Origin of the sequence: Neobacillus drentensis NBRC 102427, from assembly GCF_001591445.1 — a bacterium.
Taxonomy (GTDB): domain Bacteria; phylum Bacillota; class Bacilli; order Bacillales; family Cytobacillaceae; genus Neobacillus; species Neobacillus drentensis.
On sequence record NZ_BCUX01000012.1, the window covers coordinates 57,672 to 115,342 of the forward strand.

At 38.0% G+C, this 57,671-nt stretch carries 56 protein-coding genes and 1 riboswitch (2 of these 57 cut by a window edge); of the genes, 42 read left to right on the forward strand and 14 right to left on the reverse strand.

The window, feature by feature from the left end; all coding sequences use genetic code 11:
• The 3 genes from BDR01S_RS07405 to brnQ all read left to right on the forward strand — a co-directional run.
• Window positions 1-63, forward strand: the end of a protein-coding gene (locus BDR01S_RS07405; RefSeq protein ID WP_066250327.1) for a sulfite reductase subunit alpha. Its footprint begins 1,122 nt before the window's first position; 63 of the gene's 1,185 nt are visible here — the last part of the coding sequence; its start codon lies off the left edge, out of view; the stop codon is at window positions 61-63.
• 429 nt (window positions 64-492) lie between these two features.
• Window positions 493-1,344, forward strand: coding sequence for an alpha/beta fold hydrolase (locus BDR01S_RS07410; protein WP_066250330.1), 852 nt, complete (start codon window positions 493-495; stop codon window positions 1,342-1,344).
• Window positions 1,345-1,632: 288 nt separating this feature from the next.
• Window positions 1,633-2,967, forward strand: a complete 1,335-nt coding sequence (gene brnQ, locus BDR01S_RS07415; protein ID WP_066250332.1) for a branched-chain amino acid transport system II carrier protein — start codon at window positions 1,633-1,635, stop codon at window positions 2,965-2,967.
• 118 nt (window positions 2,968-3,085) lie between these two features.
• On the opposite strand, the gene BDR01S_RS07420 is transcribed toward brnQ, so the two are convergent.
• Together BDR01S_RS07420 and BDR01S_RS07425 are read right to left on the reverse strand one after the other, a co-directional pair.
• A complete protein-coding gene (locus BDR01S_RS07420) occupies window positions 3,086-3,727 on the reverse strand; it encodes a response regulator (RefSeq protein WP_066250335.1) in 642 nt (213 codons plus the stop codon).
• A complete protein-coding gene (locus tag BDR01S_RS07425; protein WP_066250337.1) occupies window positions 3,727-4,527 on the reverse strand; it encodes a sensor histidine kinase in 801 nt (266 codons plus the stop codon). Before BDR01S_RS07425 ends, BDR01S_RS07420 begins: the two co-directional genes overlap by 1 nt.
• A gap of 185 nt (window positions 4,528-4,712) precedes the next feature.
• On the opposite strand from BDR01S_RS07425, the gene BDR01S_RS07430 reads away from it, so the two are divergent.
• Window positions 4,713-5,339, forward strand: coding sequence for a YcnI family copper-binding membrane protein (locus BDR01S_RS07430; RefSeq protein ID WP_066250340.1), 627 nt, complete (start codon window positions 4,713-4,715; stop codon window positions 5,337-5,339).
• A gap of 315 nt (window positions 5,340-5,654) precedes the next feature.
• On the opposite strand, the gene BDR01S_RS07435 is transcribed toward BDR01S_RS07430, so the two are convergent.
• A complete protein-coding gene (locus BDR01S_RS07435) occupies window positions 5,655-6,407 on the reverse strand; it encodes an IclR family transcriptional regulator (RefSeq protein ID WP_066250342.1) in 753 nt (250 codons plus the stop codon).
• 357 nt (window positions 6,408-6,764) lie between these two features.
• On the opposite strand from BDR01S_RS07435, the gene BDR01S_RS07440 reads away from it, so the two are divergent.
• The 7 genes from BDR01S_RS07440 to BDR01S_RS07470 all read left to right on the forward strand — a co-directional run bounded on the left by BDR01S_RS07440 (window position 6,765) and on the right by BDR01S_RS07470 (window position 13,863).
• The gene (locus BDR01S_RS07440; RefSeq protein ID WP_066250344.1) at window positions 6,765-7,964 is read left to right on the forward strand and encodes an FAD-dependent monooxygenase; all 1,200 of its coding nucleotides are present in this window, start codon (window positions 6,765-6,767) and stop codon (window positions 7,962-7,964) included.
• A 147-nt stretch (window positions 7,965-8,111) separates the two neighbouring features.
• Window positions 8,112-9,470 (forward strand): MFS transporter, encoded by a 1,359-nt coding sequence (locus BDR01S_RS07445; protein WP_066250347.1) that lies wholly within the window; start codon window positions 8,112-8,114, stop codon window positions 9,468-9,470.
• A 49-nt stretch (window positions 9,471-9,519) separates the two neighbouring features.
• Complete coding sequence (locus BDR01S_RS07450) at window positions 9,520-10,506, forward strand: catechol 2,3-dioxygenase (protein ID WP_066250351.1); 987 nt, start codon at window positions 9,520-9,522, stop codon at window positions 10,504-10,506.
• A gap of 215 nt (window positions 10,507-10,721) precedes the next feature.
• Complete coding sequence (locus BDR01S_RS07455) at window positions 10,722-11,504, forward strand: 2-keto-4-pentenoate hydratase (protein WP_066250355.1); 783 nt, start codon at window positions 10,722-10,724, stop codon at window positions 11,502-11,504.
• Window positions 11,505-11,554: 50 nt separating this feature from the next.
• Window positions 11,555-12,343: a 2-keto-4-pentenoate hydratase gene (locus tag BDR01S_RS07460; RefSeq protein WP_066250357.1), complete on the forward strand. Its 789-nt coding sequence runs from the start codon at window positions 11,555-11,557 to the stop codon at window positions 12,341-12,343.
• Between the two features lie 47 nt (window positions 12,344-12,390).
• Window positions 12,391-12,579, forward strand: a complete 189-nt coding sequence (locus tag BDR01S_RS07465; RefSeq protein ID WP_066250360.1) for a 4-oxalocrotonate tautomerase — start codon at window positions 12,391-12,393, stop codon at window positions 12,577-12,579.
• 321 nt (window positions 12,580-12,900) lie between these two features.
• Complete coding sequence (locus BDR01S_RS07470; protein ID WP_066250363.1) at window positions 12,901-13,863, forward strand: bile acid:sodium symporter family protein; 963 nt, start codon at window positions 12,901-12,903, stop codon at window positions 13,861-13,863.
• Window positions 13,864-14,087: 224 nt separating this feature from the next.
• Here BDR01S_RS07470 and BDR01S_RS07475 read toward each other — a convergent pair whose 3' ends face one another.
• Complete coding sequence (locus BDR01S_RS07475) at window positions 14,088-15,533, reverse strand: GMC oxidoreductase (RefSeq protein WP_066250366.1); 1,446 nt, start codon at window positions 15,531-15,533, stop codon at window positions 14,088-14,090.
• Between the two features lie 522 nt (window positions 15,534-16,055).
• Between BDR01S_RS07475 and BDR01S_RS07480 the strand changes: the two genes are divergently transcribed.
• From BDR01S_RS07480 to BDR01S_RS07525, 10 genes are all read left to right on the forward strand, one after another.
• The gene (locus BDR01S_RS07480) at window positions 16,056-17,603 is read left to right on the forward strand and encodes a spore germination protein (protein WP_066259648.1); all 1,548 of its coding nucleotides are present in this window, start codon (window positions 16,056-16,058) and stop codon (window positions 17,601-17,603) included.
• 4 nt (window positions 17,604-17,607) lie between these two features.
• Window positions 17,608-18,708 carry a GerAB/ArcD/ProY family transporter gene (locus tag BDR01S_RS07485; protein ID WP_066250370.1) on the forward strand — a complete coding sequence of 367 codons (1,101 nt, stop codon included), beginning with the start codon at window positions 17,608-17,610 and terminating at the stop codon, window positions 18,706-18,708.
• Window positions 18,705-19,808 carry a Ger(x)C family spore germination protein gene (locus BDR01S_RS07490; RefSeq protein ID WP_066250373.1) on the forward strand — a complete coding sequence of 368 codons (1,104 nt, stop codon included), beginning with the start codon at window positions 18,705-18,707 and terminating at the stop codon, window positions 19,806-19,808. The genes BDR01S_RS07485 and BDR01S_RS07490 overlap by 4 nt, the downstream gene beginning before the upstream one ends.
• Window positions 19,809-20,272: 464 nt before the next feature.
• Window positions 20,273-20,452: riboswitch (cobalamin riboswitch) on the forward strand.
• Window positions 20,453-20,570: 118 nt separating this feature from the next.
• Window positions 20,571-20,795 (forward strand): glutaredoxin family protein, encoded by a 225-nt coding sequence (locus BDR01S_RS07495; RefSeq protein WP_066250376.1) that lies wholly within the window; start codon window positions 20,571-20,573, stop codon window positions 20,793-20,795.
• On the forward strand, window positions 20,792-21,151 hold the full coding sequence (gene nrdI, locus BDR01S_RS07500) for a class Ib ribonucleoside-diphosphate reductase assembly flavoprotein NrdI (protein ID WP_066250379.1): 360 nt from the start codon (window positions 20,792-20,794) through the stop codon (window positions 21,149-21,151). The genes BDR01S_RS07495 and nrdI overlap by 4 nt, the downstream gene beginning before the upstream one ends.
• Entirely contained in the window at window positions 21,148-23,244 is a 2,097-nt protein-coding gene (gene nrdE / locus BDR01S_RS07505) for a class 1b ribonucleoside-diphosphate reductase subunit alpha (RefSeq protein WP_066250382.1), read from the forward strand. Before nrdI ends, nrdE begins: the two co-directional genes overlap by 4 nt.
• Entirely contained in the window at window positions 23,232-24,200 is a 969-nt protein-coding gene (nrdF, locus tag BDR01S_RS07510) for a class 1b ribonucleoside-diphosphate reductase subunit beta (protein ID WP_066250384.1), read from the forward strand. The genes nrdE and nrdF overlap by 13 nt, the downstream gene beginning before the upstream one ends.
• 11 nt (window positions 24,201-24,211) lie before the next feature.
• Window positions 24,212-24,649, forward strand: a complete 438-nt coding sequence (gene dut, locus BDR01S_RS07515) for a dUTP diphosphatase (protein ID WP_066250386.1) — start codon at window positions 24,212-24,214, stop codon at window positions 24,647-24,649.
• Window positions 24,650-24,985: 336 nt separating this feature from the next.
• On the forward strand, window positions 24,986-26,512 hold the full coding sequence (locus BDR01S_RS07520; protein WP_066250390.1) for an Ig-like domain-containing protein: 1,527 nt from the start codon (window positions 24,986-24,988) through the stop codon (window positions 26,510-26,512).
• Window positions 26,513-26,728: 216 nt separating this feature from the next.
• Window positions 26,729-27,154, forward strand: coding sequence for a pyridoxamine 5'-phosphate oxidase family protein (locus tag BDR01S_RS07525; RefSeq protein ID WP_066250393.1), 426 nt, complete (start codon window positions 26,729-26,731; stop codon window positions 27,152-27,154).
• Window positions 27,155-27,512: 358 nt separating this feature from the next.
• Here BDR01S_RS07525 and BDR01S_RS07530 read toward each other — a convergent pair whose 3' ends face one another.
• From BDR01S_RS07530 to hxlA, 3 genes are all read right to left on the reverse strand, one after another.
• Window positions 27,513-27,914 (reverse strand): staygreen family protein, encoded by a 402-nt coding sequence (locus tag BDR01S_RS07530; protein ID WP_066250395.1) that lies wholly within the window; start codon window positions 27,912-27,914, stop codon window positions 27,513-27,515.
• 329 nt (window positions 27,915-28,243) lie between these two features.
• Window positions 28,244-28,801: a 6-phospho-3-hexuloisomerase gene (gene hxlB, locus BDR01S_RS07535; RefSeq protein ID WP_066250397.1), complete on the reverse strand. Its 558-nt coding sequence runs from the start codon at window positions 28,799-28,801 to the stop codon at window positions 28,244-28,246.
• Between the two features lie 5 nt (window positions 28,802-28,806).
• Window positions 28,807-29,439: a 3-hexulose-6-phosphate synthase gene (gene hxlA / locus BDR01S_RS07540; protein ID WP_066250401.1), complete on the reverse strand. Its 633-nt coding sequence runs from the start codon at window positions 29,437-29,439 to the stop codon at window positions 28,807-28,809.
• A 213-nt stretch (window positions 29,440-29,652) separates the two neighbouring features.
• Between hxlA and BDR01S_RS07545 the strand changes: the two genes are divergently transcribed.
• A complete protein-coding gene (locus BDR01S_RS07545) occupies window positions 29,653-30,018 on the forward strand; it encodes a winged helix-turn-helix transcriptional regulator (protein WP_066250404.1) in 366 nt (121 codons plus the stop codon).
• A gap of 228 nt (window positions 30,019-30,246) precedes the next feature.
• Complete coding sequence (locus tag BDR01S_RS07550; protein WP_235846512.1) at window positions 30,247-30,723, forward strand: HupE/UreJ family protein; 477 nt, start codon at window positions 30,247-30,249, stop codon at window positions 30,721-30,723.
• Between the two features lie 68 nt (window positions 30,724-30,791).
• Here BDR01S_RS07550 and BDR01S_RS07555 read toward each other — a convergent pair whose 3' ends face one another.
• Window positions 30,792-31,454 carry a nitroreductase family protein gene (locus tag BDR01S_RS07555; RefSeq protein WP_066250406.1) on the reverse strand — a complete coding sequence of 221 codons (663 nt, stop codon included), beginning with the start codon at window positions 31,452-31,454 and terminating at the stop codon, window positions 30,792-30,794.
• Window positions 31,455-31,807: 353 nt separating this feature from the next.
• Here BDR01S_RS07555 and BDR01S_RS07560 point away from each other — a divergent pair, with 353 nt between their 5' ends.
• From BDR01S_RS07560 to rbsK, 8 genes are all read left to right on the forward strand, one after another.
• The gene (locus BDR01S_RS07560) at window positions 31,808-32,590 is read left to right on the forward strand and encodes a cobalamin-binding protein (RefSeq protein WP_066250410.1); all 783 of its coding nucleotides are present in this window, start codon (window positions 31,808-31,810) and stop codon (window positions 32,588-32,590) included.
• Between the two features lie 154 nt (window positions 32,591-32,744).
• Window positions 32,745-33,755, forward strand: coding sequence for a LacI family DNA-binding transcriptional regulator (locus BDR01S_RS07565; RefSeq protein ID WP_066250412.1), 1,011 nt, complete (start codon window positions 32,745-32,747; stop codon window positions 33,753-33,755).
• Between the two features lie 12 nt (window positions 33,756-33,767).
• Window positions 33,768-34,682 (forward strand): nucleoside hydrolase, encoded by a 915-nt coding sequence (locus tag BDR01S_RS07570; RefSeq protein ID WP_066250415.1) that lies wholly within the window; start codon window positions 33,768-33,770, stop codon window positions 34,680-34,682.
• A gap of 30 nt (window positions 34,683-34,712) precedes the next feature.
• Window positions 34,713-35,324, forward strand: a complete 612-nt coding sequence (locus BDR01S_RS07575; protein WP_066250418.1) for an ECF transporter S component — start codon at window positions 34,713-34,715, stop codon at window positions 35,322-35,324.
• Window positions 35,325-35,407: 83 nt separating this feature from the next.
• The gene (locus tag BDR01S_RS07580) at window positions 35,408-36,154 is read left to right on the forward strand and encodes an energy-coupling factor transporter transmembrane component T (RefSeq protein WP_066250420.1); all 747 of its coding nucleotides are present in this window, start codon (window positions 35,408-35,410) and stop codon (window positions 36,152-36,154) included.
• Complete coding sequence (locus tag BDR01S_RS07585; protein WP_066250423.1) at window positions 36,151-37,005, forward strand: energy-coupling factor ABC transporter ATP-binding protein; 855 nt, start codon at window positions 36,151-36,153, stop codon at window positions 37,003-37,005. Before BDR01S_RS07580 ends, BDR01S_RS07585 begins: the two co-directional genes overlap by 4 nt.
• Window positions 37,006-37,009: 4 nt before the next feature.
• The gene (locus BDR01S_RS07590; RefSeq protein WP_066250426.1) at window positions 37,010-37,858 is read left to right on the forward strand and encodes an energy-coupling factor ABC transporter ATP-binding protein; all 849 of its coding nucleotides are present in this window, start codon (window positions 37,010-37,012) and stop codon (window positions 37,856-37,858) included.
• Window positions 37,855-38,781 carry a ribokinase gene (rbsK, locus tag BDR01S_RS07595; protein WP_066250428.1) on the forward strand — a complete coding sequence of 309 codons (927 nt, stop codon included), beginning with the start codon at window positions 37,855-37,857 and terminating at the stop codon, window positions 38,779-38,781. Before BDR01S_RS07590 ends, rbsK begins: the two co-directional genes overlap by 4 nt.
• Window positions 38,782-38,847: 66 nt before the next feature.
• On the opposite strand, the gene BDR01S_RS07600 is transcribed toward rbsK, so the two are convergent.
• Both BDR01S_RS07600 and BDR01S_RS07605 read right to left on the reverse strand, forming a co-directional pair.
• Window positions 38,848-39,228, reverse strand: coding sequence for a cadherin-like beta sandwich domain-containing protein (locus tag BDR01S_RS07600; protein WP_066250431.1), 381 nt, complete (start codon window positions 39,226-39,228; stop codon window positions 38,848-38,850).
• A gap of 158 nt (window positions 39,229-39,386) precedes the next feature.
• Window positions 39,387-40,019 (reverse strand): histidine phosphatase family protein, encoded by a 633-nt coding sequence (locus tag BDR01S_RS07605; RefSeq protein ID WP_066250434.1) that lies wholly within the window; start codon window positions 40,017-40,019, stop codon window positions 39,387-39,389.
• A gap of 1,032 nt (window positions 40,020-41,051) precedes the next feature.
• Here BDR01S_RS07605 and BDR01S_RS07610 point away from each other — a divergent pair.
• The 8 genes from BDR01S_RS07610 to BDR01S_RS07645 all read left to right on the forward strand — a co-directional run bounded on the left by BDR01S_RS07610 (window position 41,052) and on the right by BDR01S_RS07645 (window position 51,087).
• Complete coding sequence (locus BDR01S_RS07610) at window positions 41,052-42,518, forward strand: P-loop domain-containing protein (RefSeq protein ID WP_066250436.1); 1,467 nt, start codon at window positions 41,052-41,054, stop codon at window positions 42,516-42,518.
• 119 nt (window positions 42,519-42,637) lie between these two features.
• Entirely contained in the window at window positions 42,638-43,204 is a 567-nt protein-coding gene (locus BDR01S_RS07615; RefSeq protein ID WP_066250439.1) for an MOSC domain-containing protein, read from the forward strand.
• 292 nt (window positions 43,205-43,496) lie between these two features.
• Window positions 43,497-45,242, forward strand: coding sequence for a beta-N-acetylhexosaminidase (nagZ, locus tag BDR01S_RS07620; protein WP_066250442.1), 1,746 nt, complete (start codon window positions 43,497-43,499; stop codon window positions 45,240-45,242).
• Window positions 45,243-45,771: 529 nt separating this feature from the next.
• Window positions 45,772-46,899, forward strand: coding sequence for an acyl-CoA dehydrogenase family protein (locus tag BDR01S_RS07625; protein WP_066250445.1), 1,128 nt, complete (start codon window positions 45,772-45,774; stop codon window positions 46,897-46,899).
• 22 nt (window positions 46,900-46,921) lie between these two features.
• Window positions 46,922-47,749 carry a phosphate/phosphite/phosphonate ABC transporter substrate-binding protein gene (locus BDR01S_RS07630; protein WP_066250448.1) on the forward strand — a complete coding sequence of 276 codons (828 nt, stop codon included), beginning with the start codon at window positions 46,922-46,924 and terminating at the stop codon, window positions 47,747-47,749.
• A gap of 500 nt (window positions 47,750-48,249) precedes the next feature.
• Window positions 48,250-49,431 (forward strand): cobalamin-independent methionine synthase II family protein, encoded by a 1,182-nt coding sequence (locus BDR01S_RS07635; RefSeq protein ID WP_066250450.1) that lies wholly within the window; start codon window positions 48,250-48,252, stop codon window positions 49,429-49,431.
• A gap of 85 nt (window positions 49,432-49,516) precedes the next feature.
• A complete protein-coding gene (locus BDR01S_RS07640; RefSeq protein WP_235846513.1) occupies window positions 49,517-49,915 on the forward strand; it encodes an OsmC family protein in 399 nt (132 codons plus the stop codon).
• A gap of 431 nt (window positions 49,916-50,346) precedes the next feature.
• On the forward strand, window positions 50,347-51,087 hold the full coding sequence (locus BDR01S_RS07645; protein ID WP_066250454.1) for an SDR family NAD(P)-dependent oxidoreductase: 741 nt from the start codon (window positions 50,347-50,349) through the stop codon (window positions 51,085-51,087).
• A 298-nt stretch (window positions 51,088-51,385) separates the two neighbouring features.
• On the opposite strand, the gene BDR01S_RS07650 is transcribed toward BDR01S_RS07645, so the two are convergent.
• Complete coding sequence (locus BDR01S_RS07650; protein WP_066250456.1) at window positions 51,386-51,586, reverse strand: hypothetical protein; 201 nt, start codon at window positions 51,584-51,586, stop codon at window positions 51,386-51,388.
• A 257-nt stretch (window positions 51,587-51,843) separates the two neighbouring features.
• On the opposite strand from BDR01S_RS07650, the gene BDR01S_RS07655 reads away from it, so the two are divergent.
• The gene (locus BDR01S_RS07655; RefSeq protein WP_066250459.1) at window positions 51,844-52,065 is read left to right on the forward strand and encodes a YdbC family protein; all 222 of its coding nucleotides are present in this window, start codon (window positions 51,844-51,846) and stop codon (window positions 52,063-52,065) included.
• A 251-nt stretch (window positions 52,066-52,316) separates the two neighbouring features.
• Window positions 52,317-52,787 (forward strand): hypothetical protein, encoded by a 471-nt coding sequence (locus BDR01S_RS07660; protein WP_066250463.1) that lies wholly within the window; start codon window positions 52,317-52,319, stop codon window positions 52,785-52,787.
• 157 nt (window positions 52,788-52,944) lie between these two features.
• On the opposite strand, the gene BDR01S_RS07665 is transcribed toward BDR01S_RS07660, so the two are convergent.
• The 3 genes from BDR01S_RS07665 to BDR01S_RS07675 are packed head-to-tail and all read right to left on the reverse strand — an operon-like array spanning window position 52,945 to window position 55,863.
• Entirely contained in the window at window positions 52,945-53,310 is a 366-nt protein-coding gene (locus BDR01S_RS07665) for a cupin domain-containing protein (protein ID WP_066250465.1), read from the reverse strand.
• 22 nt (window positions 53,311-53,332) lie between these two features.
• Complete coding sequence (lsrK, locus tag BDR01S_RS07670; RefSeq protein WP_066250468.1) at window positions 53,333-54,892, reverse strand: autoinducer-2 kinase; 1,560 nt, start codon at window positions 54,890-54,892, stop codon at window positions 53,333-53,335.
• A 50-nt stretch (window positions 54,893-54,942) separates the two neighbouring features.
• Window positions 54,943-55,863, reverse strand: a complete 921-nt coding sequence (locus BDR01S_RS07675) for a sugar-binding transcriptional regulator (protein WP_066363083.1) — start codon at window positions 55,861-55,863, stop codon at window positions 54,943-54,945.
• Between the two features lie 318 nt (window positions 55,864-56,181).
• Between BDR01S_RS07675 and BDR01S_RS07680 the strand changes: the two genes are divergently transcribed.
• On the forward strand, window positions 56,182-57,671 hold the 5' portion of the coding sequence (locus BDR01S_RS07680) for a sugar ABC transporter ATP-binding protein (protein ID WP_066250473.1). 19 nt of this gene lie beyond the right edge of the window; only the first 1,490 of its 1,509 coding nucleotides appear in the window; the start codon lies at window positions 56,182-56,184; its stop codon lies beyond the right edge, outside the window.

Consider the following 57,671-nt stretch of genomic DNA (forward strand, 5'->3'; position numbering starts at 1 on the left):
GAAGCGGAAGCCTATCTAAAAGATATGCAGAAGCAAGGTCGTTACCAACGTGATGTCTATTAAGAGATTTATATAAAAATAACAGCAACCACCCTTCGTTCCGGTTAGGACGAAGGGTTTTTATAGTTAAAGGAAGGAGGGATTTTAACATAGGCCATTTTCATAAAATCTGTTGTTTTCATGGAAATGCAATACCGTTATGGTGTATTTCTCATGGAATACATATTATGAAGGACAAATCTCATGTTCCTGAGTCGACTTTTGTCCTTCATCGCCCTTATGAAGGACAAATCTCTTGCTTAGGAGGAAACTTTTGTCCTTCAATTCAAGTTGAGCAAAACAAACAGATTCTCTTGCTTTAGCAAAATAAAGATAGAAGTAAAAGCAGAGCAGACCTTAATTTTGCATTCTATAAAGTGTATTTAAGTAGGGATACATTCACTTAAAGCGAATATATAATGAGTAGAATGTTATAAATGAGGGGGAGGAAGTATGTTGTCACCTAAATCCAGATTTGAAACCATTAAAGGAATGGAAGTTCATTTTACCCAATGGGGTGATCCACAGAAACCAACGGTAGTTTGTTGGCATGGTTTAACCCGGAACGGGCGGGATTTTGATATTTTAGCCCGGCATTTAGCACAAGAGTATCATATCCTTTGTCCAGATACGATTGGGCGAGGATGGAGCCAATGGAGTTTTTCCCCGGAGAAGGACTATTGTTTTGAAAATTACAGTAACCTGGCTATTGGATTATTAGACCATTTAGGGATTGAGCAAGTCCGTTGGATTGGGACCTCGATGGGAGGAGCGATTGGGTTACGAATTGCCGGAACACCTCTTCATCAAAATCGTATTACCAGCTTAATTTTAAATGACATTGGTGCAGGTGCATCTGACAATGCTGTTCAAGATATTGAAGGTATCAAACGAATTATTAGTTATGTTGGAACTCCTCCTCAATTCAAGACCTTTACCGAATTAAAGAATTATTATAAAACTATTTATGCGGCATTCGGCTTGGCTAATGAACAGGAATGGACTGATTTTACCCGAAATTCTTGTAGACGAACGAATGAGGGAGGAATTAGCCCAAATTACGACCCGAACATTGCGTTACAATTTCAGCACACGGAGGATTTAAACCTCTGGAGCCAATGGGAAGCTATTCAATGTAAAACTTTACTTATCCGGGGGGAGAAATCAGATGTATTGCCCCTAGATGTAGCGTTAAAGATGCAGCAAAAACCAAACTGTCAATTGGTATCCATTCCAAACCTAGGACATGCGCCAGCTTTAAATACGGAAGAACAAATCTCCATCATAGAGGATTTCCTGAGATGATATTCAACAGTCTTTATAAAATTACAATAAAGTAAAAGGGAAACTACCAATTAAAGTAGTTTCCCTTTTTAAATTTGATGAAGACTATTTTTTAACTATGATTTTTTGGGGATTATCTACATTTGCTCCTGTTTATCTACTGATTTAATTACAACTGGCAGGAAAAGTATAAAGTGGTATTTATCCCCGTCTTTGTGAATTATATAAGAACGTTTTTATTTTTAAAACCTTAATAGAATAAAGTTTGATACAATAAAAAGTATTTTATTTTAAAGTGAGGTGAATGAGTTGAATACTTTAACCAAAAAGGAAATTATGTTTTTTGGATTTATGCTATTTTCAATGTTATTCGGTGCAGGAAATTTAATTTTCCCAGCATATTTGGGACAAGCCGCTGGAGAAAATGTCTGGCAAGCAGTTATTGGATTTATTATTTCAGATGCGGGTTTCGCTGTACTAGCTTTTATTGCTATTGCAAAGTCAGGGACATTCGATACGTTAATAAATAGAGTTCATCCTATTTTTGCTTTACTATTTCCAATGGCAATTTATTTGTCAATCGGACCTGGACTTGCCATTCCGCGTGCAGGTAGTCTAGCATTTGAAATGGGAGTAATGCCTTTTTTACCAAATACAATTCAGTCTTCACCAGTCGGACTATTGATTTATACTGTCGTATTTTTTAGTATCGTCTTCTGGTTTGCAAAATCACCTTCTAAATTAGTAGACCGATTTGGAAAAATTTTAACCCCTGCATTATTAGTTTTAATCATCATTATATTTATCAAATCTTTATTTACAGATTTATCTAGCTTTAAAGGAGCAACATTAGCTTATAAAGAGAAACCAATCTCACAAGGATTTTTAGATGGATATCAAACAATGGATGCCATAGGCGCACTAATTTATGGAATTGTATTTACCAATATTTTTAAAAGTGAAAAAATTAGCAATCAAAAATTACAAGTTAAATATTTAGCCATATTTGGACTAATTTGTGGTCTGCTTTTAGCTTTATGTTATCTCATTATTGCATACTTAGGTGCAGCAACTAACATTCATGGAAAAGTTGAAAATGGATCAGTTGTATTGAGTACTGTATTACAACAACTTTTTGGCCAGAGTGGAACGATTGTATTAGGATTAATTTTCACCTTGGCTTGTTTGAGTGTTTGTATAGGATTAATAACATCATGTGCTCAATATTTTTCAAGTATTTTCCCAAAATTATCGTATATTAAATGGGCCATTCTTTTATGTTTGGTTAGTGGGTTTGTAGCAAACCTTGGTCTTTCTCAAATATTAAAAGTAACTGTCCCAGTGCTTGGTTTATTATATCCAATGGCCATTACCTTAATTATTTTAGGGCTTTTACATGATAGATTACCCTTTAATAATCGGCCGGTTTATGTAGTAACAATCGGTCTAGTTGGATTATTTAGCTTGATTGATGTCGCCAATTCAACACTTTTTAATGGGTCACTTTCAGAAGTATTATCCAATGTTCCAATGCAAGATAAAGGCTTCGGTTGGGTGATTCCTGGTTTGATTGGTTTCATAATAGGAAGTATTGTAGAAAAATTTAAATATAATGAAGTTCCGACAGTTAAGAAAGCAGCCTAAATACGTAAAAAATCCTAATTAACAAAATTAATGTTAATTAGGATTTTTCTATTTTCAGTGACAAATACGGTGAAAGTGAAGGTTAATCGGGTGGATAGGGCTTCTTTTATTGGTCGATCTACTTTGTAATATATTTTAAAGCATATGAAGCAAGCTGTACTCGATTTTCTAGATTCAGTTTTTCCAAAAGGTTTTTCATATGGTTCTTTACCGTATTCTCTGAAATAAACAGTTGATTGGCTATTTGTTTGTTTGTTAACCCTTTTGAAACTAATAGGAGTATTTCTTTTTCACGAGGTGTTAAAGAACTAATGGATGGAGCGTTTTGTAAATCCCGTTCCCTAAATTGATAGAGAAGTTTTCCTGCAAGATCTTTAGCAACTGTATTAGACCCCTCAATAATGGAGCGTAAGTATTGCAGCCAATCATCCGGATCCATATTTTTCAGTAAATATCCTTGTGCTCCATACTGTATAGCAGTAAATAAATCCTCGATATGATCTGAGACGCTTAAGATAATCACCTTTATATGTGGGAATTTTCCCTTGATTATTTTCGTCGCCTCCAATCCGTTCAAAATGGGCATATTAATATCTATTAATAATATATCTGGAAACAGTTCTTCACAGAACTCAATCGCTTCCTTTCCATTCGTTGCCTGCCCCACAATAGAAAAGAGAGAATCCCCCTCCAGCATTTCGGTGATGGCAAGACGTGCATGAGGATGATCATCGGCAATTAATATCCGGTAATTTTCCATTATTGTTTCATGACCCCTTTAATTATTATTTTGCTCCCACGATTCTTTTCAGAGGAAATATCGATGGTAGTCCCTAATTTGGATACTGTCTCCTTCATCATAAGAAGCCCGTATTTGCTTGGCAAAATTTCATTCTCTGAAAATCCTCTTCCATTGTCCTCTATGATTAGCTTCCATTCATTTGGATGGGTTTCGAAGTGAAGGGATGCGTATTTTGCGTCGGAATGCTTTCTTATATTTGTGAATGCTTCCTGTATCAAACTAAAAAGCTGAACTTCTTCAGCGGGAGTAAAATAGTTTTCATTTATACTAATTGATAATTTTAGATCTATGCCAGAAACTGTATTCCAATCATCCAGCCAATTCTCAATTCTTTTTGATAAAGTAACGTGTTCGGATGGACTAGTCCGTAAATTGTAAATGGCTTGTCTTAGGTCCGAATCAATTGAATTTACTAAAACCTGTGCTTCATTAAGTTTTCCTTTTTTTAAGTGAACTTTTAATAAAAATAATGTTTGGGCAATGTTGTCGTGTAATTCTTTTGCCAGCCTTTCACGTTCTTCGTAAATGGCACGTATTTCACGCTCTGAAGATATGCGATTGTTTTGTTCCTTAATCGTCTTAAACATCCAGCTTGAAAAAGAGAAGGAAACAATAAATGTTAGAATTGTAATAAAATAATTTCCTGTTTCCATTGACATGCCTTGAAGAAAAGGGCCGCTGTGCCGTAAAAATTCAAATCCACCAATAAGAATGGTGGGAATTAAAATCGTAATCCATTTAAGATCTCTGTATGACATGGATAATTCCCCTAAAATTCATGTATTTTAATTCTTATAGTAACATGAACACAATGTTTTAAAATAAGATTCTGTCAAAAATATGTCACACTTTTCTAAGTAACTAGCCCTTATGGGTCATATGTATTTTAACCCTCTCTAAGGTAAATTAATATTATCAAGTTCATTATAGGAGGAAAAATAACATGAAGGTTTTTAAACTATTAATACCAACCTTTTTAGGATTATTTTTATTTGCAAGTGTAGCAAGTGCCCATGTTACGGTAGTGCCTAAACAATCTACAACAGGTGCGTGGGAAACTTATACAGTTAAGGTCCCAGTTGAAAAGGATGTGCCGACAACAAAGATTACGATTAAAGCGCCGGCAGGAGTTGAAATTAAATCATATCAGCCAGTTCCAGGATGGAAATATTCTGATGAAAAAGATGCGAAGGGTCTTGTAAAATCATTTACCTTTGAAGCGACAGGGGAAGGAATTTTGTCAGGTCAGTTCCAACAGTTTACCTTTGTAGGAAAAAATCCAGACAATGCAACAAAAGCAGCTTGGGATGCGTTTCAATATTACAAAGATGGTAGTATTGTAGAGTGGACAGGAGATGAAGGTTCCCAATCTCCACATTCCATCACGGATATTGTAGCAGGTTCAACAGAAGATCATCATGATGCAAAGAATACGAACCAAGAAACTCAAAAGACTGATAAAGTTGAAACAAAGACGGAAAATACAGGGGGCTCTCTTCCTTTAATCCTATCAGGGCTTGCGGTTTTACTTTCATTAGTTGCGAGTTTTCTTGCGCTTCGTAAAAAATAATAATTCCATTTACACTTTGAAATCGCAGAAGCAGAAAAACATACGATTGATATGGAGAATTATCATCTAGCAACTTGTTTTGAAAACTAGTTTCTATAGAAGAATCTTGTTTATATAACAAATTTAAGAGCACTTACAAATGTTGGCTTATCAATGTTTGTGGGTGTTTTTTGATTGCGTAAAAATAAAGAAAAAGCTAGGCGTTTGACTAGCTTTTTCTATTTCAAATTTTCTTTGAAATTCTAAATTAATTGGATTTCTTTCTTGCTTATGTGGTTTTTTGATGGGTAAAACAAATAGGATGTACTCTTAAAATTATCCGAAATACCCTAATTGTTCTGATAATTCTCGAGCAGTTATTAATAGTTCTTTTACTGCTGTTGAATCCTTGGAGATATCCAATGCTTCAGTGACCCCAACGATGTATATGGAAGCAATTAGTTCTTTTTTATAATCAAATACAGGAGCCGCAATGGCTGAAATTCCTGAAAGGTATTCGGAAGTATAAGCGTATTTCTCCTTTTTTACAAATGCAATGATTGATTCCAATGTAGATTGTTCGATTAAATTCTCCTCAAGCTCTTTTTGGATCATATTTCTTGTCTTTTCCTCTGGCAAATATGCTGTAAAAATACGACCGGTTGCCGTAGTTGTTAATTTAACTAAAGTTCCAGGTCTTATATTCAAATTAATAGGCTTCTTACTTTCTTCCCATTCAACAATTAATGGCCCTTTGTCATCAACCCAGATAGCCAAAGCTACTGTTTCGTTTAATAGCTCATTTAGTCTTTTTATATAAGGAAAGGCTTTGGCTGTTATATCTGTTTTTTGCATGGCGAATACTCCCATGGTCAACATCTCTTTTCCCAATGAATAACGTAAATCTGAGTCTTTTTCAAGAGCGCCTACCTTGCATAAGCTAATAAGATACCTGTACAGCTGGCCTTTTGGCATGCTACATAATTTTGATATTTCAGTTATAGTTAATGGTTTATCTGCTTGTGAAACTTCTTTAAGAATGGAGAATCCAAATTCGATAGATTGAATTCCCTTTTTGTCTTGTTCCATGTTTGAAACCTCATTTCCCAAACTATCATTATTTATTATTTTATCAGAGATAGCTCATTTTTTAATCATTAGATAATAAATTTCAAAAAAATAATCAGAAAACTCAAAATATATTGACACGTTAATTTGATATACACTATAATCATATTGTAAACAGTTGTTGAACCTGGTTAACCATTGTTTAACAAAATAAAGAAAGAATTTGAAAGTAAGCTTCAAATTAACAGAAGGTTCCATAACTATTTGGGGGTGAAAAAAAGACGGATATCACCATTATGAATTTATCAAGTATAAGAGAGCGCTTTTTTTTTACTATAACTAAGAATACTAAAAAAACATAGAAAGGAAGTATGCTTTATGGCTGGACACAATAAACGTCATCAAGTTGTGATTGTAGGAGCTGGACTAGGAGGTTTGACTGCTGCAGCGTTTTTGCAGCGTTTTGGGATGGATGTGCATGTATACGAGAAAGCCCCAGAATTGAAAGAAATTGGAGCGGGTATTAATCTAGATTCGAATGCGATAAGAGTGCTTTTACGATTAGGGATTACGGAAGAAGAGCTTATGGAGGTAGCGGTACCGCTTAAAGAAGTATGGGAGTTTCGAAATGGAAATGATGGTCGAGTCTTGTACAGTGAACCGTTTAAGAAAGATTTTGGAGCTCCACATGTAGTTATTCATCGTGGTGAACTGCACAGCCTGATAAAAAGCAAAGTAACCAAAGATGCTATCACTGTTAATCATGGATGTGTTAACGTGGAACAAAATAATGACGGTGTGCAAATCACATTTGAAAACGGTGTCACTGTAGAAGCTGACGTATTAATTGGTGCTGATGGCGGGAGATCAATTGTAAGAAATGCAGTCGTTGATTCACCTCCGAAAATGCGGTTTTGGGCGGCTATGTATAGAAGTCTTGTTCCCATTGATCAAGTTCCGCCTTCTGAGCGTGTTCCAAATCGTACTGCATGGTTAGGATCAAGGCATTTCTTTATGCGGTATCCAGTTTCTGGTGGGAAATTACTGAATATCGTTGGTGCCGTTCCCCGCAGCCATTGGGAGCACAATGGGCCAATTGATGCGAATGTAGAAGATTTTCTTGCTGAATTTACAGGTTGGGATGAAAATATACAAGCTATGATTGGATCAGCTCAGGAAACAAAACTTTGGCCATTATACGACATGGATCCACTTGAACGCTGGAGCAATAATAGGATCACCCTGCTCGGTGATGCAGCACATCTACTATTACCTTTCTTAGGGCAAGGAGCAGCGCAGGCAATTGAAGATGCAGAAGTGCTAGCAGGTAATTTGAAAAACTTAACAAAGGGAACCGACTTAACTGAAATCTTTGCCCGATACGAAGGATTACGTAAACCTCGAGCATCAACGGTTCAGTTTATGGCAAGAACTATTTGGAACTTTATTGATCCACCATACATTAATTCAGAAGTTTCAAGTATACCGGGAGACGACATTTTTAACCAGTATAAGAGTCTATTTAATATGCATGAATGGCTAAATGGATATGATCTTCAAAAAGACGTAGTTAGCTAGTTTTTGATTCACATAGTACCTACAAGGACAGGCGTGGTCGATTTATAATTCGAATGAAAGGTACGTTCGTATTTCTTGGTGGAAGAGGGATTAACAGGAATTCCTGCACTGGAAGGAGAAAAGTACCTTGATAAGGGGGGATTCATAATGGAGGCTAGTTTTGAAAATACAAAAAAACCAAAGATTAATGCCGGTACAAAACTTGTTGTTTTATTATCCTGGTTATTTATGATTTTTGAGGGGTACGATCTTTTGGTATTTGGGACCATCGTTCCTTCTTTACTGGAATATAAACAATGGGATATCACACCTGCCCAAGCGGGCCGCTATGGCAGTTATGTTGTTATAGGTATGTTAGTTGGAGCGATTGTGGCCGGGATGCTTGCGGACCGTTTTGGCCGTAAAAAGGTCTTGATAATGGGTGCAACAGTATGCGCAATCTTCATGATGGGTTCCGCTATAGCGCCAACCCCAGAAATTTTCGGACTTAGCCGTTTAATCACGGGCCTCGGATTAGGAACGGTAATGCCTGTTGTAACAGTGTTAACGCTTGAATATGCACCAGCAAAAAGGCGCGCTTTTACTACCATCATCATGTACAGTGGATACCAATTAGGTGGAGTGCTTGCTGCACTTTTAGGCATGTCTCTAATTCCTAGTCTAGGGTGGCGTGCAATGTTTTGGGTAGGCGCTATTCCGTTGTTATTAGTAGTTCCACTAGCTATTCGTTTTCTTCCCGAATCCATCGCTTTTCTTATGGCAAAAGGTAGAAAAAAAGAGGTAGAAGATATTGCAGAACGATTTAAAATTCCGATAGAAGAATTAGAGAAGGATCACAACGAAGAACATAGTACAAAAAACGGAAAAGAAATGAAATCGATTACTTCATTGCTATCTAAATCAAACCGTAAATCCACTATCCTTTTCTGGCTTGCTTCGTTTTGCGGACTCTTTATGATTTTCGGCTTGGGAACATGGTTGCCTACGATCATGATGAAAAGTGGGTATTCAATAGGTTCTGCACTATCGTTTTTACTCGTACTTAATTTAGGGACTGTCATTGGTAGTTTTCTAACAGCTGCTGCTTCAGATCGATGGGGTCATAAATTAGCGTGTACAATTTCCTTTTTAACTGCTTTTGCAGCATTTATTTTACTAAGCTTTAATTTTCCTTCAATGGTATTAACCTATATCTTAATTGCTGCAGCTGGAATGGGTTCAATTGGGACGCAATATCTCATTAATGCCTATGTAGGTGTATATTATCCTGCTACCATTCGTACGACGGCACTAGGTTGGGCTCTTGGGATTGGACGATTTGGAGGTATTGTGGGTCCAATTGTAGTGGGGCTACTAGTTTCATTGTCTCTAGGTACATTTTGGCACTTTGGCATATTTGCGCTTACAGGTTTAATTGGAGCGATTGTGGTATTTTCCATTTCCAGTTCAACAAAGGGGCAATCCATGGATAGCTCATCAGATCAAAAAGTACAGAGTATACATTAACATATTCAGATAAATCTATGAGCCATAAAAAGTAAATGGGGGTTTAAGAATGGAAAACGAATTAAAAAAATTTGATGTTGCAGAGTTAACCCATATGGAGATTTACACACCGAATCCTGATGGAACCGTATGGTTTTTTAAAGAAATCTTAGGTATGATAGAAACAGCAAGAGTGGGGCAATCCGTTTATCTTCGGGCTTTTGAAGATACCTACCAACATTCTCTTAAAGTAACTGAGAGAAATGAGCCAGGTTTGGGGCATATGAGTTTTAGAGCAAGTTCAAAAAATGCATTGGACAGACGTGTAAGAGATCTTGAAAAATCTGGTGCGGGTATAGGATGGATAGATGGTGACATTGGTCATGGTCCAGCTTATCAATTTGTAACACCAGATAACCACTTGATGGAAATTCTTTGGGAGATAGAAGAATATCGGGCACCGGAAAGTGAAAGAACAGTATTAAAAAATCGACCACAAAAACGCCCAACTAAAGGGTATCCTGTACGCCGTTTAGACCATGCAATGTTAATGTCCAAAGATGTAACCGGTAATAAAAATTTATTTATGAATGAACTTGGCTTTAAATTAAGTGAACACATTGTTAAAGACGATGGAACGGATCTTGGTATATGGTTAAGAGTTACGAATACAGTTAATGAGTTGGTGTTTACAGAAGATGACGGTACAACTGAAAAAGGACTAGGAAGGCTTCATCATTTTGCATTTTTGTATGGAAACACACAAAATTTGTATGAGGTAGCAGAAATATTGACCGAGAACGGTTTAGAAATTGAAGCTGGTCCATTTAAACATGGGATTAGCCAAACAACGAGTCTTTATGTTTATGAACCAGGTGGAAACCGTGTCGAACTTTATGGAGACCCTGGATACCTTATCTTTAATCCAGAATGGAAACCAGTTAAGTGGACGAAAGATGAAGTCGAGAAAGCAATCATGTTCTTTGGATCTCCATTACCAGAATCATTCTTTAAGAAGGGAACACCACAAATTAAATCTTCTTTATTATCAAAATAAGAAATGATTATAAATACACTAATTAAGATAATAATTACATTGTAAAAGATGCCATTCAGTATCACCTTTTTAATTAGCGCCTAAATAGATAACATTCATGTGAGCGGATCCATACCTTTAATAAAAGGCGTGGATCCTTAACCTGTTTATAGCAAAGATTCGCCAATGAAAATTGCCTTTGAAAAATAAGACTGGTTCAGTAGAGAGGAAGATTTATGTTGTCTAGTAAAATTCAAAGATATGCGGCTAAATTGGGGGAAGCAGAAGTTTCGCGGGTTGGTATCGACCCTATCACTTTAACCGATCCAGACATTACGGTTGATGAAGCCTATCACATTCAATTGGAAAATATTAAAAAGAAATTAAATGAAGGCAAAAAAATAGTAGGGAAAAAAATTGGGTTAACTTCAGTTGCTGTGCAGAAAATGCTCGGTGTTAATGAGCCTGACTACGGTCATCTATTAGACGACATGGTCATTGAAAATGGCAGTACTATTTCCTGTAAAACCATGCTCCAGCCAAAAGTAGAAGGTGAAATCGCCTTTATATTAAAGAAAGATTTAAAAGGTCCGAATGTGACCGTTCTTGATGTGATACAAGCTACAGATTATGTCGTTCCTGCTTTGGAAATAGTTGATAGCCGAATACAAGATTGGAAAATTAAGCTGCAAGACACCGTTGCAGATAATGCTTCATCTGGGTTATTTGTATTAGGGGGCAAGCCTACAAAAATTTCAGATATTAATCTTGAATTAATTGGCATGGCATTGTATCAAAATGGTGAGATTGCCAACACGGGTGTCGGAGCTGCAGCACTGGGAAATCCTGCTGCTTGTGTTGCATGGTTAGCGAATCGATTAGCTGATTATGATATTTCTTTAAAAAAAGGTGAAGTGATCCTTTCCGGTGCACTTTCAGGTATGGTGGTGGCAAAGCCAGGGGATACGTTTGCCGCAAGATTTGCTCATCTAGGGCAAGTGAGCGTTAACTTTAAATAAAGATGCAATTTTTTACTAATCTTGACTCGGTTTTTAAGGAGGAATAAGTGATGACTATAGAAATCATTAAGAAAATTGCTGATTACTTAGTTGCAGCAGAAGTAGAAAAACGTGAAGTTGTAAAGGTATCAAAGGTATTTAAACCGGATCTAACAGTTGAGGAAGCTTATCAGGCACAGGAATTGCTTGTTCAAAAAAAATTAGATGAAGGGCACAAAATTATTGGGCCTAAAATGGGTTTAACAAGCAAGGCAAAATGGGATCAAATGGGTGTATCTGAGCCAATTTACGGTTATGTATTCGATTATATGCTTGTCAATAATGGTGGTGTATTACCTTTCTCAGAATTAATCCATCCAAAAGTGGAAGCTGAAATTGCCTTTCTAATTGGGGAAGATATCGAGGGACCAGGAATTACAGGTGCCCAGGTGTTGGCAAAAACACAGTACATATTACCTGCTCTTGAAATCATTGATAGCCGTTACGAAAACTTTAACTTTACACTTCCGGATGTGATTGCAGATAATGCCTCTACATCTAGAGTAGTTTTTGGAAATGCACTGAAGAAGCCAAGTGAGTTTGACCTGGAATTAGTAGGTGCAACTTTATCCATTAATGGTCAATTGAAAGAGTTGGGGGCTGGGGCAGCTGTTTTGGGCCATCCTGCCAATTCAATTGCTGTATTAGCGAATATGCTTGCAAGAAAAGGAGATAAAATTAAAAAAGGGGATATTATCTTATCAGGTGCCATAACAAGTGCTGTAATGTTAAGAGTCGGAGATTTTATTTCCGGTAAATTTGATGGTTTAGGTGAGGTTACTTTCTTTGTTGGAGAATAAGAAATGTAATACTATTTGCAAATTAATTTTTAAGGAGTGGAATTACTGTGCCAATTATCCAAGTCAATCTTATCGAAGGCAGACCGTCTGAAAAAATAAAGACGCTAATTGAAAACATCACAGACACTGTTAGTGAGACCTTAGACGCACCAAGGGAAAGTGTAAGAGTATTGGTAACAGAACTACCAAAAACTCATTGGGGAATTGCAGGAGTACCAGCTTCAGAGAGAAAATAGCGAAATATCAACCATCGGAATGAGAAGGTGGGGGCACGTCAACACCGGAAAGTAGAAATAGGGAAATAGATATTCAAAACGGAATATTGAACCATTTTAGAAGTTTTTAAAATGCAAAAATGACAGGGGCTGCTTTTATAAGGGTCTCTGTCATTTTTATTTAAGCAAAGTTATTTTAAAAATAATTCTCTCATCGCTAATCAAAACATTAACAAAAGAAAGAAAAGACTTTGTAAGAAAATATTGATTTTTTAAAATATTTATTTTACTATAATAAAAGACTAATTGTTTAGTAAAGCGAAATAAGTATGGGGGTTTATTATGGCGGTCATCGAGAAAATCAGCAACTTTGCTGGGAAAACATTTACTTTATGGGTTTTAATTTTTGCAGTAATTGCTTATCTTACTCCTGGTAACTTTGTGTGGCTAGGAGGCTACATTGTTCCTCTATTAGGGATTGTTATGTTTGGAATGGGACTGACACTGGAGTTATCGGATTTTAAAGAGGTATTTAGAAAACCAAAAGAAGTGGCACTTGGGGTGATCGGACACTTTATCATCATGCCGCTACTTGCTTTTTTATTGGCAGTCGGACTCCATTTACCGCAAGAAGTCGCTGTGGGTGTCATTTTAGTAGGATGCTGCCCAAGCGGAACGGCTTCCAATGTGATGGTGTTTCTAGCAAGAGGAAATGTGGCACTTGCAGTTGCAATTGCCTCTGTTTCTACGATTCTAGCACCAATTGTGACACCATTGCTCATTCTTCTGTTTGCCAGTAAGTGGGTTGATGTTAGTGTTGCTTCCTTATTCCTTTCAATTGTACAAGTTGTCATTGTTCCATTAGCGCTTGGATTTATCATTAAAAGGTTCTTTGGAAAACAAGCGCGGGCCGGTGCAAAAGCATTACCGCTTGTTTCTGTTATTGCAATTGTGTTAATTGTATCAGCTGTTGTAGCAGGCAGTGCTGACAGGATTGCGCAAACGGGCCTGCTTATTTTTGGTGTGGTCATCCTTCATAATTTACTAGGGTTCTTAATTGGCTTTTTCTTTGCCCGTTTATGTGGAATGGATCTAGCAAAACAAAAGGCTGTTGCAATGGAAGTTGGCATGCAGAATTCCGGTTTGGGAGTTGCAATCGCTACGGCCCATTTCTCGCCTTTAGCTGCCGTACCAAGTGCGATTTTCAGTGTGTGGCATAATTTATCCGGTTCCGTTCTAGCCAATCTTTTCAGCCGAATGAAAGAAAAAGACCAAACTGAACAAAGTATCAAAAAGGCCGTCTGACCTGAAAACCACCCTTCGAATCGCAGGGTGGTTTTTGCATTTTTGCTTAAGTTCTATGATGATGCGCCGATTGTTTGTGATCTTTTAGAAAAACATTCAGACAAAGGCACCTTTTCCCCAAAAGCCTGAAGGATCAATATCTTTTGAAAAAAGATTTCATTTAATGTGAAAGGACACCATCTAACAATAAGGATGGTGTCCTCTTTAGATAAATTCTTTTAAGGTCAACCTGAATGACGGACAATATGGTCCGCTAATCTTATCGCCAAAGCGGATCCTGTTAGTGTAGGGCCAGCGGCAGTGAGAGTAGGGAGAACACTGTTATCAGCCACAAATAGACCTTGAACTCCATGTATTTGCCCATGACGATTTGTGGTTGAAGTCGCTGGATCATCACCCATTCTGCATGTACATGCTTCATGCATATCTGATCCAGGTGGTCGAAGTACCAAGGAAGATTCATCAAGAGTCACTCCCATGGCAGCTGCGGATTTTCTAATTCCTTGTGCAACTTGAGTGGCTGTTTGCCGGTCTTTGCTGCTTAGAGAATATTGAACTTGGAATTCTGGTACACCGAATTCATCCTTTGCAGATGGATCAACATAAACTCTATTCTCAGCGCGAGGCTCAACTCTTCCAAAAGCAGCGTAGACAACCATAAGATTATCTCTATAAGCCTTATCTTCAAATTGCTGGTAGGAAAAAAATTGATCAGGTCCAAGAATCTGAATTTGATAAGGATCCTCATTTGTCTCAAATTTCAAAATAGCTAGATTGCCAAGTTTATCAGAGAATTGTCTTCGACTTATGGTACCTATACCAATGATGGACACATGCCCTGTTAAATAACGTCCAATCGCAGGTCCTTGAATTCCAGAACTTAGTAATATTCGGGGAGTCTCTAAAGTACTCGCAGACAATACCACATTTTTTGCCCGAATGGTATGTGCTTTCTTGTCTAGAGAAATCACTTCGACGCCAACGACCTTCTTATTCTCAACAATTACTCGAGAGGCATTGGCATTTAATCCAAGATCATATGGACGATCAAATTGGGCTGCAGCCAATGCGTTGATTGAACTATACCAAGGATTGGAATGGACCTCACCTTGATGAGAAGCTGTCATATCAAAAGCCAATGGCATATCTTTTGCTTCCAGAATACCATGTGAATGGAGTCGCTTTAAAAGAACATTTTGCATAGAAGAGCCTTTTGCAAAAGACCTTGTAGTATGCATTAGCTTCTCTGCCATCCTATAATACACATCTAATTCTTGGTGATGAATGGGCCATTTATTCAGTTCGGATTGAATAGGTCTTGGCGTTGCTGCATTCCAAAACAGCGACCTGCCTCCAAGGGCGTATATCATTCGTGCTCCTGAGAATTGAGGTACACGCTTTTCGAAAGTCGTTGAATTATCTGGCAGAAGTTGATCACGTGCAGTATTTACATTCTGTGTGGGGATATTAAGAGAGTGGGAGTGAAATAATTTATCCCCTTTGTCAATAATCCCAATCTTTTTAGCACCTTGACTTTTCCACAATTCACACAAGCGGTACAGGGTTGCCCCTCCGCCAGGACCAGTCCCCACGATGAGCACATCGTATTCTGTCCTAGACATTTCTTCAATGGTCTTAGTCGGAATCCAATTATTTTTATATTTCACCATAGTTGACACCAACTTTCCATTTTACTATTTATCAGTAAAGGATATGCAGTACTGCTAATCCAAAATGTCAAATGGTATCAAAATAACTTGATACAAGGTAGTTTATATAAGACTAACTCGAAAGAATTGGAAGAGGCGGCTTTTGAATTAGTGAGATAATATAAGGAATTCAGCCTTTTCAATGGGGAGGACTTTTGGAATTTAAAACATCAAAAGTCCTCCATTATAATGTAATTGAGCACAATAATTGCTTGATAGTTTTTAATCCTAGAAACAAAATTGAAGCCGTTAATAACTTTGAAGTTGAACCTCCCAGACGACATGTTTTAACTCAAAATCGTGTTCCGTAAGGATTGTCGGTTCGACCCCGACAATCGGTATCTTTTGATTAATGATGAAAATGAAGTCTACTGCTCACTCTTGTTCTTGAATGATGGATCAGGAGAAGGATTAGAATATTTTTCCTTAGACCATGCATACTATAAACATAATTTAATGCAAATGCAGAAAGGGAAAGAGTCGATGTCTTATTTTCTGAAGTTTTTAAGAGGAAAGCGCTCTTCTCGGTTCCATCAAACAAGCAATAATGCTAATCTTCAGAAAAAAAATATGGAAGATGATGTCCTGGACTCTGATTTATCCCACAATACAGAGAATCTCCAACTGCTATTTTCTCAAGCACCGGATTTAGTGATTCGTCGCTTTCCCATCGCAGCGAGTAAAACGGAGGCCGCTTTGGTGTACTTGCCCGGATTGACGGATAAAGATGCGATCCAAGATTATGTCCTAAAGCCATTGATGCATAGCTCCTTCGATCCTAATAAGGAACTGCCAATCACAATAGGAAAGATCGAAATGGTTAATACATGGGGGCAGATCGAAAATGCGATTCTAGGAGGAGATAGCGTTTTATTGTTAAACGGGCAAATCACCGGGTATCAATTAGATACAAAAGGTTGGCCGCAAAGACAGCTTATTAATCCTCAAAATGAAATATCTCTAAAAGGTGCGAATCAAGGATTTGTGGAAACAGGGAGTCAAAATATTGCCCTAATCCGCAGGTATATTCCCCATCAGGAATTAATATTAAAAGAGATGACCGTCGGTATTCGAGGGAAAACAAAGGTTTCCCTTTTATATTTGGGAGATGTTGCTTCTGAAGACGTGCTAAGAGAACTGGAAATACGGATTCAAAATATTACAGTGGACGCTATCATTAATACCGGCGAACTTATCGAGTTCATTGAAGACAATCCTTATTCACCCTTTCCGCAAATTATGTTGACTGAAAGACCTGATACAGCGGCAACTCAAATTCTTCAGGGGAGATTTGTGATTATTATGGATCGTTCTCCGAGTGTATTGATTGCTCCGACAAACTTTATCTCCTTTTTTCAATCTGTGGATGATTACGGTTCCCGTTGGTTAGTTTCTTCCTTTATCCGGGTAATGCGTTTTTTTGCCTTTATGATGGCCTTATTTTTGCCCGCCACTTATGTTGCGTTTATTTCCTATAATTTTGAAGTTATCCCGATGGAACTTTTGCTTACTATTGCGGAATCAAGGATACAAGTTCCGTTCCCACCCGTGCTGGAAGCGGTGATTATGGAAATGATCCTGGAGTTGATGAGGGAAGCGGCACTAAGGCTTCCGACTCCGATTGGTCAGACCATTGGCATTGTGGGCGGCATTATCATTGGGCAGGCAGCTGTTCAGGTGGGAATTGTCAGCAACATAATGATTATTGTCGTTGCTGTTACAGCCATCGCTTCCTATAACATCCCTAATTATGATATGAGTTCGTCCATTAGACTATTAAGATTTCCAATGATGTTATCTGCTGCCATGTTTGGAGTTGTAGGGATTGTGGTAGGGTGGATGACCATAGTTGGCCACCTGGTTAGTCTTGAATCATTAGGTACACCCTATGGAACTCCTCTAGCTCCATTCCGATTTGCTGATATGAAGGATGCGTTTCTGCGCTTTCCTTTATGGGCAATGAAAAGCCGCCCCAAAGGCACCGGGGCTATTCCAACTATTCGACAAGGTCGAAATCGCACGAAAAGGTGAAACGATGAAAAAATATGCCTATAATGAAATCACTCTCATGCAGTATATCTTTTTGATTAATGGGGCGCAGGTGGCGACGGGTGTTCTAGCTCTCCCGCGTATACTTGCGGAAAAAGCTGGGACAGATGGTTGGATCGCTATTCCGATTGGATGGTTTTTCTCCGTTGTTGCGAGTATTTTTTTAGTTAAAACGGCCGAAAGATACCCAGATGACACCCTTTTCGAAATTCTTATCCGATTATTCGGAAAAATAGTTGGGAAAGTAGCCATCATCGTTTACATGGTGTACTTTGCTTTTTACGCTTGGATCATTTTTGTGAACGGCAGTCTATATATCAAGGCATGGTTTCTGCCTAAAACCCCAAGTTACATCATTTTACTTTTATTTTCGATTCCTACTTTTTTCGTTGCCCGTAACGGGATTCGTGTCCTAGGCAGATATTCTGAGCTGTCTTTTTACATGGTCATTTGGATTCCTTTGTTTTTCTTGATACCGCTCAGGGATGGGACTTGGCTGCATCTTCTTCCGATACTTAAAGAAGGATGGAAACCAGTATTATCAGCTGTACCGACCACTGTTTTTTCCTTTTTGGGATTTGAAGTCGCGTTCTTTTTGTACCCCTTTTTACAAAAAAAGCAGCATGCGGTTCTCGGAATCACGATTGCGAACACCTTAACGATGTTGTTTTATGTATTTGTAACGATAGTCTGCTTTGTCTATTTTAGCCCCGATGGGATTATCGATTTTAATCAGCCCGTTCTGTATTTACTTAAGCTAATTGAATTCCGTTTTTTAGAGCGTTTTGACATGGTTATATTGGCTGTTTATCTGATTGTTGTTTCTACAGCCTGGATGCCTTGCGTATATCTTGCAACCTTTTGTTCTAGTCAATTGCTTGGAAAACAGGATCACAGCCAGCACGTCATTATTTTATTATTGATCATTATTGGATTGGTCTTTTGGCGTGAGCCTACTTGGAATGAATCGGAAAAATTCCAGCAAATGTTTGTCAAAGGAGGGCTGCAATTGGCATTCGTAGCTCCTCCCTTTTTATGGATCTATAGCTGGATATATGAAAAGTTGCGTCGGAGGGTAAGACATTGAAAAGGAAGATACTACTTTGCCTATCGCTCTTGGCTATGATGATGACGGGATGCGTGGACCAGATAAATGTTGAAGATGTCACTCTGTCACTTATACTAGGTTTAGACTTGGATGAGGATGATCATTTAGTAGTGTACATGTCAAGTCCGGTGTTTAATAAAGAAGCAAAGGTAAAAGAAGAGAAAGTCGAAGTGAAAGCTGTTACGATTCGCGATTCCAGGGAACTGTTTGATATGACGGTAATGGCTTTAACTTCGGGAAGCAAAACGCAATTAATCTTAGTCGGGAAAAAGCTGTTAAAACGAAAAAATTGGATTGATTATATTGATCCCTTCTTTCGGGACCCCAAAAATACCGTAACCACACGCGTTGTCGCCATAGACGGGCCTGTTTCTGATGTCATTTTCTTTAGGCCGAAAGACAAGCCGCGTCTCCCTTTGTATTTAACCAATTTAGTGGAAACGGACTACAGAAGAAATATCACAGTAAAAACGACCATTCAAGAGTTCCGTAAGCAAACGATGGAAAAAGGGATGACAGCAAGCATCACCGAAATGAAAAAAGACCACAAAATCATGTTGACCGGAACGGCTCTGCTGGATGAACAGAGTAGATATAAGTTAAGCATAAAACCGCATGAAAACAAATTATTACGCATCCTGCAGCATAAAACAAAAGGTGATTTCCCATTTACCATTTCAGTCCCTCTGGAATCGAATGGACGGGATAAATATTGGATCAGCTTTAGTACGCCGAACGTCAAGGTAAAAACAAAGGTAAGGTATGACGGTCATTTTATTTTTGACACAGACGTAAAAATGAGAATTGCCATTACAGAACGGCTTTTTCCATTCAATGTAAGGAAGGACACAGCGAAACTGCAAAAGAGTATAGAAACGAAACTGCAAGCCGATTTCGAGCGCTTAATAAAAAAAACACAAACCGCCACCATTGACCCGTTTGGATATGGGATTTATGCGAGAGCCTATACGTATCCCGAGTGGAAAAAAGTCCAAAATCAATGGGGGAAAGCCTTTTCGAAGGCTGATTTAAACGTCAAGGTACATGTAACCATTGGCGGAATGGGAACGATTAAGTAACACGGGCCAATGATATTCTATTTAAAAAAGGCTATTCTTTTTGTGAATGATTAAATAAAGAATAGCTTTTTGGTTATGGTGCATCAGTTCCGGCAAATTCTGGTTTCATAATAGAACCCAAATCCACAAAATTTGATAATTGGTGATTCGCTTTACCTCGCCAATCTCGATATCGTAGAAGTGCAGAGGATGCGGGTTTTCTCCTACATCCAACGCAAAGGACAAGGTGATGAAAAGGTGTCATAAAATAATCACATTCTTATGAAAAACATATGACCTTTTTCTTCATTAGAACTGGAAAAATGATTCTTTAATGATTGTAGAAGAAATTGATACTTTTTATGAGAATCAAAATTCCGGAACACGCTGGGGGTCAGGTACCGTTTTTAGGCACCGGTAAGTATTTATAGATTTACTTTCTACTTGGAGGATGGTACACTTAATTCTATTAAAAAAACAATATATTGTATTCGTTTTATACAAGGTACTACTATATGTAGTTTAATAGGGAAGTTCGGTGTGATGCCGACGCTGTCCCCGCAACTGTGAAGCTGACGATGATTCAAAGCCACTATGCATTCGCATGGGAAGGGAATCAGAGAATGAAGCGAAGCCAGGAGACCTGCCTATATAAAACAGATTTATCATTTCTTCGGGGATTGAGGAATGGAGACGTAACCATTTTTTTATTTCTGAACGTTTCCATTTTAGGCTATCTCACTCGCAGAGATAGCCTTTTTATTTTACGAAAAGAGGGATTATATGAAACTTTATACGAAAACCATCTGCCCCAAATGCCTTTGGGTAAAATCCGAATTACAACGTGCCGGGCTTGAAGCAGACATAATTAACATTGATCAAGATGAACAAGCAAAGCAAACGATCATGGAAGCAGGCTTTTTAAGTGTTCCTGTTCTTGAAATCGAAGGAAAGTTGATAGGTGATGTAAAGGAAGTTATTTCCAAAATTGAGCTGATTGCACAATGATTGTTTATGCTAGTCGAACGGGCAATGTACGATATATTGCATCCAAATTAAAGGCAGAGCCTATTGAAATTTCTGAAGAATTAATGTTGAAAAAGCCTTACCTACTTATTACTTATACAGATGGGCTAGGTGATATTCCTGAAAAGGTTGCTCGTTTTTTAGAACAAAATGCGAAATTTTGTAAAGGTGTAGTTGTTAGTGGTAATAGTAACTTCGGTCATACGGTATTTGGCGGTGCTGGCGAAAAAATTGCAGCGACGTATCATATACCCCTAGTACGTAAATTAGATTTACGGGGATATCAAGTCGATTATGAGGCGATTCAACAGTTTTATGAAACGAGGGTGTCGGGATGAAAACGTATTTAAAGCTAAATAATGATGTCCTTAATCGTTATAGCACAACAGGACAATTAGAATTGGAAAAAGACCGTGAAGCAACGCGCCGTTACTTTTTAGAATATGTAAATGTGCGTTTGCGGTACTTTATTGATATTGAAGAAAAAATTCGTTATTTAGTAGATGAAGGCTACTACGAAAAAGAATTTATCGACCTGTACGATATGGAATTTATTAAAAGAATGTACAAGAAAGCCTATGATTATAGTTTCCGTTTTCCATCTTTTATGAGTGCTAGCAAGTTTTATGATAGTTATTCCCTAAAAAGCCGTGACGGGGAAGAAATTCTAGAAAAATATGAAGATCGTATGGTGGCCATTGCCCTGTATTTAGCACAGGGCAATACGGATCTAGCAGAACAAGCAGTGGAAGCCATGATGGAGGCTTATCAACCTGCCACACCAACAGCTTTAAATAGCGGGAAGAAAGCACGCGGAGAGTTGGTGAGCTGTTTTAAATTATCGATGGATGATTCTATGAATAGTATTGCTGAAAATATTGGCTATTGTTTAGAATTGTCACGTCTTGGTGGAGGTGTGGGCGTGAATTTAACGGATTTGCGCCCATTAGGTGATCCAATTAAAGGGATTCTAAACCGTGCAAGTGGTGTTATACCAGTCGCAAAGCTTCTAGAAAACTCATTTAGTTATTCGAATCAACTCGGACAACGAAACGGTTCTGGTGTTGCCTATTTAAATATTTTCCATGGTGATATAGAAAACTTTATTTCGTCCAAGAAACCAAATGCAGATGACAAAATACGTCTAGCCACACTTTCAACAGGGATCATTATACCAAATATTTTCTTTGAGCTAATGAAAGCCGATAAAGATATTGTGATGTTTAGTTCATATGATATTTTTAAAGAATACGGCAAGCGTATGTCTGAGATTTCGATGACAGAGATGTATTATGAATTACTAGATAACCCGAATATCCGTAAAATAAAGCGGTTAAACGCACGAAAGCTTTATACAGAAGTGAAAAAGGCACAATTTGAATCGGGCTATCCATTTGAAATCTTTGATGACAATGCCAACGAAGACCACCCACTAAAAAATATTGGTCGTGTGAAAATGTCTAATCTATGTACAGAAATTCTTCAGTTGCAGCATACTAGTATAATCACTGACCAAGATGAACCCAATCAATACGGCTTAGATGTATCTTGTAATTTAGGTTCTATTGATATCCATGCAGCAAGTAAAGTGAATGATTTTGGAAAGTTAGTAGATACTGCGATGCGCCTATTAACGAATGTTTCACAAATGACAAACATTAAAAATGTTCCATCTGTGGCGAAAGCAAACAAATTAATGCATTCTGTCGGCCTTGGTGTCATGAATTTACATGGGCATCTTGTGACGCAGGGAATCCGATACGGATCAAAGGAATCTATTGATTTTATCGATAGCTTTATGGAAGCGATGAACTATTATACACTGAAAACATCAATGGAAATTGCTAAAGAACGCGGCGAATCATTCTATCGATTTGAGGATAGTGATTATGAATCAGGTATTTATTTTGATCCTTATGTGGATAAAGAAGAAGAGCAAGAAAGATCATCTATTGTATTAAAAGCGCTGGGAAATATTCCAATTATCACTCAAAAAATGTGGCAGTCTTTAAAGGAAGGCGTCATGCAATACGGCTTATTCCATTCATATCGTTTAGCAATTGCGCCAACGGGCAGCATTTCATATATTCGTAGCTGCACAGCTTCCATTGCTCCTTGTACAGAGCGCGTCGAGGTACGTGATTATGCGGATAGTCGTACCATTTATCCAATGCCGCACTTAACTAACGAGAATACTCATTTATATGTGGAGGCATACGATGTCAATCCTTATGACTTAATAGATGTATATGCTACTGCTCAAAAACATGTAGATCAAGGAATTTCGATGACGCTTTATGTCACTGACAATTGGACAACCGAGCAACTAGCGAAAATTTATATTTATGCCTGGATGAAGGGCATTAAGTCGGTTTACTATGTGCGCCAGCGATTACAAACATTAGAGGAGTGTGTAGCATGCCAAATTTAACGTATGAGGCTGTCAATTGGAATAAACCAACAAGTGAACTCGCACAAGTATTTTGGGATCAGCAATGGAAGCAAATTTGGTTTCCAGAAGAAATCGCCGTCAGTAAAGACGTCAAACAGTGGCAAAGTTTTGAACATCAGGATAGGTATAAAAAAGTATTTGCAGGATTGACGTTACTTGATACGGTTCAAACCAATATTGGCATGAATCATATTGCTGCCTATGCAACTGATTTACAAGAAAAGGCTGTTTTCACTGTTTTTGCAGCTTTTGAAGCCATTCATGCGAAATCTTACTCCTATATATTTACAACACTTTGTACCAATACAGAAATCGACGAGCTTTTTGAATGGGTGAAGAAAAACGAGTATCTACAATATAAAGCAAATAAAATTGGCGATATTTATAACAATATAGAAGAAGGAAATTCAGAAGATCTATGGAAAGCTATGTTTTCCTCCGTCATGCTTGAATCCTTCCTGTTCTACTCGGGTTTTTTCTACCCTCTATACCTAGGGGGACAAGGCTTCCTGCGTAATAGTGCAGAGGTCATTTCGCTTATTCTGCGAGACGAATCGATCCATGGTGTGGCAGTAGGTTTTTTTGCTCAAAATTTATTTAAGCACTTCTCAATGAAAAAGCAAGATGAGCTGAAAGCATGGGGCTATGAACTATTACTTGATCTGTACCAAAATGAAATGAAGTATACCGATGATGTATATGCTGAAACAGGCTTATCACCAGAGGTAAAAGCATATGTACGCTATAACGCCAATAAAGCATTAATGAATGTCGGTTTCGAATCCATGTTTCCAGACGAAGAAGTCAATCCAATTGTGATGAATGGTATTCGAAATGAAGGCTCTACGTATGACTTCTTTTCACAAAAGGGTTCTACTTATGCAAAAGCGAAAGTGACTCCTATTACAGATGAAACCTTTAACTTTAGTAGATAAGGAGAATCAAAATGAACTTGGAAGTAAAAATCAAAAGAATTCATGCTGATGCGAAGACCCCTGTACAAGCAACTCCAGGGGATGCTGGAATGGATCTTTATTCAATTGAAACCTCCAGGATTCCATCAGGAGAAGCAAGATTAATTGGGACAGGCTTACAAATCGAACTGCCAAAAGGAACGGAAGCACAAATTCGTCCTAGAAGCGGCCTCGCTTTAAAGCACAGTGTGACGGTACTGAATAGTCCAGGAACCATCGATGAAGGATACCGAGGTGAGATTGGAGTTATTTTAATGAATCATGGAAAAGAAGCCTTCGTTGTTGAAAAATCGATGCGTATCGCTCAAATGGTTATTCAGTTTGTTCCTTCCATACAGGTTACTGAAGTAAATGAATTATCTCAAACGGTCCGTGGATCATCTGGATTTGGCTCTAGTGGGACAAAATAAATAAGATTTCTTCTCCCGTTTGTTCTACTGCTTCAACCATCACCTTATGTGCTGCACGTCGTTGTCACAGAATTGTCAATAATTCAAACTTCGTCCCTAAAAGCGGTACCTGACCTCCTTCTGTGGTTAAGTTTCTTTTTAAAGTAGAACTAATTTCAGTTGGATAGATTAGAAGCTTGTTTATTCACTTTTTTTTTATTTTTATACGCTTTCATAATAAATGGGAAATGTGATATTATTATATTTGAATTGTAATATTTTTGTAGAATGATAAAAAAATTCCATCATGATTTTGCAGAAGTAAAGTGTATATTTCTAAAGAAAAAGGAGAATTCGATGTTTAAAAAACTGTTTCTAGTCATTGTTGCTTCTGTCTTTTTAATGACCGCATGTGATTCGGTAAAGGGTGTTAATTTAAATCAAATGATTTTGAATAATGCCAAGATAAAGTCATCCCAGAGTTATGCAGTTGTTAAACTTCATCTTTCGTATAAGAAATCGAATGTGAAGGATAAAGAATATTTAAAAGTATTAAATCTTTTGAATGATATGGAATTTCAAGTTCAAACCAAAATGCAAAATGCGGATACGTTCTCGATGGGTGGATTTGTCAAACTGAAACAAGGTAAAATTCCGTTCCAGTTATATTCTGATAAAAAGCAGATGGTATTATTAGTAGATCAAGCTTCTAAGGCAATCCGCATCCCTGTTCAGCAGGATGGGGGATATTCTCAAAAATTTATTCAAGATATTCAATCCCAATTGCTTCCTTCTGTAGTGAAGGATCTGCCAAATCCAAAACATATTAAAGTCCAAACGAACGTACATTATAAAGTACAGGGCGAGAAGATAACAGGTCACAAGATTCATGCCGAAGTATATGCCAATGAAGTGCCTAGTCTATTGTTAAAATTCCTTGATAATCTGTCAAACGATCAAAAAGCTCTCACACAATTGGCTAAGGCTATTAATGAAGTGACTAACATGTCAGGTGATGAGACGGTTGTTTCTGCAGCTGAGCTTAAGCAAATCATAAAAGAATTTAAAGTTGGGTTTAATCAGATGTTACCTGAGATGAAAAAATCAGGAATGCTGGATAAAAGAAACTTCCTTAAAACTGATATTTTGGTAGATAAACACTTTAACGAAAGAAAATCTTACACGGAGATTGGATTGAAAAAGCTTCCAGAAGAGAGCGGCGGCTTGGATGGAATCACTTTGAAGATTACCCAGGAAGTTTGGAAAATCAACAAAAAGGTAACAGTACAAAAAGTTAACAGAACGAAATTCTTGAGTGAAGATGCTTCAGAAGATGAATTTTTGTCAACTTTGGATAAAAAACATAGTGTTCTTTATCGTGTAATAAAGTCTTTTGCACCAAGCACTCCAACTGTCAATGCTGTATCTGATCATGCTACTGTTATTAGTGGCAAAGTTGAATCAGATTCAAAGGTTTATGCAATGGTAGGGAGCAAAAAAATTGGTCAAGCCACTGCAAAACATGGTAGATATTCAATGAAAATTAAAAAGCAAAAAGCAGGTACACGCATTATTGTTTATGCTGTTGATATGGCAGGAAATAAGAGTAAGAGTCCTATCGTGAAGGTAATCGATAGAACTCCACCTGTTGTCCCGACTGTTAATAAAATAACTAGTAAAACTGTAACGGTAAGTGGTAAAGGTGAAACAGCAGCAACTATTTATATTTACAATGGTAATAAGAAGATTGGGCAAGGAATAGTAGATAGCCGGGGAAACTATAAAGTGAAAATTATGTTACAAAAGACGGGTTCAACAGTAAACGTATACGCTCAAGACAAATCAGGCAATAAAAGTAAGAGTAGAACGATAAAAGTAAGTTAGTTTTTTTAAAATCCCGTGCCTGTCAAAACAAGAAAATTACCCGACGCCATCGCAAGCATTAGGAATATAGGTGTCTGCCCCCCAACTCACTGGGGGTCAGACACCTTTTTCGTGTTTATTTTCTTCTGTATATTGTAGATTATCCCCTTGTGAATTTTAAGTTTTTGGAAATGATAAGAGGGAAATTCAAATGACTTAAAAAAGGAGTACGAATCAATGTATGAGGATTTAAAAGAGAAAGTAATAAAAATAATATCGGATCATACAACAGGGATTCTATCATCGGTGGAAAATAATAAGCCCCACTCACGATATATGACGTTTTACAATAACAACTTGACATTATATACACCAACAAAAAAGGATACTGAGAAAATAGAGGAAATAGAAAGAAATCCAGCTGTTTCTGTATTATTAGGTTACGAAAAGAATGGACAAAGTGATGCCTATGTTGAAATAACTGGGACAGCTGCCATTAATGATTCACAAGAATTGAAAAAACAATATTGGCATGAATCATATAAAAAATGGTTTGCTAGTCCAGAAGATCCAAATTACGTGTTTCTTCAGATAATACCTGAAACTGTTCGTATTTTAAATATGGATGGTGAGCCACCTCAAGAACTTACTTTAGGAAATTGAGGATATTTCAGCTAGTCTGAATCCATATAAATCAAAGTTTTCCAATTTGGCTCTTCTTTTCATCTACTTTAAGAAAAAGAAGAGCCATCAATAATTTCAACATTTTCCCTTGGTTTGATTTCATCCATTAATTTAAAAAGCGCCTCATCTTTCTTCTTAGCCCCAATCATACAGTAAATTTGTGGAATACTAGTTGGGTCAATCCCCATCGCCCTTAATAAAAATAATGTATCTTTAAAGTGCTTATTGAATAAGTCAACAATTGATATATCAGTATTCAGTGAGAAATTTATAAGGATGGAAAGTTTAATGATTGCAAATAATTTCGAGGTGTACCGTAATCGAATATTTGATCGAATTAAGGAAAGGTAGATTTGAATTTTATTATTATCGAAGAATCAAGCAAATGCGCATAATGGGTAAAGAATTGGCGGTCACCATAAATTACAGCCGTGATGGCAAGTTTAGCTTCACGTTGAAAGATCATAAAACGCTTTTCTGCGGTTTGCTCATCAAATTCCCCTCCGCTAACATAAACTGTTCCGAGCAAAATATATTTATTGTTTTGTGATATAATTTCCGCTAGAAACTCATCACGGGTATATTTGTCAATGGCTGCCATATTGTAATCAGAACCAATACTTAAAAATAATTCCCCTGTTTTATCAGAATGTGTCAATGTATACTTGCGACAACCTATAGGCATTAACTCATTGGTAAAAGGTGAAAATTTTACCTTTAACTTCGAGGGATTAAACATTTTAAGTATTCCTTCCAATTATTCCACCGAATTTGGTGAATAATCAGATTTATCAGAGTTTAAAAAAGATAAAAATTAAACGTCAGGAAAAAACACTTATAATAATGCAATAATATTTAACGTTCCCAAAATTATTACAAGACCACCCATCTAAAAATCTATATAAATAAGGTCATGGCTGATACCTGGAATATAACCCAAATGAAGGACACTATAAAAAAAGTGCCTCTAATTCCGGTTTTCCTATGTCCTCTAAAAAAAACAGTTTTATACAGAAAAGGCCACAACTTAAAAAATGTGGTCTTTTCTGTATATTTTTAAGCTATATTCTATTCGAGATTAGCATGCTTACCATACATTTTATTAGAATCTAAGCCCTTTTTCTCCATAAAACGTAAGATTAAGGCATCATAAAATAACAACATCGTTTGCTCAAATAGAGATCCCATTGGTTGAATAGTCTTGTAATCACCTGCAGATTGATCTTTCGTTACCCCCGGTAATTTAACAATCATATCAGCTAATTTTCCAATGGTGGATTCTGGAGAAATGGTTATAGCTACGACTCTACCTCCTAAGTTTTTGGCCTTTTCAGCAATAGCAACTAAAGTTTTGGTTTCCCCTGAACCTGAACCAATGATTAAAAGATCATCCTTTTCTAAGTTAGCCGTGACGGTTTCACCAACTACATAGGCATCAATCCCCATGTGCATCATTCGCATCACAAAAGATTTCCCTATAAATCCAGATCTGCCCGCACCAGCCACAAAGATTTTCTTGGATTCTGAAATCTGGTTTACTAATTTCTCTGCTTCTTCATCAGAAATTAAGTGGACCGTTTGACTTAATTCTTGAACGATTTCAGCTAAATATTCAGTAGTCTTCATTTGAATCAACCTTGTTTAATTAATGTTTGCATTTCGCGTGCAGTAGCTTGTTTATCTTCTTTGCCTGTGATACCGCCACCTACAATGATGAGATCAGGGTGTTCTTTAATTACTTCTGGAAGTGTTTCTAATTTAATTCCACCGGCAATTGCAGTTTTAGCATTTTTTACAACGCTCTTAATCGTGTGTAGATCTTCAAAGGAATTTTTCCCTACAGCTTGCAGATCGTAACCTGTGTGTACACAGATATAATCGGCACCAAGTTCATCCAATTCTTTAGCACGGGCTGCAATGTCTTTCACCGCAATCATATCCACAAGGATTTCTTTTCCTTGCTTTTTAGCTTCTGCCACTGCGCCTTTAATTGACTCGTCTTCTGCCGTTCCAAGAATCGTAATGATGTCAGCACCTGCAGCAGAAGCTTGACTTACTTCATATCCAGCTGCATCCATGATTTTTAAGTCAGCTAATACAGTTAAGTTAGGAAAGGCAGCTTTTACTTCTTTTACTGCTTTAAGACCTTCATTGATTACCACAGGTGTACCAATTTCTACAACATCAATATACTCTTCTACTTCTTTCACTAATTCAATGGCTCCTGGAATATCGACAAGATCTAATGCTAATTGTAATTTCATTTAAGTTTGCTCCTTCTAGATGATTTATCTGTTTTATATATTGTGCTAGTAGGTGTCATTAGACATGTGTAAATGTTTCCTTTTGAAGATCTATTTACTCACTAGCACGTTTCTTAGTATACTGAGTATGTTACGAAATAAAAAGTACGCACTTTTATCGCATATAGTGTTAAAAAGTATACTATTGGATAAAATAACGGGGAGGTGAAGTGTATGCCAAATTTAGGAGAGAAAACCTTTAACTGTGAAAAGGAATTAACACTTTCAGTAATTGGTGGTAAATGGAAAATGTTAATTTTGTGGCATCTTGGCAAAGAAGGAACGAAACGATTTGGTGAATTAAAGGCCCGAATGCCAGGTATTACCCAAAGAATGCTTGTAAACCAATTGCGCGAACTGGAAGATCATTTAATCGTGCATCGCGAAGTTTACCCAGTTGTTCCACCAAAAGTTGAATATTCATTGACTGAGTATGGAAGAAAACTTATGCCAATTTTAGATTCTATGTATGAATGGGGCAAAGCTTATATTGAGAATGTGTTAGAAAAGGAATCTGACCTTCCATCAGCTGTTAAGTAGTAAAAATTCCTTTTCATGCTGTAAGACAATAATAATTTATCACGGGTTAGCATTTTTAACCGTGGTTTTATATTACTGTTTTATATGAAGAGTAGAGACAACAACATCTAATAAAAGATAGTAATAAAAAGCCTTGAACAGTGATTTTACATGATTGCTGCTCAAGGCTTTTTGTACGAAAGGAGAGGTTCTAATGAAAAGTTACAAAGGGAAAAAAACAGTGGGTTTGTGAAAGATATTATACAAATCTTAAAGGTTGTTACTGCATTTACCGCAGCCCATACGGTTGCGTTAATTTTAGCCAGCATGCATATTCCTATGCAACCTGAAAGGTTTTTCGAGTCATTGATTGCGTTAAGCATTATTTATGTAGCCATAAATAGTGTGTTAAATCGAAATATGAAGCATAATTTATGGTTGGCGTTTGGATTTGGCTTAATTCATGGGTTATGTTTTTCCGGGTCATTGGCTGAAATGAGGATGGACGGCGGACATTTCGTATCTTCGCTGTTAACGTTTAATCTTGGAATCGAAGCAGGGCAAATCCTGCTTGAATTAGCAATCTTTCCTGTCCTCCATTTCATTCGCAAAGTGAAGTGGTCGTTTCCTGCCATCTCGGCGTCCATCTCCATTTTTGGAGCGATATCGTTTGTTGAAAGCGCGTTTTTATTGAGTTTTGGTAAAGTAGGAAACGTGCGCGAATAAGGATAATCAGAAAAAAACCAGCTTATAATGGACTTCAAGCTGGTTTCCTCTTTTGTGAGACTTCTTCGTTATTTCGTTGGCATTTCGTTGAAGAACGCTACATCCTCAATAGGAAGACGGGTAGTCGGATGTCCTGGCTTTGTTGCTTTTCCAATCGCAATAAGCATCACTGGTACATACTTTTCGGCAATTCCGAAAGCTTCCACAAACTTTGCTTTATCGTACCCGCCCATCGGAACCGTGTCATACCCTTTAGAACGAGCAATCAGCATAAGCTGCATGGAGATCAGTCCGCCATCAATAGAGACGATTTGGCGGGCTGCTTCAGGCGGCAAGCTGGAATACGTTCTGACCGTACGCTCGATGAATGATGCAGCCGTATCCTCCGGCATAAAGCCTGCTTCCACGGCTTGACCATAAATTTTTTCCGCCTTCTCGTAGCTTTCTACATCGCCCAGTACAGCAATCACGGCAGATGCTTCGACTACCTGTTGCTGGTTATAGGCGATAGGCAAAAGCTTCTTTTTCAATTCCGGCTGATCAATGACTAAAAAACGCCATGGCTGCAGGTTTGAGGACGAAGGAGCCAATGTTGCCAGCCCCAGCATTTCGGTCATTTCTTCTTGTGAGATTCGCACTGTTGGATCATATTGACGAACAGAACGGCGTTCCCGAACTACATCGATGAACGTTTGCTGTTCGATTTTTTCTAGTGTTTGCAAGTTTGACATCATCATGCCTCCTAGATAGTTTTCTTCATTTATAGCAAGGGTTACGACCCTTTTCATGAGAACTATTGGTAATACTATTGTTCGCATTATACAAAGTTACATTACATTGAAATGTATTGTCAAAAAAAAACTCTTTTTGGATGAGAGGAACGATACAACCCTTAATTGGAAGCTAAATACCATCTGTTGTAGAAAAAACATTCAGTTTTGTAGAATAATCCATCAAGATCGTAGAAAAATCCTCAATTTTGTATAAAAGACCCAATTTTAAAATAAACCATTAATTCTGCAAAAAAAAGCTGCTGTTTGATAATATAAAGGTGAACATTACCAAATATTAGATAGGAGAGGTTATGAGAGTCATTTCTATATGCCCCAGCAATACTGAGTTAATGGAATTCTTGGGTTTAACCCACCTTCTAGTCGGAGTAGATGATTATTCTGACTGGCCTGTTTCGATTTCAACTTTACCAAGGTTAGGCCCGGATTTGTCAATTGATATGGATTGTGTTGAACAATTGAAACCGGACCTGGTCCTTGCATCTCTGAGTGTTCCCGGAATGGAAAAGAATGTCGAAGTATTAGTTGAACGGGGGATTCCTCATATCGTTTTGAATCCTCAATCATTGTCAGATATTGAACATGATTTGATTAAAACCGCTGAAGCGCTAAAAGAACCAGAACTAGGGATTAAAGCAGCACAGCGGTTTCGCTCGAGAATTGAAGCTGTAAAACAAAAAGGTAAAAATAGAATTAGACGACCATCACTTTATTGGGAATGGTGGCCGAAACCTATCTTTACTCCAGGAAAAATCAATTGGCTTACGGAAATCTCTGATGCGGCCGGCGGAGTAAATATCTTTCATGATGTTGAGTTGGCAAGTGTTCAGACGGATTGGAATGATGTGTTAAGCCGAAAGCCGGATTTTATTTGCTTAGCATGGGTTGGGGTGAGAAGGGAAAAGATCCAGAAAAGTATTGTCAAAAATCGTCATGGTTTTGAACAGCTCCATTATAAGGATGATAGCCAGATCCTCATCCTTGAAGAAGAACTATTCTGCAGGCCGTCGCCACGATTGCTTGAGGGGCTCGAAAAACTAATGGAAATGATCCACAAAACGACTTTGCTAAATTAGCAAAGTTTTTTTTCTTTTTTAATTATCTGTTTCTTTAAAAAATATTGACATTGTTAAATAATATTTTATAATAAAGGAAAGCGTTTTAGTAAAACGTTTTCCTAAAACGTTTTCAGAAAGCGTTTTACTAAAATGATAAGAGGTGAAAAACTTCATGACTGTAACGATCAAAGATATCGCTAAACAAGCAGGGGTGTCCATTACCACAGTATCTAGAATCATCAACAATAAAGCAGAAGGAATTAGAAAAGAAACGTGTGAGAAAGTACTGAAAGTAGTGGAAGAATTACATTACAAACCAAATAGTATTGCGAGAAGTATGATTACAAAAAAAACGTATACGATTGGGTTAGTCATTCCAGACATCCGGAACCCGTTCTTTCCTGAGCTTGTCAGAGGGGTTGAGGATGTAGCAAATGCTGCGCAATATACGGTGTTTTTATGTAATACGGATAGTTCTCATAGAAAAGAAACCGATTATTTAGCCATCATGAAAGAAAAAAATGTGGATGGAATTATCTTTACCGGACCTCAAGAATTACAAAGTAAAGATTTCTATCAATCCGTACAGGAATATGAAATACCGATTATTTTGTTAGACCGTGGTCAAGAAATTGAGGATTTTAGCGGTGTTTATATTGATAATGTCCAAGCAGGGTACATGGCTACTAAACATTTACTAGAGCTTTCTCATCAGAATATCGGGTGCATTACGGGTCCAGCTGCTATTCCCAATTCTAATGAGCGGTATAAGGGATATTTGAAGGCGTTTTCGGAGTTTCAAATTCCGGTAGACGAATCAATCGTTATTCCTGGTAACTATCAAATGGAAGGGGGATACGTAGCGGCAAAGGCCTTATTAAAGGAAAGAGATGTTACAGCTATTTTTGCCTTTAATGATCTGATGGCATTTGGGGTTTATCAAGCGGCATACGAATTAGGAATAAAAATTCCTGAGGATTTGTCAGTCGTAGGGTTTGATAACCTGCCTTTTAACCAATTAATCAGACCTAAACTTACAACCATAGAACAGTCTGCTTATAAAATGGGGGAAATAGCTGCCAAGATGTTATTTGATCAAATCAACAACGAAAAAAGTGTGAAGGAACAGGTTTTTATTGAACCAACATTAATTATCAATGGCAGCACAAAAGAACATGCTTAAGGAGGGCTTATGATGAAAAAAACAGTCATTATTGACACAGATCCTGGGATTGATGACGCTATTGCTATTTTTCTAGCATTAACGTCTGAAAAATTAGATGTAAAGTTAATTACTACAACAGCAGGTAATCAAACCATTGAAAAGGTAACAAATAATGCGTTAGGGCTTGTTAATTTAACAGGCATAAAGGGAATTGAAATTGCCAAGGGTGCTACGAAGCCGCTGATTAAAAAGCTGTATACGGCGGAAGAGTTCCATGGAGAATCTGGTTTAGGGGAGGTGGTGCTGCCAATAGGTGAGCAGCAGGAAAGTGAGCGTACTGCGGTTGAGGCGATGAAGGAACTACTTATGAACTCAAATGAAAACGTATCCATTGTTGCGATTGGTCCATTAACAAACGTAGCAAACCTTATTACGGCCTATCCAAATCTTACGCATAAAATTGAGCAAATTTCGATTATGGGTGGTGCGTATGAAGGCGGAAATACAACGCCAGTGGCTGAGTTTAATATGTATGTAGATCCTGAGGCTGCGCAAATTGTCTTTCAATCCGGTATTCCCATTGCTTTATTTGGGCTAGATGTCACCTATAAAGCGGTACTTTTCAATGAAGATATTGAAAAAGTAAGAAGCATTGGGAATCGCATCAGTGATGCAACAGCTGATATGCTGGAATTTTACGCCAGGGGCAGGACGAATGGCTTACCCATGCATGATGCCTGTGCAGTTGCTTATCTAATTAATCCTGATTTATTTACGTTTATTCCATGTAATGTTCAAGTCGAAACAAAAGGGGAATTTACCTATGGTCAAACGATCATAGATAAAAAGAAATTAACGGATCAACCGATCAATGCCAATGTAGCTTTTGAAGTAGATCGCGAAGAGCTTTCCAACATGATCTATCAGTCGCTAAAATCATTCTAATATTCTATTTAACAGGGGAGAGATACTATTATGAAACGCGGTTTAAAACATGATTTCTCATTAATTGCTATTATGTTAATTCCTATCGGTGTTGGTTTAAACGTTGCCATTGCCCAGTTAGTCCAAATCTTAAGGCTGCCAATTTGGCTTGATGCTATTGGAACAATCGTAGCTGCTATGGTGGCAGGACCTTGGGTTGGTTTGGTGACGGGCGGTTCTACTAACCTCGTAAAATCAATCTTTACACCAACTGAGCTTCCATTTGCCTTATCCTCCATGGCTATTGGGTTTACAGTCGGGATGCTATCTAAAAAGGGTATGTTTAAAAACTTTGGGAAAACAATCGTTTCTTGTCTGATTGTTACAGTCATTGCTGTACTTATTTCAACACCGATTATTGTATGGGTTTATGGCGGTATTTCCGGAAGCTCGGCATCAGCTATGACAGCGGTATTATTAGCATCTGGCCAGAGATTGGTACAAGCTGTCATCACTTCAATGGGTCTGCTTGAATTAATTGATAAATCTACATCTGTTATCCTTGCTTATATCATTGTCAATAAAATGTCTGATCGATATTTGTCCAAGCATAACTATACGCAATCATTTATAAAAAGCAATAAAAAGTCGAAAGTAGCTTAATGAGTGATGAGAATCTCTGCCTAGACCTTTTTAGTCAGAGATTCTTATCTATTTTAAAAAAATACAAGAGGAGGTCAATAGAAATGGAGAAAAAGAACGTCATTCTTAGTTTATATCCGACGACAAAGCTATTAATGATTTTATTAATCGCAGTTTCTGTTTTTATTATTCCTAGTTATCTATATGCCTATGCCATGTTTTTGGTTTGTTTAGTGATTGCAGCGATGGGAAACGTCACAAAGGAATTTGCCAATTTAACGATTAAAGGATTATTTAGTTTATGCATTTTGATATTCGTTTTGCAAAGCTTCTTCTATCCTGGGACGCATGTATTATGGGAATGGGGTTTCCTTGCGATCAAGCAAGAAGGAATCCATTTCGGGTTAACTCTCACTTCAAAAGTCATTGCGGTAGGTTCTTCTTTAATATTATTTTTCCGCATTACCCCTGTGAAGGATTTTGTCTATTCATTAGAAGTTATGGGATTATCACCTAAAGCCACCTATGTTGTGTTGTCCACGTTAACGATTATCCCTGAAATGAAAAAATCATCGCAGGTCATTATGGATGCCCAAAAAACAAGGGGAGTGGAAACGGAAGGTAGTTTGATGGTGAGATTAAAAGCATTACTTCCGATGATTACACCGCTCGTATTATCGTCTGTAGCAAGTACGGAAGAACGTGCCATGGCGTTGGAGGCAAGAGCATTCACCGTGAATAAAAGAAAAACGAGCATCTATAGCATTGAGAAAACGGGAAGAGATTCATTCATCAGGGTATTGTTACTCGTACTTTTGATTTTACTAATAGTTTGGAGAGTTGCCTTATGAGTTATATTGAATTGAAAGGAATCTCGTATAAATATCCTGTCGGTGATGAAAAAGTATTAAAGGATATCAGTCTCTCGTTAGAAAAAGGAAAGGTGTATGCCTTAATTGGGGCAAATGGCGCTGGTAAAACAACGATTTGTAACTTAATACGCGGATTTATTCCTCATTTTTTTAAAGGTGATCTTGATGGGGAAATGCTAATCGAAGGAAGGGACATTCGAGAGTGGGAGATGGGTGATCTCGCTCAAAAAATGGGTTATATTTTTCAAAATCCTTTCACACAAATAAGTGGTACGAAAGATACGGTATTTGAAGAAATAGCGTTTGGTTTAGAAAATTTACGAGTCGAAGTTCCAGTTATAAAGGAAAGAGTAGCAGAAATCATCAAATTATTCGGTTTAGAATCGCTTCAAGAAAAAAATCCGCAACAACTGTCAGGCGGGCAGCGGCAAAGAGTATCGTTAGCTTCCATTATGGTAATGGATCCAGAAATTTTAATTATCGACGAACCAACTTCACAGTTAGACCCACAGGCGACTGAGGAAGTTTTTAAAATCATAAATATCATGAAACAAAGGGGAAAAACGATAATTCTGGTCGAACATAAAATTGAACTGATTGCAGAATATGCCGATCGGGTCATTCTTGTAGAAGACGGAAAAGTAGCGATGAAAGGGAAAACAAAGGATATTCTCTCTGACATCAAAGCTATGGACCATGGTATATTATTACCTCAATATGCTCTTTTAGGGTATGAAATGCAAAAAAATGATCGTTTACATGAGATTCCAGTTACCGAATCGGAAGCGATTGGGGTCTTCACAAAATGGATGGCAGGAAAGGAGAATTAACGACATGGCCTTTTTAACTTTAACGAATCTTACTTATGCTTATCCAAATGGGTTTACAGCGGTTGAGAACGTCACGATGTCCTTTGAGAAGGGGGAATCTGTCGCAATCGTTGGTCAGAATGGGGCGGGAAAAACGACGACGGTTAAATTAATTAATGGTTTATTAAAGCCAACCGAAGGTGACGTCATGATTGACGGCTGGAATACAAAAGATTATACAACAGCGCAAATCTCGCGAAAAGTTGGTTATGTATTCCAAAATCCGGATGATCAGATTTTTAATAGTACGGTCTATAAAGAGATTGAATTTGGACCTAAGCAACAAGGATTATCCTTAGATGAAGTGAAAGAACGAGTGCTGCATGCTGCTGAGCTTGTGGGTGTGACGAAGTTTTTAGAAGAAAATCCATATGACCTCCCTTATTCACTGCGGAAAATGGTCACCATTGCAGCGGTTATTGCGATGAATACGGATGTGATCATTCTGGATGAGCCGACAGCAGGACAGGATTATCCAACCATGATTCGATTAGGAGCAATCATCAAGCATTTGAATGAACAAGGCAAGACTGTTATTACAATTACACATGACATGGAATTTGTTGTGAATCATTTCGAGCATGTCATCGTTATGGCGAATAAAAGGAAGATTGCTGATGGAAACAAGCGGGACATCTTCTGGGATCATGAGACATTAGAAAAAAGTATGTTAAAACAGCCTCACATCAGCCGGCTTAGTCATTCTTTAAAGTTTGGAAATAATGTCTTAACCATCGATGAAATAGTTGATGAGTTAAAGGAAGCGAAGAAAAACGGCCATGCTGAAAAAGAAAGATATGAGGTGGTTGTGTGAGTAAAGTGGTTGTCATTGGCAGCTTAAATGTGGACTTGGTCACCCAAGTTCCACATCTCCCTCAAGCGGGAGAAACGATTTCGAGTGTAAAGTTCCAAACGAATTTTGGCGGTAAAGGGGCAAATCAAGCCTTTGCCTTAGCCAAGCTTGGCGCAGAAGTGGCCATGATTGGCAAGGTAGGAAATGATGAATATGGAAGATTGTTGATTGACAATTTAACGGAATCAGGCGTGGATACGGCGGCCATTCAGGAAGATGACGGCCCGACAGGAATGGCGTTTATTAATGTCAGTTCGGATGGAGAAAATAATATTGTTCTCGTTTCCGGTGCGAATCATCGGATTCAGCCAGCAGATATCGAACGGCATCGACGTTTGCTTGAACAATGTGACATCATTATCATGCAGTTAGAAATACCGCTAGAGATTGTCGAGTATGTACTAGAGCTTGCGAGTGAGTACAATAAAAAGGTCATCCTGAATCCAGCACCTGCTCAAAAGCTATCAACATCGTTGCTGGGGAAAGTACATACTCTCATCCCTAATGAAACGGAATTACAAGCCATAACAGGCATGCCCGTCTCAACAGAAGAGGAAATATTAAGGGCAGGTTTATTTTTAAAATCATTAGGAATCAAGAGAGTAGTGGTGACAGCTGGAGAAAAAGGCTCCTATGTCGTCACTGATGTAGCCCACTATCATGTGCCTGCCTGCACTGTAGATGCCGTGGACACTACTGCAGCAGGCGATTCATTTATCTCAGCATTTGTCATCGCGTCACTAAATGGCTTAGATGATGTAGAAGCAGCTAGTTTTGCCAGCAGAGTATCAGCGGTTGTCGTAACAAGAGAAGGAGCCCAAGCATCGATTCCAACCTTGGAAGAAGTGGAAAATTATTTTGGGGTCAAACCTCCGCTCAGCTAAAGTAGTAAAAGAAATCAGTCTCGCTGCCTTTTCAGCAGTCGAACTGATTTTTTTTGCATTTGCTGCTTATTTAATAAGAATTGTGTAGGTCTTTTCGGCCACGCCATTCGGAGCGATGACGTGAATATGGATTTCTTTGTTTTCGGCAATGTTTATTTTAGTGTATTTTTTATTGGTTACGTTTTGTGAATTGATGCGAATACTTTGGGCTCGACTTGATGTAGCAATCGCCGAAAGTTCAACTTCCGTTTTATCTGTAGTAAGGATATAGTGTTCAATCGTCGGGTGGAAGGCTGGCTCCAGTGTTCCGTTTTCAACGAAAATGGCACTTAGCGTGGCTATCGTTTCAGCCGTATACTCTCCGGAAAAAATCGTATTGATATTGATCCCTGCCCTATCTAAATCGGACATATAATTTCCGACCAAGCTTATTTTGCTTGAACCCATGCATTCTCCTGCACATACTGGGGGTCAGGCACCTATTTCGTACGCAGATCTGGAGAAATTTGACGGGATAGAGAAGCTCATTCTTGATTAGAGGCTTTTTCCTGAATTTAGCTCTGAGAATTGCCTTTCTTTTAACCCAGTAGATTTATGATTGGATTTTATTTTAGGTAGTACCTATCTCTGAAAGAAGTGTCAGCAATCCTGTCTACATAAATTTCCCCGTTCAAATATTTGATCACAGAAACACTGCAATTTTCATGGTGAGTATAAACGCTCATTTTTGCTAATTGCATTAAGTAGTTGCCTATTGTTACCCCATGTGAAAATACTAGAACATTTCCACCCTCATTTTTATGATTTTGAATAATTTCATCGATAGCAGAGCTTGTTCGTGTAAAAAGCTGTAAATAGGATTCTCCTTCAGGTGCTGACATATTTAAATCCTTAAGACTAAATAATGTCTTTAGGATATTCCCATATTGAGCTAGAATTTCCGTTTGTGATAGGGATTCCAACACACCAAAGTTCATTTCCTTTAGACGTGGATCAGTAATGATGGGGATGTTTCGATGTCCGATGGCATACCTAGCCGTCTCTACTACTCTCTGGCTTTCACTAGCGTATACTGCTTTAAATTCTATATCAGATAAACCACTACCTACAGATTTAGCCTGTTCAATTCCTTTATCCGTAAGAGGTGAATCACAAAATCCCTGTAATCGTTTCTCTACATTAAATTGGGTCTCTCCATGCCGAACAAAATAAAGTTTCACTTCTTTTTCAGAGGACACGAATAACCACCTGCTTTGTATAGGATTTAATGGATTGATAAAATGAATTTTACCACATCTTTCGAGTAGTTTGTAATGAAATACACTAATTATTTCCAGTTCGATCTAAATTGTGAGGATGAATAAGGGAACAGTGTGTCTGGAATTAAACTTGATTTGCGGCGCCAGTCACGACCCGAAGTTTGCTAGATTTTGCAACGCTGTATTATTGTGAATTTCTTAAGGGAAAGTTTAAATTAACAACGATTATAAGGCCGTTACAGTATGCCCCATCTTGTCAAATAGGTAAATTAATGTTAAGATTGTGTTGCTGTAAAAATAAATCATAACGAGGTGAGGAAAATGAATACAAAAAAATATACATTTTATCCTCATCATATTGCTATTTAGTTATTCTATTACTAATACATTAGGCTCTGAGGGTAGGATTCACTCTCAGAGCTTTTATATTTAGGCAGAAAGAACAATCTTTCTTGCCGACCTATGACAGCCACCTATAGAGTGGCTGTCATTTTTTTTGGACAAATGGTTGGTCATTGCAACAATATTGGTTTTACTTTGAAATTGGTTAGGATTTAATCTTTTTTCTTACAAATTGATCTGAACACTATTAGGGGGATATTTATTGAACTTGAATTACTTAGGATGGAATTCATTTTCCACGGAAAATTTCAAACAGTACTGGTTTAAGTTTGAGCAGGCTTATTCCTGGAGATTAGGGGTCGATCCGTTTCGTCGTTACCTTGTTTTAAAGGATAAGGGGCACCCTTCTTGAGATATCGTTTCAACTTAAGAATCGTTTTCCGTTATTCACCGTTTCCAAATATGAAAGGATGATGTTTTATTAAAAGACTCGCTCAATATTTTCGCTCATTACAATCCGGACAGTCATCTTACAGTAAGATTTATGAAGACCCAATCTATTGGAATAATGATGTTGCCTATTACATTGAACCGACACATAAACTCACACTAGATAAACCATGTATCACCATAAAAATACCTTTTGACCGTCTCGGCTTAGATGAAAATATGGATCAAGTTGTTCTCTCAGATTTTTCATTAAGAGAATGGGTTGATCATATTGTGGCATTAAATGAATTGATTTATAACCGGTCACGTTCTGATAAAGAAAATGGTGCTTTTTATTGTTTTTGTCCAACCAACGTGTTGTTGCAACGTAATGCATCCTATGTTGAAGTCATCTCGGAAAAATGGTATTTATGCTTAATGATTACAGTTCAACTTCCATTCAAGAATAATAATAAAGCTATGCGCATGCTCTGCAAAATGCTTCCAAAAGAAGTGGAGGCGTTTATTGCCAAGTTTGATCTCATCAACTTAAATGCTGCCTATGAATTGGTAAAAAAACAAAATATGATTCGCGAATGGCTAAAATCCAGTGGTTATTGTGCGTTTATTGGGAATGGCAGCATTTTGCCAAGAAATAAAGACAACAGCGGGCCACTAGAGGATGCCTTGCCTTTTACATCCCCGGAAGATGTTGAAGTTGAAATTTGTAGTTTGCGAGGAATGGGAATAAAACATGGTGTGACGGTCATCACCGGCGGTGGTTATTCGGGTAAGAGCACATTGCTTGATGCATTAAATTCGGGGATTTACAATCACATCATAGGCGACGGACGGGAATTTGTGATTACAGATCAAAGTGCAATGGAAATATCTGCGGAGGAAGGGCGTTCCATAAAAAATATCAATATTACGCCTTTCATAAAATGGATACCCAATAGTTCGGCTGAACAGTTTTCGACTGACTACGCCTCAGGTTCCACCTCTCAAGCCGCAAATATTATGGAGGCAATCAACTTCGGGTGTAAGCTTCTTCTTATTGATGAAGACAGAAGTGCGACCAACTTTATGATTCAAGACATCAAAATGCGTTCATTAATCAAGCATGAACCCATTACACCTTTTACAGAACGCGTCAGGGAGCTTTATGAGGCTGTTGGCGTATCTTCCGTTCTTGTTATTGGAGGTAGCGGTGAATTTTTATCCGTAGCCGATCAAATCATATTGATGGACAATTTTGTGCCAAAAAACGTAACCCAGGAAGCAAAAAATTTATGTGAACACGACAAACCACGCGAACGTATCCCCTTTACAAAATGGGAGATAGAAAGAAAAATAACCACCGATCACTTTTCGAGCTATCCACAGGGAAGTGGTACAGAAAAGCTGATGGTTTCAACCACGGGGTACATGATGATAGGTGATGAACAAATTGATATCAGAGGGCTTTACAATATCACATCACACGCCCAGCTTGCAGCCATTGCCTTTTTAATTCGAAAAATAGCTATAAATAATCAGGGTCGCCGCATCTTTCTTCATGAGAAGATCCAAAAAGCTCTCGAAGATATGGAGAGAGAAGGAGTGGATATTGTATTTTCTTCCTTTTTTCCCGGTTTCGAAAGATGGCTTGAATTACCTAGAATTAATGAAGTATTATCTGTCATAAACCGAATGAATTCTATTTAGATTGAGAGTGGCACATATTAAGCCCGTAAACTTCACTAGCATCTCATGTGTTGCCACATACAATCTGCGGACGTGGAGTCCTTATCTTTATAAATTGTTTGTATGAAAAGGAGTTTTATATGGAAAAAGTATGGGCAAAAATAAATGCAGTATTAATTGCAGATGATCCAAAGACATTTGTAACCAGAAGAATATCAGAAGCAAATCTTGAATTTGGAGGGATTCGTGGGGACCGCCATTTTGGAATAATCAGTAAGGCTGATTCAAGGCAGCCGATGTATCCAAGAGGAACAGAGATTCTTAACCGCCGCCAAATAACGATTGTTTCTGTGGAAGAATTAGACAAGATTGCAGAAGAATTAGGTGTTGAATCTGTTATGCCTGAGTGGTTAGGGGCTAATGTCTTGATCAAGGGATTTCCGGAATTAACAAAACTCCCCATGGGCTCTCGTATCCTTTTCCCAAGTGGAGCAGGTTTAATATGTATGGGTGAAAACCAGCCTTGTACCTTACCGGGTGATGAAATCCAAAAGCATTATGAAGATCATGAGAAGTTATCCTTCCGTTTTGTACGTGCAGGTTATAAGCGGCGGGGGATTGTATGTGCAGTAGAAAGGCCTGGAATAATTCACGAAAATGATGAGGTCCAGGTTTTGGTTAATGATCTTAAAAATCCGATGCAATAAATAGCCAGGAATGAAACAATTCGATTGGTTGACTGTGAAAATTGGACAAAGAATAACGAATAAGAGGCGAACAGCAATAGTACCGTTCATCTCTTATTTGTTGTTTAGATTATAGTTGATTGTGGAACATCGTTGTGAAACAAGAAAATCCGGAGCGAGACAGGCACGGAATCTAAAAGCCCTCACTTAGATATGTTAGGGAGAACTGTATCATTGTATAATGGATAAACAAGATATAGTGTAAAACTAACAATATATAAATGGTGAGCTCGCCAAAGAAAGGGATTCTATTATGACAAAACGTAAAAAATCGATCTTGAAACCACTTATTTTGTCAATCCTATCGTTCCTTATTATTCTAGTTGTTGTTATTTATGTTTTTGATAAGGACAGAGACGGGAAACAGTCCACAACGGAGAACTCTCAACAACCCGTTGAACCTTCATCAAATACTCCAGCAGAATTAGGCGAAAGCAAAAATCAGAAACTGAATGACTATATTAGTGAACTTTTTTCCTTGGCAAAGGAAGGAAAAGTGGTCGGTATCCCTTTCGATTCGGGTAAGGCTAAGAAGCAGGAAGTACATAATAAATGGGGAGAACCGAACCAAACAACAGACACTGCAAGTGGTAGATACGAAGAATATAAGAATCGAAATGTCGTCATAGGATATCTGGGTGAGATTGTCTCTGACATCAGGTCATATGATCCTGAATTACAAAAAATCCGGCAAAATGATATCAAATTAACGCGCGGAGAACCTGATGAGATTCGGTACTTCAAAGATGAAACTCATGACCAAATCATTCTTGTTTATCAGGTTAACCCTTTAACAGAGTTAAAGTGGATATTACCAAAACCGACCGATCAGGAGCCGAATCCAAAAGTGGACCATATTTCAGTCTATACACAACTAAAAAATCAAGCCGAGCAATCTACTCCACCTGACCAGCAAAAGACCATAACTGACATGAGTTTAGATGAGAAAATTGGGCAAATGATCTTCGCAGGTATAACTGGCACCACCATGGATTCAAATACAAAAAATTTATTAACGAAATACAAGGTTGGCGGGATTATTTTTTACCAGGATAATTTAATAAATCCAACACAAGCAGTGCAGCTTGTGAATCAAATGAAGACTGAAAGTGACCAGAAGGTGCCGCTTCTATTGGGAGTGGATCAAGAAGGTGGGCGTGTTACCAGGCTCCCTGGTGGGTTGATTAATTTTCCAACCAATAAAGAAATTGGGGCAACTAATAATTCTCAGTTTTCCTATCATGTGGGGACGATGTTAGGGAAGGAGTTAAAAGAATTTGGTTTCAATCTTGACTTTGCTCCTGTGTTAGACATCAACAGCAATCCAAATAACCCGGTTATAGGGGATCGATCATACGGGAATAATTCTGAAATTGTTAGTAAGCTTGGTATTCAGACCTTTAAAGGTATACAGTCGCAAAACATTATCCCAACAATTAAGCATTTTCCAGGTCATGGAGATACGTCCGTTGACTCCCATCTGGAGCTGCCAATTGTGAATAAAAGCCTCCAGCAACTAAAAGAGCTCGAATTAATCCCGTTTGAGCAGGCAATCAATAGCGGTGCTGATGTTGTTATGGTTGCCCATATCTTACTGCCTAAACTGGATGCTACTTTTCCATCTTCCATGTCCAAAAATATAATAACAGGGATCTTGAGGCAACAGTTGGACTATAGCGGTGTTGTAATAACGGATGACATGACAATGAAGGCGATTATCGACCATTATTCGATTGGCAGGGCTACAGTTGAATCAGTCAAGGCGGGCAGCGATATTATTTTAGTTGGACATGGTTATAGCAATACAGTGGAAGCCATTTCTTCTTTAAAAATCGCTGTCCAAAAAGGGGAAATTACTGAACAAAGAATAAATGAAAGTGTAAGTAGAATTTTGAAGTTAAAAAAGAAATATGAAATAAATAATTCGAAAGTGGAAAATGCAAATATAGAGGAACTGAACCAATCAATAAAAAAACTCCTGAATGAGTATTCAAAATAATTGTTAATATATTCCAACTAGGCAAAAAAACACCGTTTAAAAATAGGTGTCTGACCCCCGATACGGAGGACTTTCTCCATTATGAATACAATATGATATGAAGTAGCACTCGTTACGAAAAAGGTGTTCAGCTTTTTACCGAAGTTTTATGTTGAGGTGTATGGTCGAGAGGTATTAAGGATAAAGAAGTTGATTACCTACTTATGTAGTGTGTTCAACTTCCTTTTTTTTTGATTAGAAATATGTATCTATGTTGGTGAGAAGAGTAATCACACTTCCATTTATGAATACCTCTAATTTCTTCATATATTCTTAAACTTATCCAGCTCTTTCAAATCCTCCCCCTATTCCTAGAAGTTTTAAAATCTATCTGGTTGTAGCCGTTTAGTATATGAATGTTCAAAATTAATTCTCGTAAACTATTCACTTTAGTCTGGCACAAACAAAATCTACATTATTGTAATACTTTAATAGTTTCATAATAAGTTTGTATAAGGAATATAAAAAAATTTATACGAGGAGGGAATATATGAACAATGTTTATCAAGAAGGCAGGGATTTTGCAATGTCCTACATACTGCCTTTCACCGAAATCACGGACAAGGAGTCAAAATTTCCTGAAGAATCCTTCAAGAGGCTAGGTGAAAAGGGATTTTTAAAACTACTTATCCCTGTAGAATATGGCGGATTTGGCAAAGGGCTTGAAGAGCATGCCCAGGCTTGTTTGGCATTCGCAGAGTCTTGCTCTACGACAGCCCTTTGCTACATGATGCATAATGTCGCATTAATGTGTGTTCTAACTCATGGAAGCGAGGAACTTAAGAAAAAAATTTTTACAGACATCGTAGAAAATGGGGAATTCATGGCTTTAGCATATAGCGAATTCGGAACAGGAACCAACTTCTATATGCCGGAAATGACTGCTGAGGTTAACCGAGACAACACAACTTTTAACGGTATAAAGAGCATGGTAACATCGGCCACATTTGCTTCCTACTATCTCGTTCTTGCACCATCTGTTGAAGAAGGAAAGATAAACAACTGGGTATTCCCTCTGGAAACAAAAGGCTTAACCTTTGAATTGTCAAAATGGCATGGTCTTGGAATGAGAGGGAATTCGTCATGTCCAATGCACATGGATAATGTGACGTTGGACTCATTTTTCCGCATTGGGGTAGAAGGTTCAGGCGAAGAGCAGGTATTCAACGTGGTAGCTCCATTCTTTGTCACAGGGCTGGGAGCAGTTTACAGCGGTACTGCCATGCATATGTTTGAAATAGCCAGCAACCATGCTGTGGATAGGCAATATCCTGATGGAAGAACACTTTCTAATATTGAAACGATTCAAGTGCATATTGGAAATATTTATAAGAATGCGGCAGCCGCAAGAGCACTCACTTTGGAAGCTGCGAGAGCAGGTGCCAACGAAGAAGCTGATGCACTTACAAAGATTTTGGCGGCAAGAATCGTTGCGTCAGAAGCGGCAATTGAATGTGGAAGGCTTGCAATGAGAGTGGGTGGAGGAAAGGCTTACAATAAGTCACTGCCTACGGAAAGGCTTCTCAGAGATGCATATGCAGGACAAATTATGGCTCCAAGTGCCGACGTCTTGGCTATTTGGCTTGGAAAAGCATTAACAGGTCAGATGATTCCATAAAGACACAGGAAGGGTGTGCACATTGAGTAACGATAGAATAAAAGTCGGGGCTGTTATTTATGACCCAAGGGTTACAGTGATCTGGGGGATCATAGCTGATTTTTTCAAAGAAGAAGGGCTTGAAATCGAATGTCTTTTCTATAAGGATTATGATGCTCAGGTTGACGGATTAATGAACAGGGAAATAGACATTGCCTGGAATTCGCCTCTGGCATGGTTGGACGCTTATTTGAGAACTGATGGAAAATGCCAGATGGGTTCAATGAGAGATACGGACAGAGACAGAAAGACCTGCTTCATTGTAAGAAAAGATAGCCGTATCACAAATATCGTTGGGCTAAGGGGCAAGACTATTGGCTTTGGAGCCATAGACTCTCCCCAAGCAAGATTGATCCCAATCAACCATTTGTATAAAAATGGACTCGAGTATGGAGCGGACTACACAGAGAAAAGGTTTGATATTGGCGTCGGCCTTCATGGTGACCACATCGGGGGGGAGCTAGAGGCCATTAGAGCATTGATGGCAGGAACTGTAGACGCCTCTGTCACTCTGGATTTGAACTGGGACACTTGGAAGAAGGATGGCACCATTGATGAAAATCAATTGGTATGTATTGATACAACGGCTTTGTTTGATCACTGTATTTTCGTAGCACATCCTGATTTTCCAACTGAAAGGTTCAGAGAATGGCAAAAAGTGCTTCATAGAATGGACTATAACAATGAAGCCCATAAGAAGATGATGGATATGGAAGGTTTAAAGGAATGGGTTGAGGGCAGAATCGCAGGATTTCAGCAATTACGTGAGGCGAATGACTATCTGAAGTTCTTTAAGTACGTAAGTTCCTGAATTAAATTCTGTTAGATAAACCGTTGATATTGGACTTGTTTAGTTAAAAGCAGCAATCAAAAAGATAAAGGGTTCCGTTTTGAGGTGCTTTTCTTAAAATATGCACCAAAATGAGGTACTATTAGATTTTTGAAAAAGAACTCACTCTCTTTTAGTTAAGATGTCTTGTCCTTAATCGAGTAACCAGCAAAAGTAAAATAAGCGGATATTATCCGGTTAGATGCAGAATGGAGCCCGTTTTGGGGTAAATAAGGGGAGGTTTTCCGCTTAATTAAAGAAAAATCCCCCATTTTCGACTTTTTCAAATCAATAGGCGGAATCTCTCCGTCTATTTAAGCCTTTTTTAATACTAATCACTAATTAAGCGGAATTGTTCCGCCTAATTATCAGCTCAGGTGCTTAACCTGATCCCCCAACCGATAAGTGCTGACCCTATTGAACCTAGAGGCGGGAATCGGCAGTCTTTTAACTATTTACATCCACTTTGGGAGATGAATCACATGAAAAGACCATTACCGCTATTTCCCACATCCTTAATAGGAAGCATGCCAAGATCAAAAGAGGTTCTAAGAGCCCACAGAATGATAAGAAGAGGAAAGATTGAACGAAACGACTTCAACCTGCTTATTGAGAGGGAAACTCAAAAGTTCATTAAGCTGCAGGAGGATTTTGGGATCGATGTAATCACAAGTGGAGAGCTTGGGCGGGATAACTATGTGTCTTTCGTTTCCGATAAAATCGGCGGCGTTAGAATGATGAGCATGAGTGAAATGCTCGATTATATTGAGGATAAAAAAGCTTTTGAGAACATTTTGACCACGCTTGATGTTCCAGCAGTCAGTATTAAAAATGCAATTTGTGTTGGTAAGTTGAACTACAATGGCGATATTGTCGCAAATGAGCTAATGACGATGAAGAAGTTCACTAACAAACCCGTTAAGATAACCATACCAGGTCCCTATCTTCTTACCAGATCGATGTGGCTTCCTAATCTCTCAGGCAAGGTTTATGGCAGCAAGGAAGAACTTGGGCAAGATGTGATAAAGATTATGAAGGAAGAGATCGACAATCTTTTGAACATAGGAGTGGATGTGATTCAATTTGATGAACCGGTTCTGACCGAGGTTGTTTTCACAGAGGGAAAGCCAAGGTCATTTATGTGCGCAGCTCTTTCCGAGAGAAAGGATCCTAAAGAGGAGCTTGAATTTGCCGGTTCTTTGATTGGAGAGATTATGGGGCATATAGAAAAGCACAAGACGGTTACTTCTCTTCATGTCTGCAGAGGCAACTGGAGCAAGGATGAGAGCAAATTATTGACAGGTCCATATACTCCACTGCTTGAGTTATTTGCTAGTGTGAATCCGGACCTTTTAACACTTGAATTCTCAACGCCAAGGGCAGGGGAGCTGAGCTCATTATTGGCTGATTCAAGAATCGGGGAGCATACTGCACTTGGTTTAGGAGTGATAAATCCGCGTACAGATGAAATTGAGACATTGGACTCAATCCTTTCAAGAGTTGAAGAGGCAATGATGTATCTTCCAAAGGATAGAATATGGCTAAATCCTGACTGCGGTTTTGCAACCTTCTCAAATAGTCCAGTTAACATACTTGAAAATATCTCGGGCAAAATACGCTCATTAACAGAAACGGTTTCCATACTAAGGAGCAAATATGATTAAGCGGTCGACAGACGAAATAAACCCAGTATATGAGTCCAGGATTTTTGATATGAACTTTAGGGGGACGTCAAATGATCTCTCATCTGTGAAAATTTTTACAAGCAAAAGTAGCTTTCAGATAGAAAAGCAAATAAGTTTTGACTTAGAAAACAAACAAATCACGAGTCTAGAATACTTCGCGGGATCAGTTTTAAGCAGCATAATATTGACACTCTTGGAGCAGTCAAAAAAAAGAGGTTCAATTATTGAAGAAATTGAAGGGGTTTTAAACCTTTCGCTGGAAAACCCTCTATCCTTGGTTGGTGTAAAAGGGTATGATGAAGAACCGTTTATCAGAAACATAACCGTAACCGTTTTTTTATTTGTTGATCTTGAGGACAATGATTTTGATGAATTTACGTTCAATGCGCTTAAAAACTCCCCTATTTACAATACTCTAAAAAGATCGATGGGGCTTGAGATTATATTTAAAAAGCTTATATGAGGAGCATATTTAACAGATACACAATAAGCCATGACTGGAATACCTACAGTAAATTGGACAGTATTTATCATACTTTTGATTGTTGTAATAGCCATTGGCGAAACTGATGTTTTACCTCGCAAAAATGGCAGATTCTCCTCGTTTAGATGGAAGAAAGGGACTTTTTACAAGTCCCTATAAAACTCTAGAGCGGATTGGAGGGAAGATTGGTTACTCTGCCCGCCTTATCAGTTCCCTTCACTTGTAGTAAACTAGCGCATCACTAACAATTACGCAAAAAAATGCCAAGAAATTGACACACTCAGCTTTCCGTAAATTGTGTCGAATAAGCTATACTAAAAGTATCGATTGCTCATTATTTCACATAAAGAGAAATCCTTATAATGGATTTATTATGAACATCACAAATATTTAATAATGGAGTGAATCAAATGCAAGGAAAAACAGCGATTATTACAGGCGGGGGCAGTGGGTTCGGAAGAGAAACTGCATTAACACTTGCTCAAAAAGGGGTAAATATATCAGTAGTAGATTTGTCTAAAGAAAAAGGAGAAGAGACAGTACATCTTTGTGAAAAATTAGGCGGTAATGCTATTTTTATTCAAGCTGATGTGAGTAAAGTTGAGGATGTAAAAAAATATGTAATCGAAACAGTTGACCGCTTTGGAAAAATAGATTTATTTTTTAACAATGCTGGAATTTCCGGTTCTGGAGTTCGAACTTTAGAATGTACCGAAGAAGAATTCAATACCATTGTTGATGTTAACTTAAAAGGTGTCTTCTACGGTTTGAAATATGTTGTGAACGAGATGTTAAAAACTGGCGGTGGATCCATTGTCAATACTGCCTCACTTGGCGGCTTAGTTGGAATGCCTACATTAGGAGCTTATTCCGCGACAAAACATGCTGTTATTGGTCTAACAAAAACCATAGCTGGGGAATATGGAAGAGATAATATTCGCATCAATGCAATTGCTCCAGGAACCAATGAAACACCAATGGTAAAAGCATTCCCAGCAGAAGCTATTAAAGCAATGGCTGATGCGGTACCGATGGGCAGATTAGGTCAACCCCATGAAGTAGGGAATGTAGTAGCATTTCTGCTTAGCGAAGAAGCATCCTATATTCATGGTGCTGTCATTTCAATCGATGGTGGATCTGCTGCATTATAAACATCGCTAATGTAATGGCGAAAGTGGTAATGGGCGGTTTCAGATATTTTAAGGTAAGAGGCAGGTAATCATTAACGATTACCTGCCTCTTGTTGCTTGTTAAAGGTTTCAGTGTATTGCTGTTTTGTTCTATGGCTATACTTCCAGCTGCCATTGCTAATACTAGGAGCACAAGAAATGTTTCTTCATCAAGCAATGCCCTTTTTTACTATTTGAACCTATTTACTATACATGGCACGGAATCTAAAACCTTTTCCAAAAGTATTAAAAAAACGCCAAATAAATGGCGCTTATTGCATTAATCATTATTACGCTTTCCTCTAGTATTGTTTGCATTGCCTGTTAAATTGGTTACGGCATTTGAAGTTGCATCTACAGTATTCATGGCAATATTCTCAGTGGTTTCTAATGCACTATGCACGGCATGAAACGCAGCACCTGCAGTTTCTTTAATGCCTTCTGAGACACTTTGATTATTAGTTTTTGATTGGTCTGACAAATGATTTCACCTCCTAAACAGCTATAGGTTATGTAGAATAAGATCGATTATTCACGGTAGAGGAATTTAGACACTATTTAGAGGTATTGGCAGACTCGATGCTAACAGGTTCAGGACAGGACGAATTTGAAAATGAAATATTTGAGGTCTTTAATGTTCATAATTATTAAAGGGCGTACCAATTGAGTTTGATTTGGGGGCAGAGAAATGTAGCGAAACCAAGTAGTGATTAAGGATTTTAAAGGAGACTAAAAGCAATGGCAGAAATCAAATTTGAAATAAAAGAAACCGTGGGGGCTTTGTCTCAATCCCCTAAAGGCTGGAACAAAGAACTCAATCTTATCAGTTGGAATGGAAAAGAACCAAAATTCGATTTACGCGATTGGGCACCTGAACACGAGAAGATGGGGAAGGGTGTCACGTTGACAGTTGAAGAGTTAAGAGCTTTGAGGGATTTGTTGAATGGGATGGGATTATAGGTAATAAGGATAGGAGGTCAACCTTGAGGCTGATGTGCCTGACCCTAATTGCAGTAAAGCTTTAATATACATGGGGTCAGCCGCCTTCTTTATTGAGCGCAAGAGTTGAGGTTTCATATGCCATAGGCAGTCTGTTGTTTATTTGAACTATAGGTCATTTTGTTGAAGAATACCTATACATATGAATGTGATTTATTGGATATTTTAACAAGATAGGAGAAGCAAGGTTTTGAGAAAGGGATGATGAAGCTATGACAATAAAAATTCAAAGATTAATTAATGTTGCTATGGTCTTAATATCATGGCTGACGTTACCCTTATTAGGCTCACGTAACATAAAAAGATTTCTTCCCGCATCAATCCTAATTGTCCTTATTGACGGTATCAGCATTCAAATTGGAAAAAAACAAAAATGGTGGGTCTTCTATAATAAACCGAAATCATACTTATTTGGGGAATTCCCTTTTAGTATTGGACCGTTTTTTGTAAGCTCCATGTGGATTCTAAAGTGGACATACGGAAATTTTAAAAAGTTTATTTTACTCAATGCAATTATAAATGGTATCTTTGCATTTCCAGTTGCAAATCTTGCAAGAAAATTTAGATATTATAGATTGGTTCGATTAAATAACTTTCAATTTTTTCTTAATTTCATTTCAAAGGCATTTTTATTTTATGGGATTCAATATCTTTTTGACAAAAAAGGTAAAATAAAATTTTAAACACTTTCACTATTATAAATAAGAGTCCCCCTATCCTATGGGGAGGGGGAAACTATATCTAATAACAGATTCCATTTATATGAAAAAAGTTACTGGGAGATGAAGACACTCAATCTAATCAAAAATTACGGATACCTAGACACCGTCCCTTTGGTGTTCAGTCTAGTTTATTACCGTATGGCCTGTAATCCACCTCAACCTTATCTTTTTCTTGGTAGGGTGCCAGCATAAAAGCCGCTTTAAAGACAGTGTCTCCTTTATTAATTAAATAGTGAACCTTTTTTGGTTCCACATGGACAAAATCTCCTTGTTTACATTGGAAAATCTCCGTGTCGATGTGAATTTCCAGTTCGCCCTCTAAAATAAAGAAGTTCTCTTCCATGAAGTTATGATAATGCGCAGTAAAATCCTGTCCTGGCTGCAGGATAACAATTCCAAAGTTCATTCGGGGTCCTTTTAGCAGGTACTTAGGACCGCTGTCACCAAATCGGTAGTCTCTTTCAGTCTCGTTCAAAACGGTCATTTTGCACTCTCCCTTTAATAGTTTATAAGCCTGGCGCAATCCACATATGGTCGGTATATCCCTGATCGGCCAGACCTAATTGTACTTTGTATACGGCTTCCCATTTTTTATAGACTTCATCATAAATGAAACGATTCATTTCATTTGGTTCGAAAGTTTTTTCAAATTTTACCACTTGATCAATGGCCTCATTAAAGCTTTCATATACGCCTGCTCCTACACCTGCACAAATAGCAGCACCAAGAGCGGTTGATTCCTTTACAACGGGAACCTTAACTTTTATATTCAGAACGTCAGCAACAATTTGACACCATAAGTCACTTTTTGAGGCCCCGCCGCCAAAAACAATGGCTTCCGGTGATGTATTCGTAATTTTAGAAACGATTTCAATATTGGCCCTTGTTACAAAAGCGGCATTTTCCATAATGGCCCGGTAAAAAGTGGCTTTATTATACGAACTGTTAAACTTAAAATCTATGAAACTTGGAGCGGCATGTTTCCATGAAAAGTAATTCATTTTATCGGAAAAGGTACAGATCATCCCATTGCAGCCTGCCGGGACATTTTGGGCTCTTTTCTCCATTTGGGCATAAATACTTTCCCCGCTTTCCTTCACAAGAAAGGCTTCCAGATCACAGAACGTATCTCTGAACCATCTCATGATTAATCCAGGAAAGAAGGCGATCGCTTCATATTGCCACGTATTGGGGATGGCATGGCAATTCACTCTTACTTTACAATCATCATTGATTTCGACATGATTGGTTGTATATTCATATTGCCAAAAACTCCCGCCTAAGACAGCCGCATCTCCCTCCTTAATGACACCCATGCCAATGCAGCCTAATTGAGCGTCGCCGCCACCTGCGACCACTAACGTTTTCGTGCTCAATCCAGTAAGTGCTGAGAATTCCTCGGTAACATGACCAATAATGGATCCGCTTTCATTTACAATTGGATAAATATCATTTCTCAGACCAACCTTCTCTGGAATAGCTGGATCCCATGCCCTTTTCTTAAGATCGAAAAGACCAGTCGTGCAGCCATTGGAAGGTTCAACCGAAATCACATCGGTTAAACGATAGGTAATCCAGTCGTTCAGCATTGTAACGTATTTCACCTTTTCATACGTTTCGAGGATATTCTTTTTCACCCAGAGGATGCGCGGGGAGGCTCCTAATGAAAAGGTCTGTCCAGAAATACGATGAATATCTGCTTCGATAGTATCGCTTATTTTATATAGGTGCGCGACTTCATCATTGGACCTTGAATCCACATTGGCACAGGCCCATAGTTCCTTACCGTTCTCATCGTATAGGACAATGGCTTCCCGCATACTGGTGGTGGATATCGATACAATGTTCTCTGGCTTCACCTTACTCTTGACTAAGCTTTCTTTAATGAGATCGATGATCAGTTCAATATTTTTATTGATATCAAAGTCCATTGAACCTGGATAGCGGATATCTTCATTATGTGTCCATTCCGATTGGGTAACAAAGAGTTCATTGCCAAATGTGTCAAACAAAATGACTCTGACACTGCCAGTTCCGGCATCAATCGCCATTAAGTACTTTTCCATTGTCCTCATCTTCCTTTCTACAATGATTAGGAATTAATAATCTGAGCCCTTTATTCGATTAGACTTTTGGCGACATCTTCATCTGTAATTAATACATCGATATATCCCCCTTTTAATGCCCCGATAATGGCCTCTCGTTTTTCTAATCCTCCCGCCACGGCAACTACATGGTTCAGTGATTTTAATAGATTTATATCGGTACTCACCAGTTGTTTATGCAATTTAAGATCTAAAACATGGCCATTTTTATCATAAAACTGGCTTAATAGATCTCCCGCAGCCCCCATTGATTTGAAGATTTCCATTTGATTCGTGTTTAAATATCCTTCCTTCACAATGGTGGCCTGTTCGTTTACTGCTCCAATGCCAATGATCGTGATCGAAGAGTATGGGATCATTTCAAAGATTTTCTTGATTGGTTTTTCATTAATTAACTGTTTGGCGAGATGTTCTGTAGATGCTAATAAGGGGGCCGGCATAATGTAATGGTTGTAATTGAGATTTGTGTAATAATCGGATGACGAATCGATTACGGTTGGAATATAGAATTTTACGCCTCCGGATAAGGAGACGAATGTGACTTTATACTTTGTCGAGATATTTAAATGTCCCAAGGTTCTTGAAACGGCCTGCCCATAACCAACATTAATCATGGTGTCACTGGTAATTCTGTCTTCAATATAGTGGGCGGCTGCCTTTGTCAAACTATCTAACGGATTTTTGCTAGAGGCAGGAATAATATAAATATCCTGTAAATGATAGTGCTGCTTGATTTTATTTTGTACCTCGATATCCACAAATTTATCCAAGTTAATTTTAAATTGGATAATGTGATTGGCCTTCGCGATATCTAGGTATTTTATCACTTTCATCCTCGATAGATTCAAAGACTCCGCGATCTCGTTTTGTGTCATTCCTTCGATGTAATACTTCCAGGCGATATTGCTGATAAGACTATTTTCATATGTCATGTTCTTCACTCTCTACAGTTTATTTTTAAACAAAAATTTTATGTTAAAACTATTGTGCTACTTTTGCTGTGCAATAAAACAAAAGTAATTTCAATAACCTTTCTATATTGTAATAAGACTGTAATGAAAATTATGCCTAGTTCATATAATTTACGAGGGAATACCTAGTAAGCTGTTTGGAGGCATTTTTCATATTTGGAAGTATATAAAGTTTACTAACTAATAAAATGTTTGATTGTTAATAAAATGTATGAATCAGTAATAGACTTATAACAAAAAAGTAAGCGGTTACAGTAATGGTGCTAAGGTGGTGGGATGATGAAGGAGCCAAAGAATCTAGTGAAATTGGAGAATATTCGCAAGTCTTTTAACCGAAACACAGTTTTAGAAGGGGTTTCATTAGAACTTTATGAGTCCGAGGTTATCTCGATTATAGGCGGGAATGGAGCAGGGAAAAGCACCTTAATGAAAATCCTCACAGGTATTTACAAAGCCGATGATGGGGTTATTGAAATTAATGGTGAAAAGACAGATCATTTAAACCCGTTTGCTGCTCATGAAAGAGGTATTTATTTAGTGCCGCAGGAGCCGCTGCTATTTCCTAATATGACGGTTGAACAAAACCTCACAATTGGATTTTGGAAAGGTAAACATGAAGTAAGAGAAGAAGCGGAAAAGCTCATTAAAGAATTAGGCTGGAACCTGGATTTGAAACGATTAGCAGCCACCTTGAGTATTGCGGAGCAGCAACAGCTTGAGATTATTAAAGGACTGTTAAGAAAGTCAAAAGTGTTAATTCTCGATGAACCCACTTCTACCTTAACGTTTTCAGAAACAAAGTCTCTTTTCAAAGTGATTGAGCAGTTAAAGAATTCCGGGGTTGGAATCTTCTATATTACCCACCGTCTTGATGAAGTCTTTCAGATCTCCACGCATGCCGTCATCTTACGGGATGGAAAAGTAACACTTAAAGGTAGAATTGAGGAGTTTACGAAAGAACTGCTGATTCAAGGACTTCTTCCAGTAGGAAATGAGACTAGTTACGAAGCTCATTTTGAAAAACGAAGGACCAGCCGTGAGGGAGAAGAACCTATTCTTAAAGTGGACAATATCGTTGGCGATGGATTTAGGAATATTAGTTTTGAAGTTTATAAGGGAGAAGTTGTCGGTCTTGCCGGGCTTGTCGGTGCGGGAAGAACAGAGATTGCCGAAGCGATTTACGGAATCAATCCGATTGAGAAGGGAAAAGTCTATCTTGATGGTCGTGACATTACTAAATTGTCCATTAATGAAACGGTGGACAGCGGGCTTGCTTACATCCCAGAAGATCGATTTTTGAACGGTATTTTTTCGATCAGTTCTGTCAGAAATAATATCACCTCACAAATGATTAAACGGCACGGTATTTTTACAAAGAGAAAGTTAGAGGAACAAGTGGCCCACCAGTATATTGAACGATTAAGAATTAAACTGAGTTCCCAAGAGGATGAAATCAAATCACTATCAGGCGGGAATCAGCAGAAGGCTGTAATTGCAAGAGCGTTATCCATGAACCCTAAATTGATCATCATGGATGAACCAACAAGGGGAATTGATGCCGCTGCAAGGGCTGATATCTATTCCATCATTACAGAATTAAAAAACCAGGGATTTTCCGTTCTGCTTATTTCGTCTGACCTGGAAGAAATCGAAAGAATCAGTGACCGTATCTATGCTGTCTATCAAGGGACCTGTGATGTGTGCCTAAACTTAGAAGAAATTAATGCGGTAAATGTGATGAAAGCAGCCTTTGGAACATTTGAAGGAAG

Coding starts and splice junctions, on each gene's coding strand:
- BDR01S_RS07410 (WP_066250330.1), top strand. CDS start 493: ATGTTGTCACCTAAATCCAGATTTGAAACCATTAAAGGAATGGAAGTT.
- BDR01S_RS07420 (WP_066250335.1), bottom strand. CDS start 3,727: ATGGAAAATTACCGGATATTAATTGCCGATGATCATCCTCATGCACGT.
- BDR01S_RS07425 (WP_066250337.1), bottom strand. CDS start 4,527: ATGTCATACAGAGATCTTAAATGGATTACGATTTTAATTCCCACCATT.
- BDR01S_RS07430 (WP_066250340.1), top strand. CDS start 4,713: ATGAAGGTTTTTAAACTATTAATACCAACCTTTTTAGGATTATTTTTA.
- BDR01S_RS07435 (WP_066250342.1), bottom strand. CDS start 6,407: ATGGAACAAGACAAAAAGGGAATTCAATCTATCGAATTTGGATTCTCC.
- BDR01S_RS07440 (WP_066250344.1), top strand. CDS start 6,765: ATGGCTGGACACAATAAACGTCATCAAGTTGTGATTGTAGGAGCTGGA.
- BDR01S_RS07445 (WP_066250347.1), top strand. CDS start 8,112: ATGGAGGCTAGTTTTGAAAATACAAAAAAACCAAAGATTAATGCCGGT.
- BDR01S_RS07450 (WP_066250351.1), top strand. CDS start 9,520: ATGGAAAACGAATTAAAAAAATTTGATGTTGCAGAGTTAACCCATATG.
- BDR01S_RS07455 (WP_066250355.1), top strand. CDS start 10,722: ATGTTGTCTAGTAAAATTCAAAGATATGCGGCTAAATTGGGGGAAGCA.
- BDR01S_RS07460 (WP_066250357.1), top strand. CDS start 11,555: ATGACTATAGAAATCATTAAGAAAATTGCTGATTACTTAGTTGCAGCA.
- BDR01S_RS07470 (WP_066250363.1), top strand. CDS start 12,901: ATGGCGGTCATCGAGAAAATCAGCAACTTTGCTGGGAAAACATTTACT.
- BDR01S_RS07475 (WP_066250366.1), bottom strand. CDS start 15,533: ATGGTGAAATATAAAAATAATTGGATTCCGACTAAGACCATTGAAGAA.
- BDR01S_RS07480 (WP_066259648.1), top strand. CDS start 16,056: ATGTCTTATTTTCTGAAGTTTTTAAGAGGAAAGCGCTCTTCTCGGTTC.
- BDR01S_RS07485 (WP_066250370.1), top strand. CDS start 17,608: ATGAAAAAATATGCCTATAATGAAATCACTCTCATGCAGTATATCTTT.
- BDR01S_RS07495 (WP_066250376.1), top strand. CDS start 20,571: ATGAAACTTTATACGAAAACCATCTGCCCCAAATGCCTTTGGGTAAAA.
- nrdI (WP_066250379.1), top strand. CDS start 20,792: ATGATTGTTTATGCTAGTCGAACGGGCAATGTACGATATATTGCATCC.
- nrdE (WP_066250382.1), top strand. CDS start 21,148: ATGAAAACGTATTTAAAGCTAAATAATGATGTCCTTAATCGTTATAGC.
- nrdF (WP_066250384.1), top strand. CDS start 23,232: ATGCCAAATTTAACGTATGAGGCTGTCAATTGGAATAAACCAACAAGT.
- dut (WP_066250386.1), top strand. CDS start 24,212: ATGAACTTGGAAGTAAAAATCAAAAGAATTCATGCTGATGCGAAGACC.
- BDR01S_RS07520 (WP_066250390.1), top strand. CDS start 24,986: ATGTTTAAAAAACTGTTTCTAGTCATTGTTGCTTCTGTCTTTTTAATG.
- BDR01S_RS07525 (WP_066250393.1), top strand. CDS start 26,729: ATGTATGAGGATTTAAAAGAGAAAGTAATAAAAATAATATCGGATCAT.
- BDR01S_RS07530 (WP_066250395.1), bottom strand. CDS start 27,914: ATGTTTAATCCCTCGAAGTTAAAGGTAAAATTTTCACCTTTTACCAAT.
- hxlB (WP_066250397.1), bottom strand. CDS start 28,801: ATGAAGACTACTGAATATTTAGCTGAAATCGTTCAAGAATTAAGTCAA.
- hxlA (WP_066250401.1), bottom strand. CDS start 29,439: ATGAAATTACAATTAGCATTAGATCTTGTCGATATTCCAGGAGCCATT.
- BDR01S_RS07545 (WP_066250404.1), top strand. CDS start 29,653: ATGCCAAATTTAGGAGAGAAAACCTTTAACTGTGAAAAGGAATTAACA.
- BDR01S_RS07555 (WP_066250406.1), bottom strand. CDS start 31,454: ATGTCAAACTTGCAAACACTAGAAAAAATCGAACAGCAAACGTTCATC.
- BDR01S_RS07560 (WP_066250410.1), top strand. CDS start 31,808: ATGAGAGTCATTTCTATATGCCCCAGCAATACTGAGTTAATGGAATTC.
- BDR01S_RS07565 (WP_066250412.1), top strand. CDS start 32,745: ATGACTGTAACGATCAAAGATATCGCTAAACAAGCAGGGGTGTCCATT.
- BDR01S_RS07570 (WP_066250415.1), top strand. CDS start 33,768: ATGAAAAAAACAGTCATTATTGACACAGATCCTGGGATTGATGACGCT.
- BDR01S_RS07575 (WP_066250418.1), top strand. CDS start 34,713: ATGAAACGCGGTTTAAAACATGATTTCTCATTAATTGCTATTATGTTA.
- BDR01S_RS07580 (WP_066250420.1), top strand. CDS start 35,408: ATGGAGAAAAAGAACGTCATTCTTAGTTTATATCCGACGACAAAGCTA.
- BDR01S_RS07585 (WP_066250423.1), top strand. CDS start 36,151: ATGAGTTATATTGAATTGAAAGGAATCTCGTATAAATATCCTGTCGGT.
- BDR01S_RS07590 (WP_066250426.1), top strand. CDS start 37,010: ATGGCCTTTTTAACTTTAACGAATCTTACTTATGCTTATCCAAATGGG.
- BDR01S_RS07600 (WP_066250431.1), bottom strand. CDS start 39,228: ATGGGTTCAAGCAAAATAAGCTTGGTCGGAAATTATATGTCCGATTTA.
- BDR01S_RS07610 (WP_066250436.1), top strand. CDS start 41,052: ATGGATCAAGTTGTTCTCTCAGATTTTTCATTAAGAGAATGGGTTGAT.
- BDR01S_RS07615 (WP_066250439.1), top strand. CDS start 42,638: ATGGAAAAAGTATGGGCAAAAATAAATGCAGTATTAATTGCAGATGAT.
- nagZ (WP_066250442.1), top strand. CDS start 43,497: ATGACAAAACGTAAAAAATCGATCTTGAAACCACTTATTTTGTCAATC.
- BDR01S_RS07625 (WP_066250445.1), top strand. CDS start 45,772: ATGAACAATGTTTATCAAGAAGGCAGGGATTTTGCAATGTCCTACATA.
- BDR01S_RS07635 (WP_066250450.1), top strand. CDS start 48,250: ATGAAAAGACCATTACCGCTATTTCCCACATCCTTAATAGGAAGCATG.
- BDR01S_RS07645 (WP_066250454.1), top strand. CDS start 50,347: ATGCAAGGAAAAACAGCGATTATTACAGGCGGGGGCAGTGGGTTCGGA.
- BDR01S_RS07655 (WP_066250459.1), top strand. CDS start 51,844: ATGGCAGAAATCAAATTTGAAATAAAAGAAACCGTGGGGGCTTTGTCT.
- BDR01S_RS07660 (WP_066250463.1), top strand. CDS start 52,317: ATGACAATAAAAATTCAAAGATTAATTAATGTTGCTATGGTCTTAATA.
- BDR01S_RS07665 (WP_066250465.1), bottom strand. CDS start 53,310: ATGACCGTTTTGAACGAGACTGAAAGAGACTACCGATTTGGTGACAGC.
- lsrK (WP_066250468.1), bottom strand. CDS start 54,892: ATGGAAAAGTACTTAATGGCGATTGATGCCGGAACTGGCAGTGTCAGA.
- BDR01S_RS07675 (WP_066363083.1), bottom strand. CDS start 55,863: ATGACATATGAAAATAGTCTTATCAGCAATATCGCCTGGAAGTATTAC.